47 protein-coding genes and 2 riboswitches are annotated in these 49,196 nt (G+C 74.5%); of the genes, 28 read left to right on the plus strand and 19 right to left on the minus strand.

The genetic code is table 11. The annotated features are described in order from the left end of the window. Positions 1–18 precede the first annotated feature (18 nt). Positions 19–1,098, minus strand: coding sequence for an inositol-3-phosphate synthase (locus tag E9549_RS10730; protein ID WP_236826524.1), 1,080 nt, complete (start codon positions 1,096–1,098; stop codon positions 19–21). A 113-nt stretch (positions 1,099–1,211) separates the two neighbouring features. Then, positions 1,212–1,832 (minus strand): PadR family transcriptional regulator, encoded by a 621-nt coding sequence (locus E9549_RS10735; RefSeq protein WP_236826525.1) that lies wholly within the window; start codon positions 1,830–1,832, stop codon positions 1,212–1,214. 157 nt (positions 1,833–1,989) lie between these two features. Between E9549_RS10735 and E9549_RS10740 the strand changes: the two genes are divergently transcribed. From E9549_RS10740 to E9549_RS10750, 3 genes are all read left to right on the plus strand, one after another. Further along, on the plus strand, positions 1,990–2,406 hold the full coding sequence (locus tag E9549_RS10740) for a DUF5318 family protein (protein ID WP_236826526.1): 417 nt from the start codon (positions 1,990–1,992) through the stop codon (positions 2,404–2,406). 143 nt (positions 2,407–2,549) lie between these two features. Continuing rightward, the gene (locus E9549_RS10745) at positions 2,550–5,054 is read left to right on the plus strand and encodes a transglycosylase domain-containing protein (RefSeq protein ID WP_236826527.1); all 2,505 of its coding nucleotides are present in this window, start codon (positions 2,550–2,552) and stop codon (positions 5,052–5,054) included. A 21-nt stretch (positions 5,055–5,075) separates the two neighbouring features. After that, positions 5,076–6,578: a glycosyltransferase family 87 protein gene (locus E9549_RS10750; protein WP_236826528.1), complete on the plus strand. Its 1,503-nt coding sequence runs from the start codon at positions 5,076–5,078 to the stop codon at positions 6,576–6,578. On the opposite strand, the gene E9549_RS10755 is transcribed toward E9549_RS10750, so the two are convergent. After that, positions 6,558–7,376: a deoxyribonuclease IV gene (locus E9549_RS10755; protein ID WP_236826529.1), complete on the minus strand. Its 819-nt coding sequence runs from the start codon at positions 7,374–7,376 to the stop codon at positions 6,558–6,560. The genes E9549_RS10750 and E9549_RS10755 overlap by 21 nt on opposite strands. 118 nt (positions 7,377–7,494) lie before the next feature. On the opposite strand from E9549_RS10755, the gene E9549_RS10760 reads away from it, so the two are divergent. The 7 genes from E9549_RS10760 (at position 7,495) to E9549_RS10790 (ending at position 15,273) form a co-directional block, all read left to right on the plus strand. Further along, positions 7,495–8,508: a hypothetical protein gene (locus E9549_RS10760; RefSeq protein ID WP_236826530.1), complete on the plus strand. Its 1,014-nt coding sequence runs from the start codon at positions 7,495–7,497 to the stop codon at positions 8,506–8,508. 162 nt (positions 8,509–8,670) lie between these two features. Continuing rightward, on the plus strand, positions 8,671–8,958 hold the full coding sequence (gene rpsF, locus E9549_RS10765) for a 30S ribosomal protein S6 (protein ID WP_236826531.1): 288 nt from the start codon (positions 8,671–8,673) through the stop codon (positions 8,956–8,958). Between the two features lie 2 nt (positions 8,959–8,960). Further along, positions 8,961–9,446 (plus strand): single-stranded DNA-binding protein, encoded by a 486-nt coding sequence (locus tag E9549_RS10770; RefSeq protein ID WP_236826532.1) that lies wholly within the window; start codon positions 8,961–8,963, stop codon positions 9,444–9,446. An 84-nt stretch (positions 9,447–9,530) separates the two neighbouring features. Beyond that, entirely contained in the window at positions 9,531–9,767 is a 237-nt protein-coding gene (gene rpsR / locus E9549_RS10775) for a 30S ribosomal protein S18 (protein ID WP_073422051.1), read from the plus strand. Positions 9,768–9,778: 11 nt separating this feature from the next. Then, a complete protein-coding gene (rplI, locus tag E9549_RS10780; RefSeq protein WP_236826533.1) occupies positions 9,779–10,225 on the plus strand; it encodes a 50S ribosomal protein L9 in 447 nt (148 codons plus the stop codon). Between the two features lie 705 nt (positions 10,226–10,930). Further along, positions 10,931–13,546 (plus strand): replicative DNA helicase, encoded by a 2,616-nt coding sequence (gene dnaB, locus E9549_RS10785; RefSeq protein WP_236826534.1) that lies wholly within the window; start codon positions 10,931–10,933, stop codon positions 13,544–13,546. A gap of 248 nt (positions 13,547–13,794) precedes the next feature. After that, the gene (locus E9549_RS10790; protein WP_236826535.1) at positions 13,795–15,273 is read left to right on the plus strand and encodes a hypothetical protein; all 1,479 of its coding nucleotides are present in this window, start codon (positions 13,795–13,797) and stop codon (positions 15,271–15,273) included. 354 nt (positions 15,274–15,627) lie between these two features. Here E9549_RS10790 and E9549_RS10795 read toward each other — a convergent pair whose 3' ends face one another. Together E9549_RS10795 and E9549_RS10800 are read right to left on the minus strand one after the other, a co-directional pair. Then, positions 15,628–16,827 carry an acyl-CoA desaturase gene (locus E9549_RS10795; protein ID WP_236826536.1) on the minus strand — a complete coding sequence of 400 codons (1,200 nt, stop codon included), beginning with the start codon at positions 16,825–16,827 and terminating at the stop codon, positions 15,628–15,630. Between the two features lie 29 nt (positions 16,828–16,856). Further along, positions 16,857–17,966 carry a ferredoxin reductase gene (locus E9549_RS10800; protein WP_236826537.1) on the minus strand — a complete coding sequence of 370 codons (1,110 nt, stop codon included), beginning with the start codon at positions 17,964–17,966 and terminating at the stop codon, positions 16,857–16,859. A 93-nt stretch (positions 17,967–18,059) separates the two neighbouring features. Between E9549_RS10800 and E9549_RS10805 the strand changes: the two genes are divergently transcribed. Then, positions 18,060–19,262, plus strand: coding sequence for a CdaR family transcriptional regulator (locus E9549_RS10805; protein ID WP_236826538.1), 1,203 nt, complete (start codon positions 18,060–18,062; stop codon positions 19,260–19,262). A 151-nt stretch (positions 19,263–19,413) separates the two neighbouring features. After that, positions 19,414–20,301 (plus strand): hypothetical protein, encoded by an 888-nt coding sequence (locus E9549_RS10810; protein ID WP_236826539.1) that lies wholly within the window; start codon positions 19,414–19,416, stop codon positions 20,299–20,301. An 11-nt stretch (positions 20,302–20,312) separates the two neighbouring features. On the opposite strand, the gene E9549_RS10815 is transcribed toward E9549_RS10810, so the two are convergent. The 7 genes from E9549_RS10815 to thiM all read right to left on the minus strand — a co-directional run bounded on the left by E9549_RS10815 (position 20,313) and on the right by thiM (position 26,864). After that, positions 20,313–20,927 carry a bifunctional 2-polyprenyl-6-hydroxyphenol methylase/3-demethylubiquinol 3-O-methyltransferase UbiG gene (locus tag E9549_RS10815; RefSeq protein ID WP_236826540.1) on the minus strand — a complete coding sequence of 205 codons (615 nt, stop codon included), beginning with the start codon at positions 20,925–20,927 and terminating at the stop codon, positions 20,313–20,315. 34 nt (positions 20,928–20,961) lie between these two features. Beyond that, positions 20,962–22,536 (minus strand): FAD-binding oxidoreductase, encoded by a 1,575-nt coding sequence (locus E9549_RS10820; RefSeq protein WP_236826541.1) that lies wholly within the window; start codon positions 22,534–22,536, stop codon positions 20,962–20,964. Continuing rightward, positions 22,533–23,870, minus strand: coding sequence for a DNA polymerase IV (locus E9549_RS10825; RefSeq protein ID WP_236826542.1), 1,338 nt, complete (start codon positions 23,868–23,870; stop codon positions 22,533–22,535). Before E9549_RS10825 ends, E9549_RS10820 begins: the two co-directional genes overlap by 4 nt. 48 nt (positions 23,871–23,918) lie before the next feature. After that, positions 23,919–24,590, minus strand: a complete 672-nt coding sequence (locus E9549_RS10830; protein WP_236826543.1) for a TenA family protein — start codon at positions 24,588–24,590, stop codon at positions 23,919–23,921. Next, positions 24,587–25,399: a bifunctional hydroxymethylpyrimidine kinase/phosphomethylpyrimidine kinase gene (gene thiD, locus E9549_RS10835; protein WP_236826544.1), complete on the minus strand. Its 813-nt coding sequence runs from the start codon at positions 25,397–25,399 to the stop codon at positions 24,587–24,589. Before thiD ends, E9549_RS10830 begins: the two co-directional genes overlap by 4 nt. Continuing rightward, positions 25,396–26,058 carry a thiamine phosphate synthase gene (gene thiE, locus E9549_RS10840; protein WP_236826545.1) on the minus strand — a complete coding sequence of 221 codons (663 nt, stop codon included), beginning with the start codon at positions 26,056–26,058 and terminating at the stop codon, positions 25,396–25,398. The genes thiD and thiE overlap by 4 nt, the downstream gene beginning before the upstream one ends. Beyond that, positions 26,058–26,864 (minus strand): hydroxyethylthiazole kinase, encoded by an 807-nt coding sequence (gene thiM / locus E9549_RS10845; RefSeq protein WP_236826546.1) that lies wholly within the window; start codon positions 26,862–26,864, stop codon positions 26,058–26,060. The genes thiE and thiM overlap by 1 nt, the downstream gene beginning before the upstream one ends. Then, a riboswitch (TPP riboswitch) is annotated at positions 26,858–26,951 on the minus strand. (Overlaps the previous gene by 7 nt.) A gap of 33 nt (positions 26,952–26,984) precedes the next feature. Beyond that, positions 26,985–27,087: riboswitch (TPP riboswitch) on the plus strand. Here thiM and E9549_RS10850 point away from each other — a divergent pair. After that, positions 27,082–28,095, plus strand: coding sequence for an alcohol dehydrogenase catalytic domain-containing protein (locus E9549_RS10850; protein WP_236826547.1), 1,014 nt, complete (start codon positions 27,082–27,084; stop codon positions 28,093–28,095). Its footprint overlaps the riboswitch before it by 6 nt. A 102-nt stretch (positions 28,096–28,197) precedes the next feature. After that, the gene (locus E9549_RS10855) at positions 28,198–28,818 is read left to right on the plus strand and encodes a maleylpyruvate isomerase family mycothiol-dependent enzyme (RefSeq protein WP_236826548.1); all 621 of its coding nucleotides are present in this window, start codon (positions 28,198–28,200) and stop codon (positions 28,816–28,818) included. Between the two features lie 6 nt (positions 28,819–28,824). Here the strand turns inward: E9549_RS10855 and E9549_RS10860 are convergent, their stop codons facing one another. Then, complete coding sequence (locus E9549_RS10860; protein ID WP_236826549.1) at positions 28,825–30,579, minus strand: DEAD/DEAH box helicase; 1,755 nt, start codon at positions 30,577–30,579, stop codon at positions 28,825–28,827. A gap of 212 nt (positions 30,580–30,791) precedes the next feature. Here E9549_RS10860 and E9549_RS10865 point away from each other — a divergent pair, with 212 nt between their 5' ends. Genes E9549_RS10865 through E9549_RS10875 form a run of 3 tightly spaced genes read left to right on the plus strand, consistent with a single transcriptional unit; the run spans position 30,792 to position 33,436 of the window. Beyond that, positions 30,792–32,222 carry a DUF3152 domain-containing protein gene (locus E9549_RS10865; RefSeq protein WP_236826550.1) on the plus strand — a complete coding sequence of 477 codons (1,431 nt, stop codon included), beginning with the start codon at positions 30,792–30,794 and terminating at the stop codon, positions 32,220–32,222. A gap of 42 nt (positions 32,223–32,264) precedes the next feature. Then, a complete protein-coding gene (locus tag E9549_RS10870) occupies positions 32,265–33,104 on the plus strand; it encodes an alpha/beta fold hydrolase (RefSeq protein ID WP_236826551.1) in 840 nt (279 codons plus the stop codon). Continuing rightward, positions 33,101–33,436: a YnfA family protein gene (locus E9549_RS10875; protein WP_236826552.1), complete on the plus strand. Its 336-nt coding sequence runs from the start codon at positions 33,101–33,103 to the stop codon at positions 33,434–33,436. The genes E9549_RS10870 and E9549_RS10875 overlap by 4 nt, the downstream gene beginning before the upstream one ends. Before the next feature lie 26 nt (positions 33,437–33,462). Here E9549_RS10875 and E9549_RS10880 read toward each other — a convergent pair whose 3' ends face one another. Together E9549_RS10880 and E9549_RS10885 are read right to left on the minus strand one after the other, a co-directional pair. Continuing rightward, entirely contained in the window at positions 33,463–34,677 is a 1,215-nt protein-coding gene (locus E9549_RS10880) for an HNH endonuclease signature motif containing protein (RefSeq protein WP_236826553.1), read from the minus strand. A gap of 166 nt (positions 34,678–34,843) precedes the next feature. Then, entirely contained in the window at positions 34,844–35,458 is a 615-nt protein-coding gene (locus tag E9549_RS10885) for a dienelactone hydrolase family protein (protein WP_308113119.1), read from the minus strand. A gap of 32 nt (positions 35,459–35,490) precedes the next feature. Between E9549_RS10885 and E9549_RS10890 the strand changes: the two genes are divergently transcribed. The 4 genes from E9549_RS10890 (at position 35,491) to pgm (ending at position 39,264) form a co-directional block, all read left to right on the plus strand. Then, on the plus strand, positions 35,491–36,189 hold the full coding sequence (locus E9549_RS10890; RefSeq protein ID WP_236826555.1) for a YafY family protein: 699 nt from the start codon (positions 35,491–35,493) through the stop codon (positions 36,187–36,189). A 110-nt stretch (positions 36,190–36,299) separates the two neighbouring features. Further along, a complete protein-coding gene (locus tag E9549_RS10895; protein ID WP_236826556.1) occupies positions 36,300–37,157 on the plus strand; it encodes a helix-turn-helix domain-containing protein in 858 nt (285 codons plus the stop codon). Beyond that, entirely contained in the window at positions 37,154–37,591 is a 438-nt protein-coding gene (locus tag E9549_RS10900; protein WP_236826557.1) for a VOC family protein, read from the plus strand. The genes E9549_RS10895 and E9549_RS10900 overlap by 4 nt, the downstream gene beginning before the upstream one ends. A 38-nt stretch (positions 37,592–37,629) precedes the next feature. Then, positions 37,630–39,264 (plus strand): phosphoglucomutase (alpha-D-glucose-1,6-bisphosphate-dependent), encoded by a 1,635-nt coding sequence (gene pgm, locus E9549_RS10905; RefSeq protein ID WP_236826558.1) that lies wholly within the window; start codon positions 37,630–37,632, stop codon positions 39,262–39,264. Between the two features lie 39 nt (positions 39,265–39,303). Here the strand turns inward: pgm and glpK are convergent, their stop codons facing one another. Together glpK and E9549_RS10915 are read right to left on the minus strand one after the other, a co-directional pair. Next, complete coding sequence (glpK, locus tag E9549_RS10910) at positions 39,304–40,821, minus strand: glycerol kinase GlpK (protein WP_236826559.1); 1,518 nt, start codon at positions 40,819–40,821, stop codon at positions 39,304–39,306. Between the two features lie 44 nt (positions 40,822–40,865). Further along, the gene (locus E9549_RS10915) at positions 40,866–41,642 is read right to left on the minus strand and encodes a sensor domain-containing diguanylate cyclase (RefSeq protein WP_236826560.1); all 777 of its coding nucleotides are present in this window, start codon (positions 41,640–41,642) and stop codon (positions 40,866–40,868) included. A 283-nt stretch (positions 41,643–41,925) separates the two neighbouring features. Here E9549_RS10915 and E9549_RS10920 point away from each other — a divergent pair, with 283 nt between their 5' ends. The 3 genes from E9549_RS10920 to E9549_RS10930 all read left to right on the plus strand — a co-directional run bounded on the left by E9549_RS10920 (position 41,926) and on the right by E9549_RS10930 (position 44,124). After that, entirely contained in the window at positions 41,926–42,861 is a 936-nt protein-coding gene (locus E9549_RS10920; RefSeq protein ID WP_236826561.1) for a hydroxymethylglutaryl-CoA lyase, read from the plus strand. Continuing rightward, a complete protein-coding gene (locus E9549_RS10925) occupies positions 42,861–43,367 on the plus strand; it encodes a flavin reductase family protein (RefSeq protein WP_236826562.1) in 507 nt (168 codons plus the stop codon). The genes E9549_RS10920 and E9549_RS10925 overlap by 1 nt, the downstream gene beginning before the upstream one ends. Before the next feature lie 67 nt (positions 43,368–43,434). Further along, a complete protein-coding gene (locus E9549_RS10930) occupies positions 43,435–44,124 on the plus strand; it encodes a hypothetical protein (RefSeq protein WP_236826563.1) in 690 nt (229 codons plus the stop codon). Here E9549_RS10930 and E9549_RS10935 read toward each other — a convergent pair. Next, positions 44,121–44,546 carry a hypothetical protein gene (locus E9549_RS10935; RefSeq protein ID WP_236826564.1) on the minus strand — a complete coding sequence of 142 codons (426 nt, stop codon included), beginning with the start codon at positions 44,544–44,546 and terminating at the stop codon, positions 44,121–44,123. The two genes, E9549_RS10930 and E9549_RS10935, sit on opposite strands and share 4 nt — an antisense overlap. Further along, complete coding sequence (locus E9549_RS10940; protein WP_236826565.1) at positions 44,539–44,901, minus strand: hypothetical protein; 363 nt, start codon at positions 44,899–44,901, stop codon at positions 44,539–44,541. Before E9549_RS10940 ends, E9549_RS10935 begins: the two co-directional genes overlap by 8 nt. A gap of 197 nt (positions 44,902–45,098) precedes the next feature. Between E9549_RS10940 and E9549_RS10945 the strand changes: the two genes are divergently transcribed. The 4 genes from E9549_RS10945 to E9549_RS10960 are packed head-to-tail and all read left to right on the plus strand — an operon-like array spanning position 45,099 to position 48,930. Beyond that, positions 45,099–46,112 carry a siderophore ABC transporter substrate-binding protein gene (locus tag E9549_RS10945; RefSeq protein ID WP_236826566.1) on the plus strand — a complete coding sequence of 338 codons (1,014 nt, stop codon included), beginning with the start codon at positions 45,099–45,101 and terminating at the stop codon, positions 46,110–46,112. A 40-nt stretch (positions 46,113–46,152) separates the two neighbouring features. Beyond that, positions 46,153–47,172, plus strand: coding sequence for an ABC transporter permease (locus E9549_RS10950; RefSeq protein ID WP_236826567.1), 1,020 nt, complete (start codon positions 46,153–46,155; stop codon positions 47,170–47,172). Next, on the plus strand, positions 47,162–48,175 hold the full coding sequence (locus E9549_RS10955; protein ID WP_236826568.1) for an iron chelate uptake ABC transporter family permease subunit: 1,014 nt from the start codon (positions 47,162–47,164) through the stop codon (positions 48,173–48,175). The genes E9549_RS10950 and E9549_RS10955 overlap by 11 nt, the downstream gene beginning before the upstream one ends. Continuing rightward, a complete protein-coding gene (locus E9549_RS10960) occupies positions 48,172–48,930 on the plus strand; it encodes an ABC transporter ATP-binding protein (RefSeq protein ID WP_236826569.1) in 759 nt (252 codons plus the stop codon). The genes E9549_RS10955 and E9549_RS10960 overlap by 4 nt, the downstream gene beginning before the upstream one ends. Positions 48,931–49,196: the final 266 nt, after the last annotated feature.

Below are 49,196 nucleotides of genomic sequence, written 5' to 3' on the forward strand. Positions count from 1 at the left end.
CCTATGCCCGGTGGTGGCTCAGCGCTCGACGTCCCCGCGGATGAAGGCCTCCACGGCGTCGCGTGCCTCGCTGTCGCTGTACTGCACCGGCGGCGACTTCATGAAGTACGAGGACGCCGACAGGATCGGGCCGCCGATGCCGCGGTCCTGGGCGATCTTCGCGGCGCGGACGGCGTCGATGATGATGCCGGCCGAGTTCGGGGAGTCCCAGACCTCGAGCTTGTACTCCAGGTTCAGCGGGACGTCGCCGAACGCGCGGCCCTCGAGGCGGACGTAGGCCCACTTCCGGTCGCTCAGCCACGGCACGTGGTCCGACGGGCCGATGTGCACGTTGCCCGCGCCCATGTCGCGCTCGACCTGGCTGGTGACGGCCTGGGTCTTGGAGATCTTCTTGGACTCCAGGCGCTCGCGCTCGAGCATGTTCTTGAAGTCCATGTTGCCGCCGACGTTCAGCTGCATGGTGCGGTCGAGCTGCACGCCGCGGTCCTCGAACAGCTTGGCGAGCACCCGGTGGGTGATGGTGGCGCCCACCTGGCTCTTGATGTCGTCGCCGACGATGGGCACACCCGCGGCGGTGAACTTGTCCGCCCACTCCTTGGTGCCGGCGATGAAGACCGGGAGGGCGTTGACGAAGGCGACGCCGGCGTCCAGCGCGGCCTGCGCGTAGAACTCGGCGGCCTGCTGCGAGCCGACCGGCAGGTAGCAGACGAGCACGTCGGCGCCCGAGTCGCGCAGGGCGGCGACGACGTCGACCGGCTGCTCGTCGGACTCCTCGACCATCTCGCGGTAGTACTTGCCCAGGCCGTCGAGGGTGGTCCCGCGCTGCACGGTCACGCCCAGCGGCGGGACGTCGCAGATCTTGATGGTGTTGTTCTCGCTGGCGACGATGGCCTCGGAGAGGTCGCGGCCGACCTTCTTGGCGTCCACGTCGAACGCGGCGACGAACTCGACGTCGGACACGTGGTACTCGCCGAAGCGGACGTGCATCAGGCCCGGGACGGACGTGGTCTCGTCGGCGTCGCGGTAGTAGTGCACGCCCTGCACGAGCGAGGCGGCGCAGTTGCCGACGCCGACGATGGCGACCTTGACTGACCCCATGACTCTCCTTACTCCTGGACCGAGGTGGTCCGCTGGGCTCGGACCGGTGGTGGTCCGCTGCTGTCTCGGGCGGGCTGGCCCGCTGGTCGGTGGTGGTGGTGCATGACCGTCTGCTAGGTCGGGACGTGCTGCGCACCGGCCGGCCCGTCGTCCTCGCCCGCGCGGGGCGCCGGCCGGTCGCCGGACTCCGCCCGTTCGCTGTCGATGAGCTCGGAGAGCCAGCGGACCTCGCGGTCCACCGACTCCAGACCGTGGCGCTGGAGCTCGAGGGTGTAGCGGTCGAGCCGTTCGCGGGTCCGCGCCAGTGAGGACCGCAACCCTTCGCGCTGCCGCTCCACGGTGCGCCGGCGGCCCTCGAGGATCCGCAGCCGCACGTCGCGCGCCGTGTGCCGGAAGAAGGCCAGGCGGACGCCGAAGAGCCCGCCGTCGTCGTAGGCCTCCGGGCCGGTCTGGCTGACCAGCTCGTGGAAGCGCTCCTTGCCCTCCGCGGTGATCGTGTAGACCACCTTGCCGCGTCGGCCGGTCAGCGGCGGTGCGTCGGCCGGCAGCAGGGCACGCGGCGCGGGCTCGTCGGTGGAGATCAGCCCGGCCGCCTGCATCCGCCGCAGCGCGGGGTACAGCGATCCGTAGGAGATGCTGCGCAGCCCGCCGAGCACCGCGGCGAGCTGCTTGCGCAACTCGTACCCGTGCATCGGCGCCTGGTGCAGCAGGCCGAGGATGGCGAACTCGAGCACGTCGCCCTCCCCGGTCGCGCCTGCAGTCGATGTATCGGCACGATACATCGATCGGTCCGCGCACTCCATCCCGAGGCGTGGGGCGGGTGGGTCACCCGGGGCGGGTAGCGTGCTCGGTCACCCCACGGACCAGGGCCTGGTGCGTACATTGGCCGCCGTGCCCGGACGTCGTTCCGTCGTGGACTACTCGCTGCAGCGGCGAGCCGTCCTCGCGGGAGTACGAACGGGGCGCACGGGGTTGTCCGAGGTGTGCGACGCCAGTCCGTACCTCTCGCGGGCGGCGAAGTACCACGGAGAGCCGACCGACGCCGCCTGCCCGGTCTGCCGACGTGAGCGCCTCACCCTGGTGAACTACGTGTACGGCGAGAACCTCGGGCCGGTGGCCGGCCAGGCCAAGACCGAGGCCGAGCTCGCCCGCATGGACGCCGCCCAGGACGAGTTCTCCGTCTACCGGGTCGAGGTGTGCCGCGGGTGCGGCTGGAACCACCTGGACTGCTCGTACGTCCTCGGTGCCGAACCCGAGCCGGGTCGCAGGGCCCGCCGCAGCCGGCGCCGGGCCGCTCCCGAGCGGTGACGGACCGGCCGGCTGCCGGCCCCCCACCGTGCCACCGGGCCCGCGACGGAGCGGGCCCTCTCCGCTGCCACAGCTGAAGACGAACCGCTGCGTCCGGGCAGGTGCCCGGCGTCGACCATGACAGCCCAGGAAGGGGTGTGCTCGTGCCCAGCCACGACGAGACCTCGCCCGTCGCACCGCGGGCCGGCTCGGTGCGCCGGCCGCCGGCCGCCCGTACCCGCAGCACCGGGGGCGGGGGCGGCACCGGCCGTCCCCCCGGCGGTGGTCGCCCGTCCGGCGGCGGGCGGCCGCCCGCGCGCGGCGGGACGACGGCCTCGCGCACCGGCTCGGGCCGTCCCCCGGGCCGGCCGACCGGGGCCAAGGGCAAGGCGGCGCGCAGCAAGAAGCAGCGCCGCGCCCGCCGGCTGAAGATCACCGCCGCGATCACGGGTGGGCTGCTCGCGCTGATGTGCGTCTTCGTCGGCGTGGTCTACGCCAGCACCGAGGTGCCGAGCCCCGACTCGGTGTCGACCAAGCAGACGACGGTGCTCTACTACTCCGACGGCGTGACCGAGATGGCGCGGCTCGGTGACGAGAACCGCACCAACGTGCCGCTGGCGGAGATCAGCGAGCCGGCGCAGCGCGCGGTCCTGGCCGCCGAGAACCGCAGCTTCTACTCCGATCCCGGCATCTCCTTCACCGGCATCGTGCGGGCCGCCTGGAACAACCTGACCGGCGGCTCCACGCAGGGCGGCTCGACCATCACGCAGCAGTACGTCAAGAACGCCTTCCTGACGCACGACCAGACGTTCAGCCGCAAGTTCCAGGAGCTGTTCCTGGCGATCAAGCTGGACAACAACTTCTCGAAGGAGCAGATCCTCGAGAACTACCTCAACACCATCTACTACGGCCGCGGCGCCTACGGCATCGAGGCCGCCGCCGACACCTACTTCGGCGTCCCGGCCGCGGAGCTCACCGCGCAGCAGGCCGCGGTGCTCGCCGTCCTGATCCGGAGCCCCTCCAACTACGACCCGGAGACCAACCCCGAGGGATCCCAGGACCGCTGGGGCCTGGTGCTCGACGCGATGGTCGAGGAGGGCTGGCTGTCCGCGGAGGAGCGGGCCGCCTCGGAGTACCCGGCGGTGCTGCCCAAGACCGGCTCCACGCTCGGCATGCCGGAGGGCCCCGAGGGCCACATCGTCCGGCAGGTCACCCAGGAGCTGCAGGACCGGTACGGCTACGACGAGCAGCAGATCAACGCCGGTGGCCTGCAGGTGACGACGACGATCAGCAAGCCGGCGCAGGACGCCGCCGTGGCCGCCGTCCAGGAGGTGACGGCGCCGCCGGAGCCGCAGGAGCTGCGCGAGGCACTCGTCGCCATCGACCCCCGCAGCGGCGGGGTCGTCGCCTACTACGGCGGCGAGAACGGCGTCGGCACCGACTACGCGCAGGCCAAGCGCCAGCCCGGGTCGTCGGTCAAGCCCTACGTGCTGGCCACGGCCCTCGAGCAGGGCATCGGGATCCAGGCCCGCCGCGACGGCAGCGACGACCAGGAGTTCCCCGACCGACCCGGCAAGCCGGTGACCAACTCCGGCGGTGCGAGCTGCCCGGCCTGCACGCTGACCGAGGCGATGACGCGCTCGCTGAACACCACCTTCTACGGCCTGGCCTACGAGGTCGGCCCGGAGAACGTGCGCGACACGGTCCTCGCGGCCACGGGGCTGCCGGACACGTGGGGAGGCAGCGACTTCTTCGCGGGCAAGACCGTGCTGGCCAACTCCGAGGGCCTCACCGGCTCGTCGATCGGCATCGGTGAGTACGAGATGCGCCCGTTCGACCAGGCGCAGGGCTTCGCGACGCTCGCCGCCGGCGGCGTCTTCCGCGACGCGCACTTCGTCGCGAAGGTGACCGACGGCGAGGGCGCCGTGCTGGTCGACCAGACCGCCGCCACCGACGGGGAGCAGGTCCTGCCGGGCGACGTCGTCAACGACGTCACCGTCGCGCTCAAGGACGTCGCCTCCTACTCCCGCCGGGCCCTGGACGACGGCCGCGAGGTCGCCAGCAAGACCGGCACCCAGGGGCAGGGCGAGAACAACTCCGACGCGTGGATGGTCGGGTACACCCCCTCCATCGCCACCGCGGTGTGGATGGGCAACGACTCCCCCAGCGACCCGATCGTCGACTCCCGCGGGCGGATCATCTACGGCTCGGGGCTGCCCGGCGCCATCTGGCAGCGCTTCATGGACACCGTCCTCGCCGGCACCCCGGAGGAGGACCTGCCGGACCGGGCGCTGATCAAGGGCGACACCGGCGAGGGCGTCCCCGCACCGACGACCCAGGCGCCGCCGCCGGTGGAGACCCCGGCCGCGCCGACGACGACGAGTGCACCCACCACGACCGCCCCGCGGCCGGTGGACACCGACGGCGACGGGGTGCCGGACGACCAGGACTTCGCCCCGAACGACCCGAGCGTCCAGACGCGGCCGACCCAGCAGCCGCTCGACCCCGACGGTGACGCCGACGGTGACGGCCTCCCGAACCGGCAGGACCCCGCGCCGAACGACCCGGCCATCCCGGGCGACAGGAACAACCCCGGCGGGGGTGGCGGTGCGGGTGGCGACACCCAGCCCGGCACGCCCGGCCCGGTCGTCCCGCCGCCGCCCGGCTGACCGATCACGCACACTGCTGGCATGAGCAGCACCCCCACGGGCCCGTCCGCCACCGCGGACGGGCCCGTGGTCGTTCCACGTGGAACGACGCCGGCGTCCGCCCCGGACCGCGTGGTGCCCACCTGGACCGATCCGGTCGCGCGCCAGGCCAGCGAGGCCGTCGGCGGCCCGTGGGGCCGCTACGCCGTCACGGGCCGAGCCCTGTTCTGGACGCCGCTGCGGGTCTGCCTGCTCTTCGCCACCCTGGCGCTGGCGCTGGCGTGGGTGAAGCAGGCGCCGTGCGCCGACGGCGACTGGGCGGGCTTCGTCCAGTACACGCACTTCTGCTACTCGGACACGGTGCCGCTGTTCGGCCTGCACGGCCTGGACGACGGTGCCCTCCCCTACCTGGACTCCGCCGTCGAGTACCCGGTGCTCACCGGCGCCTTCATGGCGCTGGCCGCGGCGGTCTCGGGCGGCTACGACCGGGTGGCGGCGGCCTCGGGGCTGCTGCCCGAGGCCGCCCCGGTGCTCAGCTACTACGTGGTGACCTGCCTGCTGCTGACGGCGTGCGGGCTGCTCGTCGTGCGGGCCACCCTGGCCCTGGCCGGCCGCCGCCCCTGGGACGCGGCGATGGTGGGGCTCTCCCCGCTGCTGGTCGTGCACGCGTTCACCAACTGGGACCTGTTCGCCGTCGCGCTGGCCACCCTGGGCATGTGGGCGTGGGCGCGGCACCGCCCGGTGCTCGCCGGGGTGCTGCTGGGCCTCGGCGTCGCCGCGAAGCTGTACCCGGCCTTCCTGCTCGGCGCGCTCCTGCTGCTGTGCTGGCGGTCCGGGCAGCTGCGCCTCTGGGCGCGGACGGCGGCCGCGGCCGCGGTCGCCTGGGCGGCGGTCAACCTGCCGGTCGCGGTGCTGGCACCGGAGAACTGGACCCGCTTCTTCGCGCTCAACAGCACGCGGCCGGCCGACCCGGACTCGCTGTGGAACCTCTTCCTGCACGTGGCCGGGGACGGGTGGCTCGACGGCCCGCTGGCCGAGGGGCAGACCCCCACCGTGCTCAACGCCGCCGTCGCCGTCGTGCTGCTCGCCGGGCTCGCCGCGGTGGCCTGGCTGACGCTGGCCGCGCCGGTGCGGCCCCGGGTCGCCCAGGTCGCCTTCCTGCTGGTCGCCGTCTTCCTGCTCACCAACAAGGTCTGGAGCCCGCAGTACTCGCTGTGGCTGCTCCCGCTCGCGGTGCTGGCCCGGCCGCGGTGGCGCTCGCTGCTGGCCTGGCAGGCGACCGAGGCGCTGCTGTGGGTGCCGCGCCTGCTCTGGTACCTGGGCACGGACAACCGCGGTGTCGACGTCGAGTGGTTCTTCCTCGCCGTCACGCTCCGCGACGCGGCCGTCGTCGTCCTCATGGCGCTGGTGGTCCGGGACGTGCTCGACCCCGACCGGGACGTCGTGCGCACCAGCTGGCCGGGCGTGGACGACCCGGCGGGCGGCCCGCTGGAGCACGCCCCGGACCGCCGGGCGCTCCGCCGGTCAGCCCAGCGCGGCGCGTAGCAGCGCGATCTCCGCCGCGTGCCCCGCGGCGTCCCCCGGCGTCTCCAGGACGACCGGGCAGCCGGCCGCCCGCGCCACCTCGACCAGCACGTCCGCCGGGATCTCCCCGCCGTCCAGCGGCGCGTGCCGGTCGCGGCCGGAGCCCGCCGGGTCCCGGCTGTTGTTGAGGTGCACCAGGTCGATCCGGCCGGTGACCGCCCGGACGGCGTCGACGACGGAGCCCAGGTCCCAGCCGGCGGCCCAGCCGTGGCAGGTGTCCAGCACGAAGCCGGCGCCGAACCCGCCGATCGCCTCCCAGAGCCGGCCGAGGGCGTCGAGGTCGCGGGCCATGGCGTTGCCCCCGCCGGCGGTGTTCTCGACGAGCACGGGAACGGGGAAGCCGCCCTGCTCGGCCTGGCGGGCGAAGGTCTTGCGCCAGTTGTCGACGCCGACCGCGGGGTCGTCGCCGGCCAGCACGTGCCCGCCGTGCACCACCAGGCCGCGGGCGCCCACGTCGGCCGCGGCCCGGGCGTGCCCGGCCAGCAGGTTGCGGCTCGGTATGCGGATGCGGTTGTTCGTCGTCGCGACGTTCAGGACGTAGGGGGCGTGGACGAAGACGGCGACGTCGGAGCCGCGCAGCTCGGCGGCGTCCGGTCGCGGGCGCGGGGCCTTCCAGCCCTGCGGGTCCGCGAGGAAGACCTGCACCGCGTCGGCGTCGACCTCCGCGGCCCGGGCGAGCGGGCCGCCGCGGTCGAGGGCGCCGTCGTCGGTGAGGCCGGCACCCACGTGTACGCCGATCGGGTGGCTGCCCATGCTCATCTCCGCTTCGTCGACGAAATCCGCGTTTACCCGTATCGCCGAGGTCACATCATCGTTGAGGCTGTGACCGGGGTTACCCACCGGTGCAGCTGTGACGTCGACGTGGAGGTAGCAGAACATGGCAACGGGTCGCATCCGACGCTCGGCCCGCCGGGGCATCGCCGTGGCCCTGCTGGGCTGGCTGGGCGTGACCGCCGCGTCGGTGGCGGCGACCCCCACCGCGAGCGCCGCCCCCACGGCGACCGTGCCGATCCGCGACCTCACCCAGCTCGTCGTGTCGATCGACCAGGGCGGCTCGGTCACCTTCGTCAACGAGCTCCAGGACAAGACGCTGCAGGTCGGTGGAGGGGGGCTGCTGCCGTCGCTGGTCAGCGTCACCGCCAGCACCGAGGTCACGCTCACCCTCCCGTCGGGGCAGCGCGAGCTGGCCCCCGGCGCGCGCGCCACCGAGCGGTTCGACCAGAGCTGCGTGGCCGGCTGCTGGCTCAGCTTCAGCTACTCGATGAGCTCGGGCGCCGCGCTCACCCAGCCGCTGGTCGACGCTGCCACCGCGCTGCTGCCGCCGCTGCCCCGGCCGCAGCCGCTGGTCGTGAACACCCTGCTGCCGCTGCCGAACCTCCCGGGGGTCAACCTGCCGCAGCTGCCGCCGGTGACGCTGCCGGCCACGCCGCCGCCGGCCGGGCCTGCGCCCGAGCCGGCGCCGGAGGCCCCGCAGGCGCCGTCGACCGGGCAGCCCGCGGCCCCGGAGGCCGGTCCGGCGCCGGAGGGCGTGGCGGGTGACCAGTACACGTACGAGACCGGCTCCGCCCCGGCCGCCCAGCTCCTGCCGGGGGCCCGCGCCGCGGCGGCCGCCGTCGACCCGTCCCGTTTCCTGGTGCCCGCCCTCACCGCCGAGGGCGCCGGGTCGGGGGGCGTCGCGGGCACCTACGACGGCGCGTCGGTCCCCGAGTTCGGGCAGCTGGCCGGGCTCAGCACGCCGGCGCCAGGTGGCGAGGGCGCCGGTCAGGTGCTCGACGCCGCGGGGGCGCAGCCGGTCGCCCTGCCCGCCGCGGCGCTCGCCGCCGTCGTCAGCCTGGCCGGGGCCACCGCGGCGCTGGTCCGCACCGCGCAGGCGGCCCGCGGGTCCCGCTGACCGCCGTCGTCCCCCGTCCGGGCAGCGCCTGGCCCGCCGGTCCCGGCCGCTGGTAGCCTGGGGACAGCGCGTTCCGGCTCATGCCGGGGCGCGCGACGCGTGTACGACCCTCCTGCTGCAGATGCCCTGCAGCCGCGAAGACCAGAGGAGGTGGGGTTCTCCGTGCGTCACTACGAATTGATGGTCATCCTCGACCCCGACCTGGAGGAGCGCACCATCGCTCCCTCCCTCGACCGGTTCCTGACTGTCGTCACCAACTCCGGTGGCACCGTCAAGACCGAGATCTGGGGCCGGCGTCGCATGGCCTACGAGATCAAGAAGCACGTCGAGGGCATCTACGCCGTCGTCGACATCCAGGCCGAGCCCGCCGCGGTGGCCGAGCTCGACCGGCAGCTGAACCTCAACGAGTCGGTCCTGCGCACGAAGCTGATGCGGCCCGAGGTCCACTGACCATGGCCGGCGAGACCGTCATCACCGTCATCGGCAACCTGACCGCCGATCCGGAGCTGCGCTTCACGCCGTCGGGCGCCGCCGTCGCGAACTTCACCGTGGCCTCGACGCCGCGGACCTTCGACCGCCAGTCGCAGGAGTGGAAGGACGGCGAGGCGCTGTTCCTCCGCTGCAACGTGTGGCGGCAGGCCGCGGAGAACGTGGCCGAGTCGCTGACCCGTGGCTCGCGGGTGATCGTCAGCGGTCGCCTCAAGCAGCGCTCCTTCGAGACGAAGGAGGGCGAGAAGCGCACGGTCGTGGAGCTCGAGGTCGACGAGATCGGCCCCTCGCTGCGCTACGCCACGGCCAAGGTCACCCGCGCCTCGCGCGGTGAGGGTGGCGGCGGCTTCAGCGGTGGCGGTGGCGGCGGCGGTGGCTTCGGCGGCGGTGGTGGCGCGAGCGACCCGTGGTCCACTCCCGCCGGCCCGTCGGACGAGCCGCCCTTCTAGAAGGACCTCGTCCTTCTCATCCCTCGCACGCTCGGGACGAGCCTCGGGACGAGGCCGTTCCAACATCTCACCAGGAGAACCCCGGTGCCCAAGCCCCCTGTTCGCAAGCCCAAGAAGAAGGTCTGCCAGTTCTGCAAGGACAAGGCGACCTACATCGACTACAAGGACACGACCCTGCTGCGGAAGTTCATCTCCGACCGCGGCAAGATCCGTGCCCGCCGCGTCAGCGGCAACTGCAGCCAGCACCAGCGGGACGTCGCCACGGCCGTGAAGAACAGCCGTGAGATGGCCCTGCTGCCCTACACCTCGACGGCGCGCTGATCATGAGCACGATGAAGCTGATCCTGACGCAGGAGGTCACCGGTCTCGGGTCCTCCGGCGACACCGTGGAGGTCAAGGGCGGGTACGGCCGCAACTACCTCCTCCCCCGCGGCCTGGCCATCAAGGCCACCCGTGGCGCGGAGAAGCAGGTCGAGTCGCTGCGCCGGGCGCGTGCCGCCCGGGAGGTGGCCTCGCACGAGGAGGCGCAGACCCTGGCCGGTCGCCTGTCCGGGCTCACCGTCCAGGTGCCGGCGCGCGCCGGTGACGGCGGTCGTCTGTTCGGCCGGGTCACCACCGCCGACGTCGCCGCGGCCGTCACGGCCGCCGGTGGCCCGGAGCTCGACCGCCGCCGGATCGAGCTGCCCAGCAGCATCAAGACCACGGGCCAGCACACCGTCACCGTGCGGGTGCACCCGGAGGTCACCGCCCAGCTGACGATCGAGGTCGTCGCAGGCTGACGTGCAGGACCTCCCTGGAGGGAGGTCGGCCACGAGGGGCGTCGGACAGCTGTCCGGCGCCCCTCGTCGCGTCTCCGAGCCGGCTTCTGCCGCCACGGGTCTCCGTGCGTGCCACCACGCCCTGAGGGCGTCCGGGCCTCTCGTCCAGCGTGCGCGGGCCTCGGTGGACAGGAGGGGTGCCTCTGCCGTCTCTGCCGCCCGCTGAGGGCCCGGGCGGCGCGCCCCGGGGGCACCCGCCCCACCACCCCGGGCGCAGCCCCTGTGAGCCGGGTCCCACCGGCGGCGCACCGGCCGCCGACCCCCGCCGGCGGCCGACCGCGCACCGCTGTGACTCGTGGTGCGTGTCGCGGAAAATTCTTCCGTGGTTTTCCCCGTCCACACCCGGTGGGCAGGGTCCGTGCAGGTCAGCGGCGCTGACCGCGGGGACGGACGGTCGCTGTCCCCCGATCCCTCCACATGTCGACACGCCTCCGTCCACCGACTTGTCCACAAGTTGTGCAGATCGACGTGCACACCTGTGGTGGACGCGGCCTGCGGAGCTTCCTAACGTCCTCTCCGCCACCGAGCGGACGACCGGGATGTCGGACCCCTCCGGTAGGCAGGTGCCGAACACACGTTCGGCACGGCGCCGTCCGCCGAGCTCGCGTACTTCCCCTGCGCGCGGTGGTGATGCGGGCGCGCCCGCAAGGAGATGGAGGTACCCCCGTGGCGGTGGCCGACGAGTTCAGCCGACCGTCCGTGACGGCGCCGGAGTACGACCGGCAGCCGCCCCAGGACGTCGCGGCGGAGCAGTCGGTGCTCGGCGGCATGCTGCTGAGCAAGGACGCGATCGCCGACGTCGTGGAGGTCTTGCACGGCAACGACTTCTACCGGCCGGCGCACCAGGTGATCTTCGACTGCATCCTGGACCTCTACGGGCGGGGTGAGCCGGCCGACGCGATCACCGTCGCCGCGGAGCTCAACCGGACCGACCAGCTGTCCAAGATGGGCGGCGCGGTCTACCTGCACACGCTCATCCAGTCCACGCCGACGGCGGCCAACGCCGGCTACTACGCCGCGATCGTGGCCGAGCAGGCGGTGCTGCGGCGGCTGGTGGAGGCCGGCACCCGCGTGGTGCAGCTGGGCTACGGCGCGGCCGGCGGGAAGGGCGACGTCGACGACATCGTCGACCGCGCCCAGCAGGAGATCTACGACGTCACCGAGAAGCGCATGAGCGAGGACTACTCGCGCCTCGAGGACGTGCTCCAGCCGACGATGGACGAGCTCGACGCGATCGCCTCGCGCGGCGGTACCGCCCGCGGCGTCCCGACCGGCATCCGCGACCTCGACGAGCTCACCAACGGCCTGCAGGCCGGCCAGATGGTCGTCATCGCGGCGCGGCCGGGCGTGGGCAAGGCCCTGGCCCTCGACACCCCGATCGCGACGCCGTCCGGCTGGACGACGATGGACGAGATCAGTGTCGGTGACCGGGTGCTGGGATCCGACGGCCGGCCGACCACGGTGGTGGCGGCGACCGACGTCATGGCCGACCGGCCCTGCTTCGAGGTGCACTTCTCCGACGGCTCGGTCATCGTGGCCGATGCCCAGCACCAGTGGCTGACGGAGACGCGGGCCAGCCGCCGATCCGCCCAGCAGGCGCGCACCGGGTACAACGGGTACCGCAACCAGCGCACGTTCGCCGAGGTGCGGACGACGGAGGAGATCGCGCGCACCGTCCGGTGCGCGACCAAGGACGCCCGACTCAACCACTCGGTGCGCAACTGCCTGCCCCTCGACCTGCCGCCGGCCGATCTCCCCGTCCCGCCGTACGCGCTCGGCGTGTGGCTGGGGGACGGCACTTCCGCGGCCGCCCAGTTCACCAGTGCCGACCCGGAGATCGCGGTGTACATCGAGGCCGAGGGGCTGGTGGCGCAGCCGACCGGGGCTGACCGTCGGTACTCATTGCGGCTGCCGGCGCAGGTCTCCGCGGAGATGCGGACTTGCCCGATGTGCGGCGAGCTCTTCCTGCCACGGACGTCGCAGGTGCAGACCTGTGGCAAGACGTGCGGTGGCGCGCTGCGCGCCAGCGGTGGCGTGGGGCGAAGGGCCTCCTGCCCCGACTGCGGTGGTCCCTCCGCCGGGTTCACCCAGTGCCAGGCCTGCCGGAACGACCACGGCACGGTCAAGGCACTCCTGCGCGGGCTGGGGGTGCTCGACGACAAGCACATCCCCCTCGCGTACCTCCGGGGGTCCGTGGCCCAGCGGCGGGCGCTGCTGGCCGGCCTGCTCGACACCGACGGCACCGTCACGCCGGGTGGGGCCGTGCAGTTCGCCGTCACCAACCGCCGGCTCGCCGAGGACGCCCGTGAACTGATCGCGAGCCTCGGCCACCGGGTGACGCTGAGCACCAAGCGGGTGCGCGGGCGCACCGAGGCCTCCTCGACCTGCTACACGCTCACCTTCAGCACCGACGACGAGGTCTTCAAGCTCGAGCGCAAGAAGTTGCTCCACAAGGAGCGTGGCGCACGGACCTTCACCGCTCGCGGCGCCCGGTTCATCACCGACGTCAGGCCGATCGCCAGCGTGCCCGTGCGCTGCATCCAGGTGGACGCGCCGGACTCCCTCTTCCTGGCCGGGCGGAGCTTCATCCCCACCCACAACTCGACGCTGGGTCTGGACATCGCACGCTCGGCCACGGTGAAGCACCAGATGCCCGCGGTGATCTTCTCGCTGGAGATGAGCAAGCACGAGATCACCATGCGTCTGCTGTCGGCCGAGGCGAAGGTGCCGCTGCACCACATGCGCGCCGGCACGCTGTCCGACGAGGACTGGGCGAAGCTGGCCCGCCGGATGGGTGAGGTGGCCGACGCCCCGCTCTACATCGACGACTCGCCGAACATGACGATGATGGAGATCCGGGCCAAGGCGCGGCGGCTCAAGCAGCGCAACGACCTCAAGCTCGTGGTCATCGACTACCTCCAGCTGATGACCTCCGGCAAGCGCGTCGAGAGCCGTCAGCAGGAGGTCTCGGAGTTCTCCCGTGCGCTGAAGCTCCTGGCCAAGGAGCTCGAGGTCCCGGTCATCGCGATGTCGCAGCTGAACCGTGGCTCCGAGCAGCGTCAGGACAAGAAGCCGATGCTGTCCGACCTCCGCGAGTCCGGCTCGATCGAGCAGGACGCCGACATGGTCATGATGATCCACCGCGAGGACATGTACGAGAAGGAGTCCCCGCGGGCCGGCGAGGCCGACATCATGCTGGTCAAGCACCGCAACGGCCCGACCGCCAACGTCACCGTCGCCTTCCAGGGCCACTACAGCCGCTTCGTCGACATGGCCAACTAGCACCCAGCATGTGCTCGAGTCCCAGGACCGCATCGGTCCTGGGCCTCGCGCCGTCCGGTGGCCGGCCGGCGGGGATGGGGGCCGGATCGACTCGTCGACGCCCGAGATGCGGTGGCCGGCCGATCTCCGACCGCCGCAAGCGGTACCGGCGTGTCTCGCCGGAGGTGGTGCAGGCGGATCCGTACCTTCCTGCCTGCTCGCACGCCGCGGGCCCGGGGCGAGGGGGATCCGTGCACGGTGCTTGGCGGGTGCGCGCACGACTGGTGCGCGGCGGGCTGCTGGCCGCCACGTTGACGGCGACGCTCGCCGTACCCGCCCCGGCCGGGGCGGAGCAGGGCCCGCACGAGCAGCCGACGCCGGTGGCCGCACCGGTCGGGGTCGCCCAAGCCGGAATCCCTGGCGTCGACGGGAACCTGGTCGAGGCCAAGCACGCGGCGCTCGGCGGCGAGGCAGGGGTGCTCGGTGCGCCCCTCGACGTGAAGCTCTGCGGCGGCCTCGACTACTGCCTGCAGGACTTCGAGCACGGCCGGATCTACTGGTTCCAGGGCTCCTCGTCGGCCTGGGCCTTCACCGATGGCGAGCTGCACGACGCCTGGCAGGCCGAGGGCGGAGGAACGGGCGTGCCGGTGCCGGGATCGATCGGCAACCCGGTCTCGGACACGTTCTGCGACCTACCCGGCGGCGGCTGCGGCCAGCACTTCGAGCACGGGTCCATCTACCACTCGGTCGCCACCGCACCGGCGCGGGTCGACCCGGTGACCCGGGCCGGCTGGTCGGCCGAGGGCTGGGAGCGCGGGATCCTGGGCTACCCGACGACGTCCACCTTCTGCGGGCTGCGCGACGGCGGTTGCGGGCAGCACTTCCAGGGTGGGTCCGTCTACTGGAGCTCCTCGACCGGGTCCCGGACCGTCCGCGGCCCCGTCAGGGACCGGTGGGCGGGGCAGGGCTGGGAGAACGGGGACCTCGGCTACCCCACGACGTCCACCTTCTGCGGGCTGCGCGACGGCGGCTGCGGCCAGCACTTCCAGCGTGGGTCGATCTACTGGTCACCCTCGTCGGGAGCGCGGGTCATCGCGCCGGAGGTCATCGGTCGCTGGGCGGGTCAGGGCTGGGAGACCGGTGCGCTGGGCTACCCGACCTCCGAGCCGTTCGCCGCCCCCGGCCTGGAGTGGGTCCGCGGGCAGCACTTCCAGGGCGGGTCGGTGTACCAGACGCGGACCGGCACCTTCACCGTCCTCGGCCCCATCCGCGACCGGTGGGGGGCGCAGGGCTGGGAGCGCGGGGCCATCGGCCGACCGACGTCGGACACCTTCTGCGGCCTGCGCGACGGCGCCTGCGGCCAGCACTTCCAAGGCGGGTCGATCTACCAGACGCGCTCCGGCACCCTCACCGTCGTCGGCTCGATCAAGACGGCGTGGGCCCGACAAGGCTGGGAGCACGGCGTTCTCGGCCTGCCGACCAGCGACACCTTCTGCGGCCTGCGCGACGGCGGTTGCGGCCAGCACTTCCAGGGCGGGTCCGTCTACGCGGCCGGCCCGGTGGCCGGGTGGGCGGGAACGCGGGCCTCCGTCGTCCCCGCTGCGATCCGCGACGCCTGGAGCGCCCGCGGCTGGGAGAACGGCTACCTCGGCTACCCGGTGACGGACGGCTCCGCGGGCATCGACGGGTCGTACTCCCAGCGATTCCAGGGCGGGAACCTCCGGGTGCGCAACGGCCGGGTGTACTGACGGGTCGCTGTTCCACGGGAAACCTCTGCGGTCCCGGTCGGCACTCCCGGAGCGGGGCGGCTACACGTCGCGGGGTGAGCGCCGAACAGCCCCGACGCCAGCCGCTGGTTCTTCGAGGAGCAGCTCCCGCTGCGCGGCCGCGATGCAGGCGCAGGGGCAGGTCGCCGCCTTCCTGGCCGGGGCGAGGTCGTGGATCCCGACGCCGACGGGCCTGTCCGCGAGGTGCCGATCAGCGACCCGGACTCGCTGCGGTCGCTCGACGTGCCCGGCCAGGGGTGAGGCGCTGACCGCTGAACGCCAGAAGCCCAGAACCACGACGGGTCTGGGCTTCTGGCGTTCAGCGCTGCGCGGGGCTCAGGCGGCGGCCTGGCGCATCAGCTGGCGGCGGACCTTCTTGCCGCCGGTGGTCATGCGGACCAGCTTGACCACCTGCGCGGGGGCGTTCTTCGGCGTCGTCTCGGCGAGCCAGCCGTTGGGCAGCGAGAGCCGGATGACCTTGTGCCAGGCGCTCGCGACCTGCTTGTACAGCGGGGCGGAGTGGTAGGTCAGGCCGTACCGGTCGAAGATGTCCTTCACCTTCGGCGCGATCTCGGCGTACCGGTTGCTCGGGATGTCGGGGAACAGGTGGTGCTCCACCTGGTGGCTCAGGTTGCCGGTCATGATGTGCATGGCCTTGCTGCCCGAGATGTTCGCCGAGCCCAGCATCTGGCGCAGGTACCACTCGCCGCGGGTCTCGCCGTCGATCGAGGTCTTCTCGAAGGTCTCGACGCCCTCGGGGAAGTGCCCGCACATGATCACCGAGTGCGACCACAGGTTGCGCACCACGTTGGCGGTGAAGTTCGCGGCCAGGGTGGGCACGAACGACGGGCCCGACAGCAGCGGGTGGACGACGTAGTCCTTGGTCATCTGCTTGCGGATCTTCTTCAGCACGTTCTTGGCGTCGGCCCGGAACTTCGGGTTCTGCCGGCGCTTCTTGGTCGCCAGGTTCTTGCCGAGCTCGAGGTCGTAGGCGGCGATGCCGTACTCGAAGAAGCAGGCGTTGATGAAGTTCCAGAGCGGCTGCGCCAGGTACAGCGGCACCCACTTCTGGTCCTCGTCGACGCGCATGATGCCGTAGCCGAGGTCGTTGTCCTTGCCGACGACGTTCGTGTACGTGTGGTGCAGCTCGTTGTGCGAGTGCTTCCACTGCTCGGCCGGGCTGGCCATGTCCCACTCCCACGTCGTGGAGTGGATCTTCGGGTCGCGCATCCAGTCCCACTGGCCGTGCAGGATGTTGTGCCCGATCTCCATGTTCTCGAGGATCTTGGCGACCGACAGCCCCACGGTGCCCAGCACCCAGGCCGGCGGGAACTTGGAGAACAGCAGGACCGCGCGGCTGCCCAGCTCGAGCTTGCGCTGCACGTCGATGACCGTGCGGATGTACTTGGCGTCGTCCTCGCCGAGGCTGTCGCGCACCTCCTGGCGGATGGTGTCTAGCTCCTTGCCGATGAGCTCGACGTCCTCGGGCGTGAGGTGGGCGATCGGGTTCTCGGGCTTCTTCTGCAGGACGGTCATCGTGTGCGCTCCTCGGTCGGGGGGCTGGGTCAGTGGTCGATGGCGCAGGCGCCGGCGGCGGCGCTGACGCAGGTCTGGATGAGGACGCCGTCGCCGACGTCCTCCGCGGTGGTGATCTCTCCGTTGCGCAGGTCGCGGACGGCGCCCTCGCGGAGGGGCAGCACGCAGCCGTAGCAGATGCCCATCCGGCAGCCGCTGGGCATGAGCACCCCGGCCTCCTCGGCGGCGTCGAGGATCGGCGTCGCGCCGTCGGCCTCGACGGTCGTGCCGTTCTTCGTGAACGACACCGTGCCGCCCTCGCCGGTGACCAGGACGCGCGGCCGGAAGCGCTCCGTGTAGAGCCGGTCGGCGATCCCCACCGACGCCCAGTGCTCCTCGAGCGCCTCGAGCATGCCCACCGGGCCGCACGCCCAGGTGGCGCGCTCGTGCAGGTCGGGCACGAGCTCGGCGATGGACCGGGCGTCGAGCATCCCGGCGCTGTCGGTGTGCTGCTCGATCAGCCGGATCCGGCCCTCGGCGGCCATCCGCCGCAGCTCCTCGCCGAAGACGACGTCCTCGGCGGTGGGCGCGGAGTGCACCAGGACGGTGTCGGCCAGCCGGTCCACGGAGTTGCGCAGGATCCCCATGACCGGCGTGATGCCGGAGCCGGCGGTGACGAACAGGGCCTTCGCGGGCACCTGCTCGGGCAGGCAGAACTCCCCGGTGGCCTGGTCGAGCTGGACGACCGTGCCCGGCTGCACCCGGTGCACCAGGTGGTTGCTGACCTTCCCGTCCGGGATGGCCTTGACCGTGATGGTGAAGCAGCCGTCGGCGCGGTCGAGCACCGAGGTGATCGAGTAGGCGCGCCACTGGCGGACGCCGTCGATGTCGATGCCGATGCGCACGTACTGGCCGGGCACGTGCGGCAGCCAGTCGCGTCCCGGGCGGATGACGATCGAGGCGGCGTCCCGGGTCTCCCGGTGGACGGCCTCGATCCGGCCGCGCAGCGCGGCCCCGGAGCGGAGCGGGTCGAACAGGTCGAGGTAGTCGACCGGGAGCAGCGGGGTGGTCACCAGCTCGGCGAACTTGAGCACCCGGTCGCGCAGCGCGCTCCGCGCCGGCGGGCGTGGCGCGGCGGGGCGCGGAGCGGTTGCGGTCATGGTCTTGAGCTTTCCCAGCCGGGCGACCAAATACCTGTGCCGTGGACGTGAATCGGGCGGTAGCTTCTGTTCCCTGAGAACAAAGGAGCCGTGATGCCGGTAGACCCTGCACCGTTCCCGGAGGCCGTGGCGGAGGCGATGCGCGCCGATCTGCCGGCGGTGGCCGAGCGGGCCGTCGAGGAGATCATCGTGGGCGTCCCGAGCTACGCCGACGCCTTCCTCGGCCCGATGGGCCGGAAGATCTCGACCGCGGTCGAGATGGCGCTGCGGGGGTTCCTGCAGGTCGCCGTCGACGGGGGCGGCGTGGACGCCGGCACCCCGGGCGGGCCCGTCGTCGAGGCCGCCTACGCGCTGGGGCGCGGAGAGGCGCGCAGCGGCCGGTCGATGGACGCGCTGCTGGCCGCCTACCGGGTGGGCGCACGCGTCTCGTGGCGGGACATGAGCGCCACCGCCGTCCGCGCCGGGCTGGACCCCATGTCGCTGGCCCGCTTCGCCGAGCTGGTGTTCGCCTACATCGACCGGCTCTCCGCCGCCAGCGTCGCCGGCCACGCCGACGAGCTCGCGTCCAGCAGTCGCGAGCGCCAGCGCCTCCGCGAGCGGCTGGCGCGCGGGCTGCTCACCGGCAGCCCGCATGCCGAGCTCGCCGAGATGGCGCAGCGCGCCGAGTGGACCCCGCCTCGCACGCTGACCGCCGTGCTGCTGCCCGAGGGGCGCGTGCGGGGAGCTCTGGTCTCCCTGGACCCCCGCACCCTGGTCGCGACCGAGGACCTGCCGGGGACGGACGCCCCGCGGGAGCTGTCGGTGCTGCTGGTCCCGGACGCGGAGGGCGCCGCCCGCGGCGCGTTGCTGCGCGGTCTGGCGGGTCGTCGCGCCGTGGTCGGCCCCGCCCGGCCCTGGTGGGGTGTGCAGGCCTCGTACGGCCGGGCGCTGCGGGCGCTGCGGCTGGACGTCGTCGCGGAGGACGACGGGCCGCTGGACACCGATGCGCGGCTGGCGGAGCTGGTCCTGCGTGCCGACGAGGAGGCGCTGGCCGACCTCCGGGCCCGTGCGCTGGCCCCGCTGGCGACGGTGGGGGAGACCGCGCGCGAGAAGCTCACCGAGACGCTGCGGAGCTGGCTGCTCCACCACGGTCGGCGCGACCAGGTGGCTGCCGCGCTCTTCGTGCACCCGCAGACGGTGCGCTACCGGATGACCCAGCTGCGCGAGCTCTACGGGCCCGTGCTGGAGGACCCGCAGACGGTCCTGGAGCTGACGATCGCGCTCGGGGTGGCGCCACCGTCGACGGATCCGGGGTGACCGCGCCGCCCGCGGGTGCGGTGCGGTTTCACGGGAAACAGCCGTCCGCACCGCGTGCGGGGGCGACCCCGCGGTCGGTCCGCGGGCCGCGCGGTGGACCGCGAGGTCGGCTGCCGTCCCGCGAGGTCCGGATCTCCGGAAAGCTGGCGCGGTGACCGTCGACCTCGGCGCCGCCGCCGCCTTCCTCGCCACCGCCGGGCGGGTGCTCGACCGCCGTCGCTTCGAGCTGCTGTTCGCCGGCGGGTCGCCGGAGCCGGTGCTGGCCGCCGTCGACGGGTACCGCAACGCCGACGGCGGCTACGGGTGGGGGCTGGAGCCCGACCTGCGCTCGGCGACCAGCCAGCCGGGCGGCGCGCTGCACGCCCTGGAGGTGTTCGCCGACGTCGTCCCCGCGACCACGCCGCGTGCGGGCGAGCTCTGCGACTGGCTGGCGGCCGTGAGCCTGCCCGACGGCGGCCTGCCGTTCGCGCTGCCGGTGCCCGACCCGGCCGGGTGCGCGCCGTTCTGGGTGCGGGCGGACCCCACCCGATCCTCGCTGCAGATCACCGCCGTCGTCGCCGCGACGGCGCACCAGGTCGCCGCCGGGGACCCGACCGTGGCCGGGCACCCGTGGCTGGACCGGGCGACCGGGTACTGCCTGGATGCCGTCGGCCGGCTCGGCGGCGGCACGCACGCCATGGAGCTGGCCTTCGCGGTGCGGTTCCTCGACGCCGCGGCCGTGACCCGCCCGGAGGCCGGTGAGCTGGTCGATCGGCTGCGGCCGCACGTGCCGGCGGACGGGCTGCTGCACGTGGCCGGGGGTGCCCAGGACGAGCACATGCGCCCGCTGGACTTCGCCCCGCTGCCCGGTGGCCCGGCCCGGTCGCTGTTCGCCGCCGGGGTCGTCGACGCCGAGCTCGACCGGCTGGCCGCGGGCCAGCAGGACGACGGCGGGTGGACCGTCGACTTCGACAGCTGGTCCCCGGCCGCCGCCCTCGAGTGGCGCGGACACCGGACCGTGCAGGCGCTCCTCCTGCTGCGCGCCAACGGCCGCCTCTGACCGCCCGGCGTTCAGGCGGGTCGGAGGACCGCCACCAGGAACTCGGAATCAGGCGTGAACGGCCGGAGGTCCCAGGTCGAGAGCAGCAGGTCCGGCGCCCAGCCGGCCGCCCGCGCGTCGTCCAGGAACTCGTCGAAGGCGTAGCCGCGGCCGGCACCGAAGCCGATGGCCGCCCGGCCGTCCGCCGCGATGTGGGCGCGCAGCCGGCGCAGCACCGCGCCGCGGGTCGACGGCGCGAGGAACGCCATCACGTTGCCGGCGCTGACGATCGCGTCGAACGGCTCGTCGATGCCCTGCGCCGGGAGGTCCAGCTCGGCGAGGTCGCCGACCAGCCACCGCGGCCCGGGGTGGTCCTGCTCGGCCGCGGCGATCAGCACCGGGTCGACGTCGACACCCACCACCCGGTGGCCGACCTCGTGCAGGTGGGCACCCACCCGGCCCGGCCCGCAGCCGGCGTCCAGCACCCGGGAGCCGCGCGGCAGCATCGCGTCGACCAGCCGGGCCTCGCCCACCAGGTCCATCCCCTGCTCCGCCAGCGTGCGGAACCGCTGCACGTACGCCGCCGAGTGGGACGGGTCCTCCTGCGTCATGCGGGTCCAGGCGCTGGGTTCGGGGCGTTCGGCCATGCAGCCGTTCTACAGGGCGGCCCGCCCGGTGCGCTCAACGACCGGAGGGCAGCTCGTCGAGCAGGACGCCGGGGTTGAGCACGCCGGCCGGGTCGAGGGCCGACTTCGCCGCCCGCAGTGCCAGCGCGAACGGCTCCGGGCGCTGCCGGTCGTACCCGGGGCGGTGGTCGCGGCCGACCGCGTGGTGGTGGGTGATCGTCGCGCCCAGGCGGCCCAGCACCTCCGAGGCCGCCGTCTTCACCTCGTCCCACATCGCCACCTCCGCGCCGGGCCGCCCGGCGGCGAGGACGGTGAAGTAGGGCGCGGCGCCGTCGGGGTAGACGTGGGTGAGCCGGCAGTTGAGCAGGCCGGGTGCGCCGGTGACCTGCTCGACGGCGGCCCCCACCTCGGCGCGCACCGTCGCGTGGAGCTCCTCGAGCCGGTCCCAGGTGCAGGCGGTCTCGAAGGTCTCCACGAGCGCGCTCATCCGGGCGAGCCCGTCGCGGACGTAGGGCATGCGCAGGAAGCTGCTGCGCCAGGCGCCCGCGGCCGCGTCTCCCCCGCCCGCCGGGTCGGCGACGCGTCCCCCGTGCGCCCGCGCCAGCTCGGTCAGCTCGTCCAGGCGGCCCGCCACGGGGTGCACGGCGGACTCCACGCCCAGCACGAGGACCCACTCCCCCGACGATGCGCCGGCCAGCGCGGCCTCGCCCGGGTCGAGCAGCCGGCAGTTCGCCGGGTGCAGGCCGGCCTGCGCGATGGCCCGGACGGCGGCGAACGCGGCGGCGCCGTCGGGGAACGTGGCCGACGCCGAGGCCTTGAACCGTGGCCGGTCCTGGAGCCGCATCCACGCCTCCGTGATCACCCCGAGCGTGCCCTCCGAGCCGAGGAAGAGCCGGTCGGGCGAGGGGCCGGCGCCCGATCCGGGCAGCCGCCACGACTCGCTGACGCCCACCGGCGTGACCACCCGCAGCGACTCGACGAGGTCGTCGACGTGGGTGTGCAGGGTCGCGTAGTGGCCGCCGGCCCGGGTGGCCAGCCAGCCGCCCAGGGTGGAGAACTCGAAGCTCTGCGGGAAGTGCCGCAGGGTCAGCCCGTGCGGGCGCAGCTGCGCCTCGAGCACCGGGCCCAGCGCGCCGCCCTGGATCCGGGCGGCCCGGCTCACCGGGTCGACCTCCAGGACGCGCTCCAGCCCGGTGAGCTCCAGCGCCAGCCACGGCCGGTCGCCGCGGTACTCCACCCCGCCGACCACCGAGCTGCCGCCGCCCACGGGCACGACGACGAGGTCCGAGGCGGCGGCCCAGTCGAGGAGGTCGACGACCTCGGTCTCGGTGGCGGGCCGGGCGACGGCGTCCGGGGCGCCCGCGAGGTCCCCCGACAGGGCCCGGACGACGTCCCGGTAGGCCTTGCCGAACGCGCGGGCGGCGCGCGCTCCCGGGTCGGTGGTCACCGGCAGGGCCGGTGGCGGGCTGATCCGCGTCGGCGGGAGCTCGAGGTCCCGGACGTCGGGGACCGGCCGCGGGCGCGCGGGCAGCCCGGGGAGCAGCCCGGCGAGCGCGGCGCACTCGTCGTCGGGCAGCGCCTGGTCGGTCGTCCCCCAGCCCCACCAGGAGCGCGTCGCCGTCGTCGTCATGCAGGGGGCCTCCAGTCGGGTGGGTCGGCGGGCTGCAGCGCCGGGTCGTCGGCGGCCAGCGTGCGCACCGGGCCGGGCGGCGTCAACGGGCCCTCGAAGCGCACGGTCACCCGGCCGAGCCCCCGTCCCCACACCCAGCCGGCCCCGTGCTCGTCGTGCCGCACGTCCTGCCCCGGCCACCAGCGCTTCTCCACCGGCAGCGGCGGCTCGTCGGCTGCCTCCTGCTCGGGCGCGACGGCCTCGTCCGGCTCGTCCTCGTCCGTGGTGAAGAGGTCACCCTGCGCGTAGAGCGACAGCCCCGAGACGCCGACCCCGAGCAGGCGCAGCCCCCCGCCCGTACCGGCCTCGGCGAGCAACCGGCGGGCCGTGGTCGCGATGACCCGGGGGTCGTCCGTCGGCTGCGGCAGCGTCTGGGAGCGGGTGATCGTCGTGAAGTCGTAGCGGCGCAGCTTCAGCGTGACCGTGCGCCCGGAGTAGGCGGCGGCGCGCAGCCGGCTCCCCACCCTGGCCGCCATCGAGTCGATCTCCCGGTTCAGCACGGCGACGTCGGTGAGGTCCCGCTCGAAGGTCTCCTCGTGCGACACGGATTTCACCTCGCGGTCGGGGACGACGGCGCGGTCGTCCTCGGCGCGGGCCAGGGCGTGCAGCCCGGCGCCGTGCGCCCGGCCGGCCAGCGCGATCAGGTCGGGTAGCGACTTGGCGGCGAGGTCCCCGACCGTCCGCACGCCGACCTGGTGCAGCCGCTCCGCCGTCGCCGGCCCGACCCCGCCGAGCCGGGTGACCGGCAGCGGGTGCAGGAGGTCGAGCTCGCCACCCGGGGCGACGACGACGAGGCCGTCCGGCTTCTGCAGGTCGGAGCCGATCTTGGCCATGAGCTTCGAGCTGCCGATGCCCACCGAGCCGGTGACCCCTCCGGTGGCGCGCGCGATCCGCTCCTTGAGACCGGCGGCCAGTTCCGTCACACCGGAAACCGAGAGGTCGTGCCCGGCCCCGGCGGCGAGGTCGACGTAGGCCTCGTCGATGGACACGGGCTCCACGAGCGGCGACAGCTCGCGCAGCAGGTCCATGACGACGTCGGAGGTGCGCCGGTAGGCCGCGAACCGGCCACCGAGGAACGCCGTCCCCGCTGGGCAGCGCCGCCGGGCCTCCGCGGTCGACATCGCCGACCGCGCCCCGTAGGCCCGCGCCTCGTAGGACGCGGTGGCGACGACACCCCGGCCACCCACGCCGCCGACGACGACCGGCCGGCCGCGCAGCGAGGGCTTGTCCCGCTGCTCGACCGCGGCGAAGAAGGCGTCGAGGTCCAGGTGCAGGATGCTCGCCTCCCGCCTCATGCCACCGATGATCGCCCGGACCGTGGGCCCGGCGGGAACCGCCCCCGCTCAGACCAGGACGGCCCAGCCCTCCCGGGCGTGGGCGGCGCGCCAGAACTCGAGCTCGTACCGGGTGGCGACGGCGAACGCGGTCAGCATGGCCGGCTCCTGGCCGGGAGCGGAGCGTGCCGCGGCGTCGGCCAGCCGCCGGGCGGTGACCGTGGCCTCCTGGAACGGGGCGGCGTCGTAGGTGGCGACCCACCGTCGGTAGGGGTGGTCAGGTGCCGCCCGCGCCACCGGGGCCAGGCGGGCGCCGACGTCGGCGTACACCCAGTAGCAGGGCAGGACGGCCGCGGCGGCGACCGGGTACGGCGCGGTCGCCGCCGTCGCCACCAGGTAGGAGGTGTACGCGAGGCAGGTCGGCGACGCGACCGGCGCACCGTCCGGCTCCCCGAGCAGGTCGGTGCCGAGCAGGTCGGCGTGCAGCTCGGTCTCCACCGCCCCGCAGGTCTGCGCCGAACCGGCCCAGAAGGCCGCGGCCTGCGCGTCGGGCGCGCGGGCCGCCAGCAGCGCCAGCGCGCGGGCGTAGCTGCCCAGGTAGACCGCGTCCTGCTCCAGGTAGTGGCGGAAGACCTCCGGGGCGAGGGTGCCGTCGGCCAGCTCGGCGAGGAAGGGCAGCTCGTCGATCGCCCGGCGGAGGTCAGCCGTCGCCGCCCAGGCGCGCTCGCTGAAGCCGGTCACGCCGGCCAGATCCCGGCGAAGTGGTGCACCGGGCCGTGGCCGGCGCCGATCCGCAGCGCGGCGCCCCCGGCCAGCGCCCGCTGCAGGTAGTCGCGGGCCGGTTCCACCAGGACCACCCAGTCCGGGGGCTCGCCGGCGCGGGCGGCGAGCGCGGCCAGCGCCGAGGAGAGCGTGCACCCGGTGCCGTGGGTCGCCGTCGTGTCGATGCGCGGCCGCCGGGTCTCCGTGGTGCCGGCGGCGCTGGCGAGGACGTCGACGCTCTCCGGGCCGCCCAGGTGACCACCCTTGATGAGCACCGCGCGCGGCCCCAGGGCCAGCAGCGCCCGCGCCTGCTCGTGCAGCTCGTCGACGTCGCGCGCCGGCTCGGTGTCCAGCAACGCGGCGGCCTCCGGCACGTTGGGGGTGATCAGGTCGGCCAGCGGCAGCAGCTCGGTGCGGACCGCGGCCACCGCGTCGTCGTCGATCAGCCGGTGGCCGCTGGTCGCCACCATCACCGGGTCGCAGACGACCGGGCCGGGGAGCCGCTCGGCCAGCACCGCGGCCACCGCGCGCACCACGTCGGCGCTGCCCAGCATCCCGAGCTTGGTGGCGTGCACCTCGACGTCGTCGAGCAGGGTGTGCAGCTGCCGGGTGACGAACTCCGCCGGTACCGGGTGCACGCCGTCGACACCGCGGGTGCTCTGCGCGGTGAGGGCGGTGAGCACCGCCGTCCCGTACGCGCCGAGGGCGCTGAACGTCTTCAGGTCCGCCTGGATGCCGGCGCCGCCGCTGGGGTCGCTGCCGGCCACGGAGAGCGCGGTCGGCGTCATCGCGCGCCCACCGGGGCGAGCTGGGCGCGCAGCGCCGCCGCCGCGGCCCGCGGATCGGGTGCCGCGCAGATCGCCGAGACCACGCAGACGCCCTGCACGCCCGTGGCCGCCGCCGCGGCCGCCCGGGTCGCGTCGATGCCGCCGATCGCCACGGTGGTCAGCCCCGCGGCCCGTGCGGTGGCGGCCAGCTCCCGGACGGTGGCCAGGCCCAGCCCCGGACCGGCCTCGGGTTTGGTCGGCGTCGCCCACACCGGGCTGAGGCCGACGAGGTCGACGGTGCCCGCCGGCAGGCGGAGCGCGGCGGCGAGGTCCTCGGTGCTCTCCACGGAGAGGCCGACCAGCCGATCGGGCCCGAGCGCCGCCCGCACCTCGGTCACCGGCAGGTCCTCCTGGCCGACGTGCACACCCGAGGCGCCGGCGAGCAGGGCGACGTCGAGGGCGTCGTTCACCACCACCGCCACGTCCGGCCGGTCGGCGAGCGCGGCCTGCACCGAGCGGGTCAGCGACAGCAGCTCTCGGCGGGGGGCGTCCTTGTCGCGCACCTGGACGGCGGTGACGCCACCGGCGACCGCGGCGCGGACGACGTCGGCCACCGGTCGCGGCCGGCACAGCTGCGTGTCGGTGACCAGGTAGAGGGTCGGGTCGAACGCCGGGCGCATCAGGCGCTCCGCACGTCCGCGCGCGCCAGGTCCTCGGGGCCGACGGCGTCGAGCGCGTCCAGCCAGGCCGCCGCGAAGGTGCCCGGCCCGGCGGCGCCCGCCGCGGCCCGCTCGGCGGCGAGGGCGACGTGCGCGTGCGCGGCCACGGCACCGGTGAAGGGGTCGCCGGTCGCGGCGACGTAGGCGGCGACCAGCGCCCCGAGCGCGCACCCGGCGCCGGTGGTGCGGGTCAGCAGCGGTGAGCCCCCGCCCACCCGGATGGTGCGTGCGCCGTCGGTGATCAGGTCCACCTCGCCGCTGACCGCGACCACGCCGCCCGCCCGCCCGGCGAGCCCTGCGGCGGCGGAGGCGGCGTCCTCGGCGCCCGCGGTGCTGTCCACGCCGCGCCCGCCGGAGCCCGCCCCGGCCAGCGCCATGACCTCCGAGGGGTTGCCCCGGACGACGGCGGGGCCGAGCGCCACCAGCTCGGCCGCCAGCGCCGTCCGGTAGCCGAGGCCGCCGACGGCGACCGGGTCGAGCACCCACGGGGTGCCCGCCGCCCCGGCCGACCGGGCGGCCAGCCGCATCGCCTCGGCGGTGCGCGCGTTGACGGTGCCGACGTTGACCAGGACGGCGGAGGCGACGGCGGCGAAGTCCCCCGCCTCCTCGGGCGCGTCGACCATCGCCGGGGCCGCGCCGACCGCGAGCAGGGCGTTGGCGGTGAGCGTCTGCACCACCGTGTTGGTCAGGCAGTGCACCAGCGGCGCGGTCCCGCTCAGCGCCGCTCGGGCAGCGCGCAGGTCGACGACTTCCACAGCATCGGACATGCCGGTGACATCCCTTCGCCAGTGCGAACTGGAGCAGGTTCGGCGGGTGTGATCTCAGTCCCGGGCGGGACACCCCGTGCCACGTACGGGGCCGAACCTAGCAGGAGGTAGCGTCCCCGGCCGTACCGCGGGAGCCCGCCGGAGCGGGCTGAGAGGGCGGCAGCGGCCGCCGACCGTTCGAACCTGTCCGGGTCATACCGGCGTAGGGAGGCTGTCGATGCGTGCCGTGCGTTTCCACGAGGTGGGCCGTCCACCGCGGGTCGAGGAGCTCGACCCGCTGCGGCCCGGGCCCGGCGAGGTCCTGATCGACGTCGCGGCCGCCGGTGTCTGCGGGACCGAGCTGCACTTCCTCGACGGGCTGCTGACCCCGGCGCGGACGCCGATCACCCTGGGCCACGAGGTGGCGGGCGTCGTCGCAGAGGTGGGCGAGGGCGTCTCCGACGTCGCCGCGGGAGGCCGCGTCGCGGTGCACTACCTGCACGCCTGTGGCCGGTGCCGGTGGTGCCGCAGCGGCGACGACCACCTCTGCGACGCACCCCTGGGGTTCCTCGCCTTCGCGACCGACGGCGGCTTCGCCGAGCAGGTCGTGGTGCCGGCGTCGGCCGTGGTGCCCGTCCCGCCGGAGGTCGACCTCTCGACGGCAGCGGTGCTGTGCTGCAGCGCGACCACCGCGCTGCACGCCGTCGAGGTCGCCGGCGTGCGGCCCGGTGACACCGCCGTCGTCTACGGCGTCGGGGGTGTGGGCCTGGCGCTCGTCCAGGTGCTGCGCGAGAGAGGTGCCCGGCCGATCGCCGTCGCCCGCAACGCAGACCGCCTCGCGCTGGCCCGCGAGCTGGGCGCCGAGGTGACCGTCGACGCGGGCGTCGAGGACGTGGTCGCGGCTGTCCGCGCCGCCACCGGAGGTGCGGGGGCCGACGTCGTCGTCGAGCTGGTGGGCACCCGCGAGACCAGCGCGAACGCGCTCGCATCGCTCGGGAAGCAGGGGAGGCTCGTCTACGTCGGCTACAGCTTCGACCGGATCGGGCTCGACCCGCTGTCCCTCGTCGTCCCCGAGCAGCGGATCCTCACCTCCGTCGGCAACCGGCGCTCCGAGCTGGTGGCGGCCCTCGACCTGGCCGCACGGGGCCGGCTCCGCACCACCGTCACGGAACACCCGCTCGCGGACGCTCCTCGGGTGCTGGAGGACCTGCGGGCCGGCCGCGTCGTGGGCCGGGCGGTGCTCGTGCCGTGACGGGCGGCGACCGGGAGCGATGAGTTCCCGCGCCCCCCGCGGTCGTGTGCACGAGGGCCGGTCGTCCCCGGAGCGGCGACCGGCCGATGAGAGGGGATGCGGATGACCGGGAACGGGGACGGCGCGGGCGGTCGCGACGTCGAGCGGTGGGTGGCGACGACCTACGGCGGCCTCGCCGACCTGCTGGCCGCCGACCCGGGCGCCTGGGACGGACCGTCGCTCTGCGCGGGCTGGCGGGTCCGGCACGTGGTGGCGCACGTGACCATGCCGGTGCGGCTGACGCCGGAGCGGTTCGGCGCGGAGATGGCCGCCGCGGGTGGCGACTTCGGCCGTCTCTCCGACACGGTGGCGGCCCGGGACGCCGCCCTCCCGGCCGCCGAGCTCCTGGCCGCGCTGCGCTCCCCGGTCCTGCACCGGTGGCAGCCGCCGGGCGGGGGCGCCCCGGGGGCGCTGACGCACGCCGTCGTCCACTCGCTCGACGTGACGCTGGCCCTCGACCGGCCGCCGGTCGCGCCGGCCGGCGCGGCGCTCGCCGTCCTCGACCAGCTCGCCGCCGCGGACGGCTCGCTCTTCGGCGTCGACCTGTCCGGTGCGCGGTTCGAGGCGACCGATGCGGCGCGGGCCTGGGGCGACGGCGCGGTCGTCCGGGCAGGCACCGGCCGGCTCGTCGCGCTGCTGGCCGGGCGCACGCTGCCGGACGGCCAGGCCCTCCGCCGTCGCTGACCCCGCTCAGCCCTCGGTCAGGGCGGCGGTGGGGAGCCAGTCGGCGTCGAGGAGTTCGGCGATCTCCTGCAGCGAGGAGGTGTCCGCCCCGGCCGTGGAGCCGCTGACCGCCAGCCGCTCCACCATCACCCGCGCGACCTGCTCCTCCACCGTGTCGGCCGCGAACGCCACCCGCCACGGCGAGGAGCGACCGTCGCGATGGGTCCGCCCGGTGACCTGCCGCGCCTGGATGCCGGAGAAGCGCGGCTGGTGGAACAGCCCCACCCGCGGCACCTCAGATGCCGTGGACCCGCCGGGCAGCAGCTCACCGGCGTGCAGGCTGATCGAGGCGGTGACGGTGAAGACGCAGACCGCGGCCTCCCCGCGCTGGAACCGCAGCCGCTCGGCCTCGACGTCGAACCGGTCGCGGCCGTAGATGGACGCCACCGGGATGCCGGCGTCGAGCAGCGCCTCGCGGATCGGGTCGGCCGCCGTCTCCACGAACTCGACCGACACCGCCACCTGGCGCTCGGCCTCCACCTGCGCCTTGACCCAGTCGACGGTGGCCTGGACGCGGATGAGCCCGGCCTTCTGGCGGAACCGCAGCAGCGCCGCCCGGCCGCGGGCGGTCTGCCGGCCGCGGCGGGCCAGTTGCATCTCGGCGCGGAACTCCGACCACTCGGCCTCGTACTGCGCCCGCTCGGCCGGGGTGAGCAGCACCGGGGTCCCGGTCACCGAGACCGGCCCCCAGGGGGCCGGGCGGTGCAGCGTGGCGGGCGGGTCGGCGTCGGCGAGCCAGGACTGCAGGCGGGCCAGGTCCGCGCGGCGCTGGTCGGCGTCCTCGGTCCACTGCCAGCCGTAGCGGCCACGTTCCACGTGGAACGTGTGCCGCTCGAGCGCCTTCGGGAGGTCGGCCCACTCCTTGATCGGCTCCCCGTGCCGGGCGGCGAACTCGGGCGCGAGGTAGGGGAGTTCCAGCGGCGTGTGCGCCGGGGTCGCGGTCGCGGCGAGCACGTAGGGGGTCTCCTTGACGCGGGCGGCGCCGGAGACGGCCTTCCAGTGCTTCCACCGCTGCGTCGTCGTGTGCCGCACCATGTGCGCCTCGTCGGCGACGACGACGTCGAACCGCAGCTTCGCCACCTTGCCCAGCCGGTCCCACGTGGTGACGCACCAGCGCAGGCCGCCGTCGCCGAAGCCGGCGATCGAGCGCGCCCAGTGCGGGATGGTGATCGCGGCCGGCCGGTCGGCGATGACCAGCACGGTGCGCACCGGCCGCTGCGCGGCGATCTCGTGCACCGCGAGGATCGCCGTCCCGGTCTTGCCGACGCCGGGGTCGTCGCCGAGAAGGAAGACGCGGCCGCCCGCGGCGGCGTGCGCGGCGACCACCGCGGCGCCCGCCTCCTGCTGGGGGCGCGGCGCGAGCGCGGGGCTCACCGGCAGCGGGCGCGGCTCCTCGTTGAGCTCGTCCTCGAGGAAGCGCTCCAGGCTGTAGGCGGGCGGGTCGTAGGCCGTGAGCTCGGGCGGCAGCGCCGCCCCCACCCACACGTGCGCCTGCAGCCCCGGGTGCCAGACGGCACCCGGCGCGGGGGCGCGGAAGGGCACGGCCAGCACCCACACCCGCTCCCCGGGGCCGGCGGTGGGCAGCTCCGGGGCGGCCTTCCGCGCTGCCGGCTTCCGCGCGGTCGCCTTCCGCGGGCTCGCCTTCCGCGTCGTCGCCGTCGCCGTCGTCCGTCGGGTGCGCGTGCTGCTGCTCGCGCTCCGGCGCCGTCCTGGCATCTGCATCCCCCCGTCGATCCCCCGGCACGGTAGAGGCCGGGGACGACGGCCCCGGGCAGGTGGCGGGCGCGCCGCCGGCCGATCGTCACGAGATCGACATGCCACCGGGCGGCCCCGGTGCGGTAGACCGGTCAGCGACAGCAGCCGGTGCGCTCGGCCCCGCCGTCCACCGGCCCGGACCTGACGCGCGGGCAGCGCTGCCCGCGCCGGAGGACCCCATGACCAGAACCCTGCGCCTCCTCCTCGCCGCCCTCGTCGCCGTGGCGGCGGTCGTCCTGCAGCCTGCGGGCGCCTCCGCCGCCGAGCGGACGGTGACCTACACGGTCTCCACGCAAGGGGCGGTCGCCGGCGACCTCGGCTACTTCACCGACGTCGCGCGGGACGCCCTCACCGATCCCCGCGGGTGGAGCCTCGGCGGCACCCTGGCGTTCGAGCAGGTGGACTTGGGGAGCGACTTCGACCTGATCCTGGCGTCGCCGACGGTGGTCGGGAACGCGGCACCCGGCTGCAGCGCCCAGTGGAGCTGCCGGGTCGGGCGCTCGGTCTACATCAACGACGACCGCTGGCGGTTCGGCACGGACGCCTGGCCGCACAGCCTGGAGCTGTACCAGCGCTACGTGATCCTGCACGAGGTCGGGCACTGGATCGGCATCCCGCACACCGACTGCCCGACCGCCGGACGCACCGCCTGGGTCATGCAGCAGCAGTCGATCTCCCTGCAGGGCTGCCGGGCCAACGTGTGGCCGGTCATCGCCGAGCGGGAGGACGCGGGGTCGCGCATGGGGGTCTCGGTCACCTGGTCGGGGGTCGAGGCCCGGTACCGCGAGCTGGGGCAGGGCGGCAGCCTGCTGGGGCTGCCGGTGACCTGGGAGCACGTGGCTCCCGACCAGGTGGGCCGGTACCAGCACTACAGCCGCCCCGACGGCGGGTCGATCTACTGGACGCCGTCCACCGGGGCGCACGAGATCTACGGCCAGATCTGGCAGCGCTGGGCCCAGCTGGGCTGGGAGCAGGGGCCGCTCGGCTACCCGGTGACCGGTGAGCTCGGGACGCCGGACGGGCACGGGCGGTACAACCACTTCTCCCGGCCCGGCGGTGCCTCGATCTACTCGACCCTGGCGACCGGCACGCACGAGATCTACGGGGCGATCCGGGCGCGCTGGGCCGAGATGGGCTGGGAGCGGGGGCCGCTGGGCTACCCGGTGACCGGTGAGCTGGGCACCCCGGACGGCGAGGGGCGGTTCAACCACTTCTCCCGGCCGGGCGGCGGCTCGATCTACTGGACCGAGGACACCGGCGCCCACGACATCTACGGGGCCATCCGGGCGCGGTGGGCCGAGATGGGCTGGGAGCGGAGCCTGCTGGGTTACCCGGTGACCGGTGAGCTGGGCACCCCGGACGGGCGTGGCCGCTTCAACCACTTCTCCCGGCCGGGCGGTGCCTCGATCTACTGGACCGCCGAGACCGGGGCGCACGAGCTCTACGACGACATCCGCACGCGCTGGGCCGAGTCGGGCTGGGAACGGGGGCCGCTGGGCTACCCGAGGAGCGGGATCTACTCGGTGGAGGGCGGCAGCCGGGCCGACTTCGAGAACGGGTACATCACGCTGGACGGCGACACCGGCGAGACCGAGGTCGTGCTGGACTGACGCGGGGCCGCGCGGCCCCGCGACCTCTGGTGGAATCGCCCGGTGACGGAGAACGCCGAGGATGCCCTGCACGCCCGGACGCTGGGTGAGGCCGGCCCGCCCGTGGTCTTCGTGCACGGCCTGTTCGGTCAGGGGAAGAACTGGACGACGATTGCGAAGGGCCTGGCCGACGACCACCGCGTGACGCTGCTGGACCTGCCCAACCACGGCCATTCCCCGTGGACCGACCGGGTCGACTACGTGGACATGGCCGAACTGGTCGCCGCGGAGCTCGAGTCCTTCGGCGAGCCGGCCACGCTGGTCGGCCACTCCATGGGCGGCAAGGTCGCGATGCAGCTCGCGCTGCGCCGCCCCGAGCTGCTGCGGGCGCTCGTCGTCGTCGACATCGCCCCTGTCGAGTACCCGCTGACGGGTGGCCGCACGCAGGACCCCGACGAGGAGGCCTCCCCGTTCGCCGCCTTCATCGCCGCGATGCGGGCGATCGACCTGGAGGCGCTGGAGTCCCGGTCCGACGCCGACGCCGCCCTGCGCGCCGCCGTCCCCAGCCGGATGGTGCGCAGCTTCCTGCTGCAGAGCCTCAGCCGCCAGGAGGAGGGCGACGGTTGGCACTGGCGGCTGAACCTCGAGCTCCTCGAGCGGGACCTCGGCGAGCTGCGCGGCTTCCCCGAGCCCCCGCCGGGCGCGACCTTCGACGGGCCGGTGCTGTGGATCGCCGGCGCCGACTCCCACTACGTGCTCCCCGAGGACCGGCCGCACATGGATGCGCTGTTCCCCGCGACGCGGCTGGTGAAGGTGAAGAACGCGGGGCACTGGGTGCACTCCGAGCAGCCCGAGGTCTTCCTGGAGACGCTGCGGCGTTTCCTCGACGCGGTGGAGCGGTGAGCGTCACCCGCTCGCTGTTCCTCTTCGCCCTGGCGGCGCTGGCCGAGATCGGGGGCGCCTGGCTGGTCTGGCAGGGGGTCCGCGAGCACCGCGGCTGGGCGTGGATCGGCGCCGGGGTGGTCGCGCTGGGCCTGTACGGCTTCGTGGCCACGCTGCAGCCCGATGCGAACTTCGGCCGGATCCTCGCCGCGTACGGCGGCGTCTTCGTCGCGGGGTCGCTGGCCTGGGGCATGGTCGTCGACGGGTTCCGGCCCGACCGGTACGACGTCGCCGGCGCGCTGATCTGCCTCGTCGGCGTCGCGGTGATCATGTACGCCCCGCGCGGCGCGTAGCGGACGGCGGCGGCGCCGCCGGTGGATCAGGGGCCGGCGCGGCTGCGGATCCCGGTCCCGTCGGGCCGGTAGGTGCGCCACCGGCCGGTGCCGGGGTCCCGGGCGATGGTGAAGCCGCCTTCGTGGCAGCTGGTGTGGTGCCGTTCGCAGAGCAGTGCGCCGTTGTCGCAGCTGGTCGGCCCGCCGTGCGCCCAGTGCACCACGTGGTGGACGTCGCACCACTCCGGCGGGGCGTCGCACCCGGCGAAGGCGCAGTGCGCGTCGCGGACCTCGATGGCCCGGCGGATCGCCGCCGACGTGGTGCGCTGCGCCCGGCCGACGTCCAGCGGCAGCCCGTCGGGGCCGGTGATGACGCGGGCGACGCCGGCGTCGCAGGCCAGCCGGCGGGCGGTCTCGGGGTTGATCGGGCCGGCCCAGCCCAGCGAGCCGCCGGAGAAACCGGGGGCGCCGCGGGCGGCGCAGAGGGCGAACCAGTCGATCGTGACGCGCACGTTCGGCCGCTCCCCGCGCACGGCCGGCAGCGATCCGCCGTCCAGCGCCCCGCGGGCCAGCGCCACCAGCGCGTCGGCCTGCCGCTCGGCGTGCGAGCGGGTGTCGCCGGCTGGGCGGTCGCCGTTCATCAGCGGGGCCAGGGCGGTGTGCACGTACTCCCCGCCCACGGCATCCAGCTCACCGCGCAGGTGCACCCGCCCGTCGAGCCCGGGTGCCGGGGTGGACCGGCGGCGCACGTCGGCCGCGTCGTCCAGGGTGCCGTCGGGGTCCACCCCGGCGACCCACTCCTTCACCCCGCGGGCGGTGTCGTGCGGGGCGGTGGCCCGGGCCAGGTCGGCCAGGATGCCGTCGGTCTCACCGAGGTCGATGCCCAGTTCGGCGGCCTTGGCGATCGGGCCGGGCGTCATGGCCTTCGTGATGACCCGGGCGTGCGCTGCGCTGATCGCCCCGGCGGCGAACGCCGCCGCGGTCTCCGGGAACTGCTCAAGCCGACGCCCGGTGGACACCGTCGCGGAGGCCAGCTCCGGCGCCATCCGGCAGGAGCCGCGCAGCCGCGCCTGCATGGACACCGCCCCGTCGCGGCGGTAGGCCTTCCGCCGATCGGCGGCCCGCACCGCGGTGGTCAGCGCCGCGGTGACCCGGTTGACCGTGGTGCTCAGCTCACCGACGAGGTCCAGCAGGAGGTCATCCGACAGCTCGCCCAGATCGACCGCGGCCAGCTCGTCGAGGGCCGACCGCAGCTCGGACACGTGCGCTCCCTCCCGCGAGGACCTCGACCGACACCCCGACAGCAGGGGTGGGGTACGACAGAAACCGCAGGTCGGGACGGCGATCGCGACGTCGGCGGACCGCGGCCGCGACGCCGGCCACTGCGGCCGGCGTCGGGACGGGGCGAGCCCGGGACCTCTGGCGCGGTCAGCCGGTGAGGTCGTGGACGAAGGTCAGCGCCCGCTGCCAGAGCAGTTCGGTGGCACCTGGGTCGTACTCGGTGGGCAGGCTCGGGTCGGTGAAGAGGTGGCCGGTCCCCGCATAGTCGAACGTCTCGACCCGACCGCCGCGACGGGTGGCGTCCGCCGCCACGGCGTCGATCCACTCCTGACGACGGAAGGGGTCGTCCAGGCTGTAGTGGATCTGCACGGGTAGGTCCGTCGGCCAGTCCGCGACGCCCAGCAGCTCCAGCGGCAGCGCGCCGGAGAGCAGCAGCAGCCCGGCACAGCGGCGGCGGGTGGCGACGTACTCGGCCATACCGGCGCCGTTGGAGAACCCGGCCGCGACGAAGCCGTCGGGCAGGTCCGAGACGCCGTCCAGCGCGGCCTGCATGAGGGCAGGGAAGCCGACCTGTTCCGTGTAGGCGATGCCCTTCTCGTAGTCGTCGAAGACCAGCCCGTCGTACTGGTCGACCACCGAGACCTGGTGGCCGGCTGCGCGGAGGCGGTCGGCGGCCTCGCTGATCCCGGCGCGGACGCCGAGGGCTGAGTGGAACAGGGCGATCGTCGTCATGGCAGAACTGTGCGGCTCTCCCGGTGACACCGTCCTGTCACCGTCTCTGCGACGATCTCCGGGTGAACCGCACCGACCGGTTGCACGCGCTCAGCGAGGAGCTGCGCCGGGCCGGGCCCCGCGGTCGCACGGCGGGTTGGCTCGCCGGCTGGCTGGAGGTGTCGGTCCGGACCGTCAAGCGCGACGTCTCCGCGCTGCAGCAGGCCGGTGTGCCGATCTGGGCGACGGCCGGTCCCGGTGGCGGGTACGTGCTGGACGCGGCGGCCACCCTGCCGCCGGTCAACCTCACCCCCGCCCAGGCGGTCGCGGTGGCCGTGGCGCTGGCCGGGGCGCCGGACGCGCCGTTCGCCGTCGACGGCCGCGCGGCGCTGCGGAAGGTGCTCGACGTGATGGGCCCGACGGCCCGCTCCCAGGCCGAGCGGCTCGCCGGTCGGGTGTGGGTCCGGGGCTCGTCCGCAGCCCGCCCGAGCGCCGCCGCCGTGGTCGAGGAGGCGCTGGCCCAGCGCCGCGTGGTCGCCCTGCGCTACCAGGACCGCCACGGGACGGTGACCCGCCGACGGGTCGAGCCGCACCTGATCGCCCGCACCGGCGACCGCTGGTACCTCGTCGCCTGGTGCCGCGAGCGGGACGCGCCCCGCTGGTTCCGCTGGGACCGCATCGAGAGCGCTGCGCTGACGGCCGAAGCCGCACCGCCGAGAGACCCGGCCCCCTACGGCACCCCGCCGCCGGACGCCCACCCCGTCGGGCAGCACGCCCGCTGACCCGCAGAGGGGCGCCGCCGACGGTGTCGGACACGGTCGGGGCGACGGGCGGGTGGTTCCGGAGCGCCGCACGTCTGGAGCCCGGACCGCGCCGCTGCCATCCTGGCCGGGTGCGGCAGGAGTCGGTGGTGCACCGCCCGCACCCGGCGCTGCGCCCGCACGTCTCGGCCGCGCTCGGCTACCGGCACGAGGGCTTCCCGCCCGGTGAGCACCTGGGCCTCCCCTCCCCCTGGCTGACCGTCGTCCTCACCCTCGACGACCCGCTGGAGATGGCCGCCCACCCCGACCCGGCGCAGCCCCCCGGCCGGTTCGACGCCCTGGTCGGGGGGCTGCACACCCGGCCGGCGCGGATCGTCCACCCCGGCCGGCAGGCCGGCATCCAGCTCTCCCTCACACCCCTGGGCGCCCGCGCCCTGCTGGGCCTGCCCGCCGGTGAGCTGGCCTCGGCGGACGTCGGGCTGGCCGACCTGCTCGGCCCGCCGGGCGCGGAGCTCCTCGCGCGGGTCCGTGCCGCCGACGGCTGGCCGGCCCGGTTCGCCGCGCTCGACCGGGCGCTGCTGCACCGGCTGCGCGAGGACGACGGCGCCGTCCCGGCGGAGGTGGCCGAGGCCTGGCGGCTGACGACGGCGGGCGGCGGCCGGTTGCGCGTCGCCGAGGTGGCCGCCCGCGTCGGCTGGTCCACCCGGTACCTCGAGCGGCGGTTCCGCGCCGAGACCGGGCTGGGCCCCAAGGAGGCGGCCCGCGTCGTGCGGTTCGACCGGGCCCGGCGCGCCCTGGCCGGCCGCGCCGTCCGCGGCCTCCCACCCGACCTCGCCGCGCTCGCCGTCACCACCGGCTTCAGCGACCAGGCGCACCTGACCCGGGAGTGGACCGCGTTCGCCGGCCTGGCACCCACCCGCTGGCTGGCCGCGGAGTTCGGATACGTGCAAGACACCTCCGTCCTGGACTCGGCACTGTCGGGGGCATGACGAACCCCACGACCACCGCAGAGGCACCCGGCGCGGGCCAGCCCCCGCCGCCGCAGGTGTGGCCCGCCTTCCGTGCCCGCGACGCCCGCGGGCTCATCCGCTTCCTCGTCGACGCCTTCGGATTCGAGGAGACCGTCACCTACGGCGAGGGCGAGCGGGTGGACCACGCCCAGCTCGACTGGCCCGAGGGCGGCGGCGTCATGCTCGGCTCGGTGCGTGACGACGGCGGGCAGTGGCCGGTGGAGTCCACCGGCTGCTACGTCGTCACCGCCGATCCGGACGCCGTGCACGCCCGCGCGGTCGCCGCCGGAGCCGAGATCGTCCATCCGCCGTACGACACCGACCACGGCTCCCGGGACTTCGCCGCCCGCGACCCCGAGGGCAACCTCTGGCAGTTCGGCACCTACCGGGGTGAGCCCCGCCGGGGCGGCTGAGCTCGCGCGGGACCGGCGCGGACGCCAAGATCGTCGGCATGAGCGACGCCCGCGCCGGACAGCCCGCCCAGCCCGCCGACCTGATCGACGTGGCGTCGCTGGTCAGCGCTTACTACACCATCGAGCCCGATCCGGCCGAGCCCGCCCAGCAGGTGGTGTTCGGCACCTCCGGCCACCGCGGGTCGTCGTTCGACGCGGCGTTCAACGAGGCGCACATCCTCGCGACCACGCAGGCGATCTGCGAGTACCGGGCCGAGCAGGGCTTCGACGGGCCGCTCTTCCTGGGCCGGGACACGCACGCGCTCTCCGAGCCGGCCTGGGCGACGGCGCTCGAGGTGCTGGCCGCCAACGACGTCACCGTGCTGGTCGACGCCGGCGGCCGCTACACCCCGACGCCGGCGATCAGCCACGCGATCCTGCGGGCCAACCGGGGCAAGCAGTCCGGGCTGGCCGACGGCATCGTGGTGACGCCGTCGCACAACCCGCCGCGCGACGGCGGCTTCAAGTACAACCCGCCCAGCGGCGGGCCGGCCGACACCGACGCCACGGGCTGGATCGCCGGGCGGGCCAACGACCTGCTGCGCGCGGGGCTCAGCGGCGTCCGCCGGGTGCCGGTGGAGCAGGGGCGCGCCGCCGCGCAGCCCTACGACTTCCTGGGCACCTACGTCGACGACCTCCCCGAGGTGGTGGACCTCGACGCGATCCGCGAGGCGGGCGTCCGCATCGGCGCCGACCCGCTCGGTGGCGCCAGCGTGGACTACTGGGCGGCGATCGCCGAGCGGCACCGCCTCGACCTCACCGTGGTCAACCCGCTGGTCGACCCCACCTGGCGGTTCATGACGCTGGACTGGGACGGCAAGATCCGGATGGACTGCTCGTCCCCGCACGCGATGGCCTCGCTGGTCGACCGCCGGCACGAGTTCCAGATCGCCACCGGCAACGACGCCGACGCCGACCGGCACGGCGTCGTCACACCCGACGGGGGGCTGATGAACCCCAACCACTTCCTCGCCGTCGCGATCGCCTACCTGCTCAGCCACCGCCCGGGCTGGGCCAAGGAGGTCGCCGTCGGCAAGACCCTGGTGTCCAGCTCGCTGATCGACCGCGTGGTGGCCGACCTGGACCGCCGGCTGGTCGAGGTGCCGGTCGGCTTCAAGTGGTTCGTCCCGGGCCTGCTCGACGGGTCGGTCGCCTTCGGGGGCGAGGAGTCCGCGGGCGCCTCCTTCCTGCGCCGTGACGGCGGCGTCTGGACGACGGACAAGGACGGCATCCTGCTCGCGCTGCTGGCCGCGGAGATCCAGGCCGTCACCGGCCGGTCCCCCTCGAAGCTGCACAAGCAGCTGACCGACCACTTCGGCGAGTCCGCGTACGCCCGGATCGACGCCCCGGCGACGCGGGCGGAGAAGGCGGCGCTGGGCAGGCTCTCCCCCGAGGACGTCTCCGCCACCGAGCTGGCCGGCGAGCCGATCACCGCCAAGCTCACCCGCGCGCCCGGCAACGACGCCCCGATCGGCGGCCTCAAGGTGACCACCGAGAACGCCTGGTTCGCCGCCCGCCCCTCGGGCACCGAGGACGTCTACAAGATCTACGCGGAGTCCTTCCGCGGCCCCGACCACCTCGCGCAGGTGCAGGAGGAGGCCCGCGCCGTCGTCGCCACCGCGCTCGGAGGCTGACGCCGCGGCGACCCATCCGGGCCGCCCCGCGTCACGCGATCAGCTGACGTCGTCGTCGACCCAGTCCAGCGACTTGGTGACCGCCTTCTGCCAGTTGCGGTAGTAGCGCTCGCGCTCCCCGGCCGCCATCCGCGGTTCCCAGCGCTTGTCCTCGGCCCACCGGTCGGTCAGCTCGTCGAGCCCGGACCAGAAGCCCACGGCGAGCCCGGCGGCGTAGGCGGCGCCCAGCGCCGTCGTCTCGGCGACCCTCGGCCGGATGACCGGGACGTCGAGCAGGTCGGCCTGGAACTGCATGAGCAGCTCGTTGCCGACCATCCCGCCGTCCACCCGGAGCTCGGTCAGGTCGACGCCGGAGTCGGCGTTCATCGCGTCGAGCACCTCGCGGGTCTGGTAGGCGGTCGCCTCGAGCACCGCCCGGGCGAGGTGCCCCTTGTTCACGTACCGGGTGAGCCCGACGACGGCGCCGCGGGCGTCCGACCGCCAGTGCGGGGCGAACAGCCCGGAGAAGGCCGGCACGATGTAGGAGCCGCCGTTGTCCTCGACCGAGCGGGCCAGCTCCTCGATCTCCGGCGCGCTGCCGATCAGGCCGAGGTTGTCCCGCACCCACTGCACCAGCGAGCCGGTGACGGCGATCGAGCCCTCGAGGGCGTACACCGGCCTGCCGTCGCCGAGCTGGTAGCACAGCGTCGTGAGCAGGCCGTTCTCCGAGGGGACGGCCTCCTCGCCGGTGTTCAGCAGCATGAAGTTGCCGGTGCCGTAGGTGTTCTTGGCCATCCCGCGCTCGAAGCAGACCTGGCCGAACGTCGCGGCCTGCTGGTCACCGAGGGACCCGGCGATCGGCACCCCGGCGAGGAAGCCGGACCGGCGGCCCCGGCCGTACTCCTCGGAGTTGGACCGGATCTCCGGCAGCATGGCCACCGGGATGCCCATCTCCTCGGCGATCGCCTCGTCCCAGGTGAGCGTCCGGTAGTCCATGAGCATGGTGCGCGACGCGTTGGAGACGTCGGTCAGGTGCTGCCCGCCCTCGACCCCGCCGGTCATGTTCCACATGAGCCAGGAGTCGATGGTGCCCATGAGCAGCTCACCGCGCTCGGCCCGCTCGCGGGCGCCCTCGACGTTGTCCAGGATCCAGCGCACCTTCGGCCCGGCGAAGTAGGTGGCCAGCGGGAGCCCGACCCGGTCCTTGTACCGGTCGGCCCCGCCGCCCAGCGCGCCGAGCTGCTCGATGATCGCCGTGGTCCGGGTGTCCTGCCAGACGATGGCGTTGTGGACCGGCTCCCCCGTCGCGCGGTCCCAGACGACGGCGGTCTCCCGCTGGTTGGTGATGCCCACCGCGACGATGTCCGAGGTGCCGGCGTCGCTGCGGGCGATCGCCTGGCCGACCACCTCGCGGGTGTTCCGCCAGATCTCCACCGGGTCGTGCTCCACCCACCCGGCCCGCGGGAAGATCTGCGCGTGCTCCTTCTGGCCGACCGACACGATCGCGCCGTCGTGGTCGAAGAGCATGCAGCGGGTGCTGGTCGTGCCCTGGTCGATGGCTGCGACGTACTGCGGCATGGCCGTTCCTCTCGGTCGGGCGGTCTCCCGGGAACCCCGCCGGGTCAGCGGCGCCCGGCCCGGCGCCGGCGCGCCTTGTCGGCGTACATGTCGTCGTCGGCGGCCCGCACGACCCGCTCGTAGACCTCCTCGGGCTGCTCGCCGCCCTGCACCGTGCCGATGCCGATGCTGATGCCGACGGGCACCCGGGTGCCGCCGAGCTCCAGCGGCTCGGTGACCGTCGTGCGCAGCCGGTCGGCCAGGGCCTGGGCGTCGGCCCGCTCGGTGTTCTCGCAGACGATGCTGAACTCGTCCCCGCCCAGCCGGGCCGCGGTGTCGCTGGCCCGCAGCACCGAGCGCAGCCGGTCGGCGAAGGAGACGAGCACCAGGTCGCCCATGGGGTGGCCCAGCTCGTCGTTGATCGCCTTGAAGCCGTCCAGGTCGATGATCAGCACGCACGTGGGGGTGGCCTCGCGCCGGCCCCGGTCGAGCGCGTGCCGCAGCCGGTCGTGGAACAGCAGCCGGTTGGGCAGCCCGGTGAGCGGGTCGTGCAGCGAGCGGTGCACCAGCTGCGCCTCGAGCGCCTTGCGCTCGGTGATGTCCTCGACGATCAGGACGAGGTGCGCGGCCAGCCCCTCCGCGCTCTCGGCCACCCACGAGGCGGTGATCTGGACGGGGAGGTCGGTGCCGTCCGCGCGCCGCAGCCGGGTCTCGTGCCGCATCGGGCGCTCGGGGTGGGCCGTCAGGGTGGCGTACGCCTCCTGCGCGGCGAGGACCCAGTCCGGGTGCACGAGGTCCATCACCGGACGCCCGTGGAGCTCCTCCGCCGAGCGACCGGCCATCTCCGCGAGCGCCGGGTTGACGTCGAGGAGCAGCCCCCCCGGGCGTCGTCAACGCGATCCCCATCGGCGCGTTGGCGAAGACGCTCCGCCGATCCGCCGGGGGCAGCGCGCCCGCCACCTCGATCACCCTCCACCTCCTGTGCCGGGTCCCATCTTGCTGGACACGCACGACGGTCCGCCCTCCGGACCGCCGGTCGCGGTTCCGGGACGCCTGATCGGGGGAACCCGGCGCGGGGAGGGGAGGATGCGGGGAGCAACCGGAGCCGGCGCCGAGGAGACGCAGATGAACGAGTTCGACCTGGTGCTGCCCAGCTCGGTCGACGTCCGCGAGGTGGGCATGCGCGACGGCCTGCAGCTGGAGGCCCCCGTCCCGCTGGAGGGCAAGCTCGCCATGCTGGAGGCGCTGGTGGCCACCGGCGTCCGCCGGATCGAGGCGACGTCGTTCGTCTCCCCCAGGGCGGTGCCCGCGCTCGCCGACGCCGACCAGCTCGCAGCGGAGCTGCAGCGGTGGCCGGGGGTGCACTGGTCCGCGCTGGTCGCCAACCCGCGGGGCGCCGTCCGCGCCGTCGACTGCGGGATCGCCGACCTGGAGTACGTGGTCTCCGCCTCCGACGGCCACAGCCGTGCCAACGCCGGGCGCAGCACCGCCGAGGCCGTCGCCGCGGTCGGCGAGATCGCCGCGCTCGCCCACGGCGCCGGCGGCTCCCTGGAGGTCATCATCGCCACCGCCTGGGACTGCCCCTTCGACGGGCGCACCCCGGTGGCGCGGACCGTCGACGTGGCGCGGGCGGCGGTCACGGCCGGTGCCGACCAGCTCTGCCTCGGCGACACCATCGGGACGACGACGCCGCTGCGCGTGGTCACCCTCGTCGACGCCGTCCGCCGCGCCTGCCCGGGCGTCGCCGTGGGCGTGCACTTCCACGACACCCGCGGCACCGGGCAGGCCAACGCCCTCGCCGCCGTGCAGGCCGGCGTGACCCAGCTCGACGCCTCCGTCGGCGGGCTGGGCGGCTGCCCCTTCGCCCCGGGCGCGAGCGGCAACATCGCCACCGAGGAGCTGGTCTACATGCTGGAGGAGTCCGGGGTGCGCACCGGCCTGGACCTGGATGCGCTGCTGGCGGCCGCCCGCGTCACCGAGCAGGCCGTGGGGCACGAGTTGCCGAGCTCCCTGTACCGCGCCGGCGGCCGGTCGGTCCCCCGTGCGGCGGACGCGCGCTGATGGCCGTCCCCGAGCCGCCCCGGGTGGTCGACCCCCGGCTGATGCGCGACGTCCTCGGGCACTTCGCCTCCGGGGTCACCGTGGTCACCGCCGACGCCCCCGAGGGGCCGATCGGCTTCACCTGCCAGTCCTTCAGCTCGCTGTCGCTGGACCCGCCCCTGGTCGCGCTGGCCCCCGCCCGGACGTCGCGCACCTGGGCCCGGCTCCGCGAGATCGGCCGGTTCTGCGTCAACGTCCTCGCCGAGGGCCAGGATGCCGTCTCGCAGAACTTCGCCCGGTCCGGCACCGACAAGTTCGCCGGGGTCCCGTGGCGGCCCAGCCCGCACGGCTCCCCGGTGCTCGACGACGTCGTCGCCTGGATCGACTGCGAGCTGTGGGCCGAGTACGACGGCGGGGACCACACCATCGTCGTCGCCCGGGTGCTCGACCTGGGGGCGGTCCCCGACCGGCGGCCGCTGCTGTTCCACCGGGGCAGCTACGGCCTGCTGCGCGACGGCGAGGGCTGAGCACGGTTCCCGCCCCCGGGCGCGGGGCACCCACCGGGGCACACGTCCGGCGACGCGAGGAGGAACCGTGGGACTGCTCGACCGGCTCTTCGGCCGCAGGCGCCCGCACGAGGACCGCGGCCACGCGGGGTACGGCGGGGGCTACGGGGCTCCCGGCGGCCACGGCGGCGCCCCGGCGGGCCAGCCCTACGGCGCGCCGCAGCCGACCGCCGACGACCAGGCGATCGAGCGCTACCGCTACCTGCTGCGCACGGCGCCGCCCGACCAGATAGAGCAGGCGCACGCCGAGGCGTTCGCCCAGCTGGCCCCGGAGCAGCGCGCCCAGGTGCTCGGCCGGCTGAGCGAGTCGGTGCCCGCCGGCGAGCGGCCGGCCGGTGACGACCCTCGGACGCTCGCCCGCGCCGCCACGCGGGCCGAGCTGCGGCAGCCCGGGTTCATGGAGCGCACCTTCGGCGGTCCCGGCGGCGGGCCGGGGTACGGCCCGGGGCGCGGGTACGGCGGGCCGGGCATGGGCAGCATGATCGGCGGCAGCATGCTCGGCACCATCGGCGGTCTGGTCATCGGCACGGCGGTCGCCGATGCGCTGTTCGACACCGGCCTCGGCGACGGCGGGCTCTTCGGCGGGGGCGACGAGGAGGCCTACGCCGCGGGGTACGAGGACGGTGCCGGCGGCTTCGAGGACCCCGGGGCCGGCTACGGCGGCGACTACGGCGGTGGCGACTTCGGCGGCGGGGACTTCGGCGGCGGGGACTTCTAGGCGCCGCGCCGCCGCCGGAGCAGCAGCAGGCCGAGCACCGGCAGCACCAGCGGCACGTACCCGTAACCGCGGCCGAACTCCGACCAGACCGTCTCGTCGGGGAACGCCGCCGGGTCGGCCAGTGACAGCGTGCCGACGACGAGCACGCCGGCCAGCTCGACCAGGATCGCGGCCAGTGCGGTGCGCCGGCCCCCGCGGCCGCCGCGGGCCAGCGCCACGGTGGCCACGACGTACACGGCCGCCGCGAACGCCGACAGCAGGTAGGCCAGCGGGGCCTCGTCGAACCGGGTGGCCAGCTGGACGCCGGCGCGAGCGCCCGCCGCGAGCGCGAAGATGCCGTAGAGCAGCACCAGCACGCGCGCGGGCCCGGCGGAACCCGGCGCCGCCGCCTCGGCGGGCCGGCCCAGCCCGCGGTCACGCACCCGTGGCCTCCCACAGCTGAAGCAGGCGCCACACCATGACGCCGACGGCGGCCGCCGCGACCGCGAGGACGGTGCCGGCCCAGCGGCTCCGCTCCGCCTGCGCCCACAGCACCCCCGCGACCGGGATGAGCAGCACACCGAACAGGTAGCCGAGGAACGTGGGGATGTCGGCGGGGGTGCCGTCGCCCATCCGCGCGAACGCCAGCACCGCCTGAAGGACCAGGAGCGCCTCCAGCAGGCCGGCGCCGGCGAGGTGCACCAGGCCGGTCCGGCGGCGCGCGACGGTGGACGCCAGCCCGGCGAGGACCACGAGGGCCGCCACGGCGGTGATCGCGACGACGAGGGCGGGGCTCACGATCGCGGCGCGGGCGGGACGGGGGCGAGCACGGCCCCATCCTCCCGCCCCCGGGGCGCGGGGCGGCTGCGGGGTCGCCGGCGCGGCTCGACCGGGTGTGCCGGCCGCGACCCCGGTGCGGACCGGCCGGGACCGGTGTGGCAGGTTAGGCACACCTTAGTTAGGGCTCCCTAGCCTCAGTCCCCGACAGGAGCACCATGCGCACCGCCGCCCGGCCGCTCACGGCCCTCGCCCTCCCGCTCACCGCCGTCCTGGCGCTCTCCGCGTGCGGTGGTGACGCCGATGCCGAGACCGCCGCCCCCGCCGAGACGGAGACGGTCAGCTTCACCTGGGACCGGAACGTCGCCGGTGAGGACGAGGAGCCCGAGTACGAGCAGACGACCGTCGAGGTCCCGAAGAACCCCGGGAAGATCGTCACCTTCGACATCGCCAGCCTCGACACCATCGGCGCGCTCGGCGGCGAGATCGCCGGTGCCCCGCTCGACAACGTGCCGGACTACCTCCAGCAGTACCTGGCCGACGACGCCTTCAACGCCGGCACCCTCTTCGAGGCCGACCTCGTCGAGATCGAGGCGCAGCAGCCCGACCTCATCGTCGTCGCCAACCGCTCCGCGGCGCTGTGGGAGGACCTCAACGAGATCGCGCCCACCGTCGACCTGAGCCTCCGGGGCTCCTACACCGAGAACCTCGAGCGCAGCGCCACCTTCCTCGGCGAGGTGCTCGGCGCGGAGGAGGAGGCCGCCGCCGCGCTGGAGGAGATCGACGCCGGCATCGAGGAGGCGCGCGCCGCGACCGCCGACGCCGGCCCGGGCCTGGGCCTCATGGTCTCCGGCGGCGAGCTCAGCGCGCTGGCGCCCGCCGGCGCGGACGCCGTCGGACCCGCTGTCCGCGGTGGCCTGATCTACGACGTCTTCGGCGTGGAGCCCGCGGTGGAGGACGTCGAGGCGGCCACCCACGGCGAGCCGGTCTCCTTCGAGTTCCTGCTCGAGGTCGACCCCGACACCCTCTGGGTCGTCGACCGGGACGCCGCCACCGGCGAGGCGGGCGCCCAGCCGGCCGCGGCGGTGCTCGACAACGAGATCGTCCGGCAGACGACCGCCGCCCGGGAGGACCAGATCGTCTACCTCGACCCGATGGCCTGGTACATCGTGTTCGGGGGCCTGGACTCGACGCAGATCATGATCGACGACGTCCTCCAGATCGCGGGGTGACCGCCCGGCACCGGGCCGCACGGCTGGCCCCCCGTCGCCCGTGACGACGCTCACCGCGACCCCGACGAGCACCCCCACCCGGATGCGGTCCCGCCGCACCTGGGTGGGGGTGCTCATCGGCGTGCTGCTCGTGGTCCTCGCCGTCACGAGCCTGTTCGTCGGGGTCTCCGACGTCACCCCGGCGTCGTTGCTGGCCGGCGGCGCGCAGAGCGACGCGGCCTTCCTGCTGGTGGCCAGCCGCATCCCCCGGACCGTCGCCGTCGTCCTCGTCGGCGCCTCCCTCGGCATCGCGGGTCTCATCCTGCAGATGCTCGTGCGCAACAAGTTCGTGGAGCCCAGCACGACGGGCGTCACCGAGTTCGCGACCCTCGGCATGCTCGTCGCGATGATCTTCTTCCCGGGCATGGCCGTCTTCGGCAAGATGGGCGTCGCCGCGGTCTTCGGGCTGATCGGGACCTGGGTGTTCCTCCGGGTGGTCCGCTTCGTGCCCGTGCGGCAGCTGGTGCTCGTCCCGCTGGTCGGGCTCATGCTCGGCGGTGTCGTCGAGGCCGTGACGACCTTCTTCGCCTACCGCCTGGACCTGCTGCAGTCGCTGCAGCAGTGGTCGCTGGGCAGCTTCGCCAGCGTCATGCAGGGCCGCTACGAGCTGGTCTGGGTCGCGGGGCTCATGGTCGTCGTCGCCTGGGTCGCCGCCGACCGGTTCAGCGTCATCGGGCTCGGCGAGGAGTTCGCCACCAACCTCGGCCTGGACTACCGGCGCGTGGTCGCGATCGGGATGGTCGTCGTCGCGGTGATCACGGCGGCGGTGCTGGTCACCGCAGGCATGATCCCGTTCCTCGGGCTCGTCGTCCCCAACGTCGTGAGCCTGATCATCGGCGACAACGTCCGCCGCGCGGTCCCCTGGGTGGCCGGGCTGGGCGCGGTCTTCGTCGTCGCCTGCGACATCCTGGCGCGGGTCGTCCGCTTCCCCTACGAGATCCCGTTGTCGCTCGTCGTGGGCATCATCGGCGCCGCGCTGTTCCTCTGGCTGCTCCTGCGGAAGAAGAGCCGTGCTCACTGACCCCGCCCCGCAGACCGCCCCCCGCCGGACCTCCGCGCACCTCCGCGAGCGGTGGGCGCAGCCGCCCGTGCGGCTGGCGGTGCTCGGCGCCGCCGTGCTGGTTCTCGTCGTCGTCTACCTGTTCACGGACGTCCCCGGCTCGCTGCTCTTCGCGCTGGAGATCCGCAGCCTCGCCGTCGCGGCCATGGTCGTCGTCGCCACGGCCGTGGGGGTGTCCACGGTCGTGTTCCACACGATCACGCAGAACCGCATCCTCACCCCGTCGATCATGGGGTTCGACGCGTTCTACCGGTTGATCAGCACCGTGATCGTCTTCCTGTCGGGCTCCGCGTCGTTCCTGGCCTTCGACGCGCTCACCCTGTGGCTGGTCCAGGTCGCCGTCATGGTCGCGTTCAGCGTGCTGCTGTTCACCTGGCTGTTCGGCGGCAAGCGGCGCTCGCTGCACCTCATGCTGCTGGTGGGCATCGTGCTCGGGACCTTCTTCCGCGCGGTGACCGAGTGGATGCAGCGGATGCTCGACCCGCTGGACTTCCAGGTGCTCTCCGACTCGCTGTTCGCCTCGCTCACCCGGCCCGACGAGCTGCTGCTCGGGCTCACCGCGGGGCTGGTCGCGCTGGGCTGCGCCGCCGTCGTCCCCCTGCTGCGCACCCTCGACGTGCTGACCCTGGGCGCGCCGGCGGCCGTGGGGCTCGGCATCGAGCACCGGCGGGTCGTGATGGTGCTGTTCACGATCGTCTCGGTCATGGTCGCCGCCTCGACGGCGCTGGTCGGGCCGATCCTGTTCTTCGGGCTCATCGTGGCCAACCTGGCGTACTGGTACGCGGGGTCGTTCCGGCACGTGTGGACGCTGCCGTCGGCGGTGCTCCTCGGCATGGTGTGCCTGCTGGGCGGCCAGCTCGTCCTCGACCGCGTGCTCGACTTCGGCGGCACCCTGTCGGCGGTCATCGAGTTCTCCGGCGGCCTGTTCTTCCTCTACCTCGTGCTTCGGAAGGGGGCGCGGTGATCACGCTCGACAACGTCACCAAGCGCTACGGCGGCCAGGCGGTCGTCGACGACGTCTCGATCACCTTCGGCGCCGAGGGCGTCACCTCGCTCATCGGGCCGAACGGCGCGGGGAAGTCGACGCTGTTCGCCCTGGTGGGCCGGCTGATCGCGCCCGACGCCGGCCGCGTGGCGGTCGACGGCATGGACGTGGCGACGACGCCGTCCGCCCAGCTGGCGAAGGTCCTCGCCGTGCTGCGGCAGGACAACCAGGTCGCCGCCCGCCTGACCGTGCAGGACCTGGTCGAGTTCGGCCGCTTCCCGCACTCGCGGGGCCGGCTCACGGTGGTGGACCGCGACCACGTCGAGCGGGCGATCGGCTACCTGGACCTGGACCCCTACCGGCAGCGGTTCCTCGACGAGCTCTCCGGCGGGCAGCGCCAGCGGGCGTTCATCGCGATGGTGCTCGCGCAGGACACCGAGTACGTGCTGCTCGACGAGCCGCTGAACAACCTCGACCTGCGGCACATGACCGAGATCATGCGGCTGGTCCGGCAGATGGCCGACGACCTGGGCAAGCGGGTGGTCACGGTGCTGCACGACATCAACTTCGCGGCCACCTGGTCCGACCGCATCGTCGCGATGCGCGACGGCGCGGTCGTGGCGGACGCGGCCGCGCGCGACATCATGCGGCCCGAGGTGCTGGCGGCGGTCTACGACACCTCGGTCGACGTCCGGGAGATCGACGGCCGGCCGGTCGCCCTCTACTACGGCTGACCGGGCCGCCCCCTGGGCCACGATCGAGGCACCTGATCATGGCGCGTCCTCCCTCGCGGGGGGACGCGCTGCGGTGCGGGAGGACGCCCCTCGGCGGGGTGGCGCCGAAGTGTCCGTGACTCCGCAGTAACCCCTACGGCGCCGTCTCGTTGTCCGGGCACGTCCACCGGATCCCGAGGAGCGCCCCGTGAACCCGTCCTCCCGCCGTCTGCTCGGGGTGGTGTCCGGCGCCGTCGTCGCCGGCGCCCTCCTCTCCGCCCCCGCCC

Origin of the sequence: Blastococcus sp. MG754426 (assembly GCF_021699055.1) — a bacterium.
In the GTDB taxonomy this organism is placed as follows: Bacteria; Actinomycetota; Actinomycetes; order Mycobacteriales; family Geodermatophilaceae; genus Blastococcus.

What these genes read in the sequence shown, in the direction of transcription:
- rplI (WP_236826533.1), top strand. Translation starts at nt 9,779, where the DNA reads ATGAAGCTGATCCTGACGCAGGAGGTCACCGGTCTCGGGTCCTCCGGC.
- E9549_RS10915 (WP_236826560.1), bottom strand. Translation starts at nt 41,642, where the DNA reads ATGGCCGGTCGCTCGGCGGAGGAGCTCCACGGGCGTCCGGTGATGGAC.
- E9549_RS10855 (WP_236826548.1), top strand. Translation starts at nt 28,198, where the DNA reads ATGACCGGGAACGGGGACGGCGCGGGCGGTCGCGACGTCGAGCGGTGG.
- E9549_RS10770 (WP_236826532.1), top strand. Translation starts at nt 8,961, where the DNA reads ATGGCCGGCGAGACCGTCATCACCGTCATCGGCAACCTGACCGCCGAT.
- pgm (WP_236826558.1), top strand. Translation starts at nt 37,630, where the DNA reads ATGAGCGACGCCCGCGCCGGACAGCCCGCCCAGCCCGCCGACCTGATC.
- thiM (WP_236826546.1), bottom strand. Translation starts at nt 26,864, where the DNA reads ATGTCCGATGCTGTGGAAGTCGTCGACCTGCGCGCTGCCCGAGCGGCG.
- E9549_RS10900 (WP_236826557.1), top strand. Translation starts at nt 37,154, where the DNA reads ATGACGAACCCCACGACCACCGCAGAGGCACCCGGCGCGGGCCAGCCC.
- E9549_RS10750 (WP_236826528.1), top strand. Translation starts at nt 5,076, where the DNA reads ATGAGCAGCACCCCCACGGGCCCGTCCGCCACCGCGGACGGGCCCGTG.
- E9549_RS10730 (WP_236826524.1), bottom strand. Translation starts at nt 1,098, where the DNA reads ATGGGGTCAGTCAAGGTCGCCATCGTCGGCGTCGGCAACTGCGCCGCC.
- E9549_RS10815 (WP_236826540.1), bottom strand. Translation starts at nt 20,927, where the DNA reads ATGGCCGAACGCCCCGAACCCAGCGCCTGGACCCGCATGACGCAGGAG.
- E9549_RS10805 (WP_236826538.1), top strand. Translation starts at nt 18,060, where the DNA reads ATGCCGGTAGACCCTGCACCGTTCCCGGAGGCCGTGGCGGAGGCGATG.
- E9549_RS10860 (WP_236826549.1), bottom strand. Translation starts at nt 30,579, where the DNA reads ATGCAGATGCCAGGACGGCGCCGGAGCGCGAGCAGCAGCACGCGCACC.
- thiD (WP_236826544.1), bottom strand. Translation starts at nt 25,399, where the DNA reads ATGACGCCGACCGCGCTCTCCGTGGCCGGCAGCGACCCCAGCGGCGGC.
- E9549_RS10865 (WP_236826550.1), top strand. Translation starts at nt 30,792, where the DNA reads ATGACCAGAACCCTGCGCCTCCTCCTCGCCGCCCTCGTCGCCGTGGCG.
- E9549_RS10920 (WP_236826561.1), top strand. Translation starts at nt 41,926, where the DNA reads ATGAACGAGTTCGACCTGGTGCTGCCCAGCTCGGTCGACGTCCGCGAG.
- E9549_RS10925 (WP_236826562.1), top strand. Translation starts at nt 42,861, where the DNA reads ATGGCCGTCCCCGAGCCGCCCCGGGTGGTCGACCCCCGGCTGATGCGC.
- thiE (WP_236826545.1), bottom strand. Translation starts at nt 26,058, where the DNA reads ATGCGCCCGGCGTTCGACCCGACCCTCTACCTGGTCACCGACACGCAG.
- E9549_RS10945 (WP_236826566.1), top strand. Translation starts at nt 45,099, where the DNA reads ATGCGCACCGCCGCCCGGCCGCTCACGGCCCTCGCCCTCCCGCTCACC.
- E9549_RS10755 (WP_236826529.1), bottom strand. Translation starts at nt 7,376, where the DNA reads ATGAGCATGGGCAGCCACCCGATCGGCGTACACGTGGGTGCCGGCCTC.
- E9549_RS10850 (WP_236826547.1), top strand. Translation starts at nt 27,082, where the DNA reads ATGCGTGCCGTGCGTTTCCACGAGGTGGGCCGTCCACCGCGGGTCGAG.
- E9549_RS10800 (WP_236826537.1), bottom strand. Translation starts at nt 17,966, where the DNA reads ATGACCGCAACCGCTCCGCGCCCCGCCGCGCCACGCCCGCCGGCGCGG.
- E9549_RS10820 (WP_236826541.1), bottom strand. Translation starts at nt 22,536, where the DNA reads ATGACGACGACGGCGACGCGCTCCTGGTGGGGCTGGGGGACGACCGAC.
- E9549_RS10760 (WP_236826530.1), top strand. Translation starts at nt 7,495, where the DNA reads ATGGCAACGGGTCGCATCCGACGCTCGGCCCGCCGGGGCATCGCCGTG.
- E9549_RS10825 (WP_236826542.1), bottom strand. Translation starts at nt 23,870, where the DNA reads ATGAGGCGGGAGGCGAGCATCCTGCACCTGGACCTCGACGCCTTCTTC.
- E9549_RS10795 (WP_236826536.1), bottom strand. Translation starts at nt 16,827, where the DNA reads ATGACCGTCCTGCAGAAGAAGCCCGAGAACCCGATCGCCCACCTCACG.
- glpK (WP_236826559.1), bottom strand. Translation starts at nt 40,821, where the DNA reads ATGCCGCAGTACGTCGCAGCCATCGACCAGGGCACGACCAGCACCCGC.